At 63.0% G+C, this 56,921-nt stretch carries 55 protein-coding genes and 1 tRNA gene (2 of these 56 running past the window's edge); 21 read left to right on the top strand and 35 right to left on the bottom strand.

What is annotated here, in order from left to right; translation table 11 throughout:
- The 10 genes from ACIPZG_RS01035 to ACIPZG_RS00990 form a co-directional block, all read left to right on the top strand.
- A protein-coding gene (locus ACIPZG_RS01035; RefSeq protein WP_400709321.1) for an OprD family porin crosses the window boundary here: on the top strand, positions 1–99 show its 3' end. 1,281 nt of this gene lie to the left of the window's left edge; 99 of the gene's 1,380 nt are visible here — the last part of the coding sequence; its start codon lies beyond the left edge, outside the window; the stop codon is at positions 97–99.
- A gap of 73 nt (positions 100–172) precedes the next feature.
- Positions 173–1,768, top strand: coding sequence for an ABC transporter substrate-binding protein (locus ACIPZG_RS01030; protein WP_400709318.1), 1,596 nt, complete (start codon positions 173–175; stop codon positions 1,766–1,768).
- 76 nt (positions 1,769–1,844) lie between these two features.
- Positions 1,845–2,855 carry an ABC transporter permease subunit gene (locus tag ACIPZG_RS01025; protein ID WP_008092542.1) on the top strand — a complete coding sequence of 337 codons (1,011 nt, stop codon included), beginning with the start codon at positions 1,845–1,847 and terminating at the stop codon, positions 2,853–2,855.
- A 10-nt stretch (positions 2,856–2,865) separates the two neighbouring features.
- Entirely contained in the window at positions 2,866–3,792 is a 927-nt protein-coding gene (locus tag ACIPZG_RS01020) for an ABC transporter permease subunit (protein WP_008092544.1), read from the top strand.
- A gap of 10 nt (positions 3,793–3,802) precedes the next feature.
- Positions 3,803–4,771: an ABC transporter ATP-binding protein gene (locus tag ACIPZG_RS01015; RefSeq protein WP_400709315.1), complete on the top strand. Its 969-nt coding sequence runs from the start codon at positions 3,803–3,805 to the stop codon at positions 4,769–4,771.
- Entirely contained in the window at positions 4,771–5,739 is a 969-nt protein-coding gene (locus tag ACIPZG_RS01010; RefSeq protein WP_400709312.1) for a peptide ABC transporter ATP-binding protein, read from the top strand. The genes ACIPZG_RS01015 and ACIPZG_RS01010 overlap by 1 nt, the downstream gene beginning before the upstream one ends.
- Positions 5,740–6,087: 348 nt before the next feature.
- Entirely contained in the window at positions 6,088–6,912 is an 825-nt protein-coding gene (locus tag ACIPZG_RS01005; RefSeq protein ID WP_400709309.1) for a helix-turn-helix domain-containing protein, read from the top strand.
- A 64-nt stretch (positions 6,913–6,976) separates the two neighbouring features.
- Positions 6,977–8,383, top strand: coding sequence for an NAD(P)/FAD-dependent oxidoreductase (locus ACIPZG_RS01000; RefSeq protein ID WP_400709306.1), 1,407 nt, complete (start codon positions 6,977–6,979; stop codon positions 8,381–8,383).
- 32 nt (positions 8,384–8,415) lie between these two features.
- Entirely contained in the window at positions 8,416–8,757 is a 342-nt protein-coding gene (locus ACIPZG_RS00995; protein WP_008090667.1) for a cupin domain-containing protein, read from the top strand.
- Positions 8,758–8,809: 52 nt separating this feature from the next.
- A complete protein-coding gene (locus ACIPZG_RS00990; RefSeq protein ID WP_400709303.1) occupies positions 8,810–9,889 on the top strand; it encodes a polyamine ABC transporter substrate-binding protein in 1,080 nt (359 codons plus the stop codon).
- 122 nt (positions 9,890–10,011) lie between these two features.
- Here the strand turns inward: ACIPZG_RS00990 and ACIPZG_RS00985 are convergent, their stop codons facing one another.
- A complete protein-coding gene (locus ACIPZG_RS00985; protein WP_400709300.1) occupies positions 10,012–11,595 on the bottom strand; it encodes a peptide chain release factor 3 in 1,584 nt (527 codons plus the stop codon).
- Between the two features lie 558 nt (positions 11,596–12,153).
- On the opposite strand from ACIPZG_RS00985, the gene ACIPZG_RS00980 reads away from it, so the two are divergent.
- From ACIPZG_RS00980 to ACIPZG_RS00965, 4 genes are read left to right on the top strand one after another with little or no spacing between them, the layout of a single operon-like run.
- Positions 12,154–12,867 carry an ABC transporter permease gene (locus ACIPZG_RS00980; protein WP_400639110.1) on the top strand — a complete coding sequence of 238 codons (714 nt, stop codon included), beginning with the start codon at positions 12,154–12,156 and terminating at the stop codon, positions 12,865–12,867.
- 13 nt (positions 12,868–12,880) lie between these two features.
- On the top strand, positions 12,881–13,792 hold the full coding sequence (locus tag ACIPZG_RS00975; protein WP_400709297.1) for a glycine betaine ABC transporter substrate-binding protein: 912 nt from the start codon (positions 12,881–12,883) through the stop codon (positions 13,790–13,792).
- Entirely contained in the window at positions 13,789–14,442 is a 654-nt protein-coding gene (locus ACIPZG_RS00970) for an ABC transporter permease (RefSeq protein WP_010952080.1), read from the top strand. Before ACIPZG_RS00975 ends, ACIPZG_RS00970 begins: the two co-directional genes overlap by 4 nt.
- Positions 14,439–15,596: a betaine/proline/choline family ABC transporter ATP-binding protein gene (locus ACIPZG_RS00965; protein ID WP_400709294.1), complete on the top strand. Its 1,158-nt coding sequence runs from the start codon at positions 14,439–14,441 to the stop codon at positions 15,594–15,596. The genes ACIPZG_RS00970 and ACIPZG_RS00965 overlap by 4 nt, the downstream gene beginning before the upstream one ends.
- A 122-nt stretch (positions 15,597–15,718) precedes the next feature.
- Here ACIPZG_RS00965 and ACIPZG_RS00960 read toward each other — a convergent pair whose 3' ends face one another.
- The 3 genes from ACIPZG_RS00960 to ACIPZG_RS00950 form a co-directional block, all read right to left on the bottom strand.
- Complete coding sequence (locus ACIPZG_RS00960; RefSeq protein WP_400709291.1) at positions 15,719–18,148, bottom strand: TonB-dependent siderophore receptor; 2,430 nt, start codon at positions 18,146–18,148, stop codon at positions 15,719–15,721.
- Between the two features lie 107 nt (positions 18,149–18,255).
- Entirely contained in the window at positions 18,256–19,218 is a 963-nt protein-coding gene (locus ACIPZG_RS00955) for a FecR family protein (protein WP_400709288.1), read from the bottom strand.
- Positions 19,219–19,235: 17 nt separating this feature from the next.
- Complete coding sequence (locus ACIPZG_RS00950; RefSeq protein ID WP_400639105.1) at positions 19,236–19,724, bottom strand: RNA polymerase sigma factor; 489 nt, start codon at positions 19,722–19,724, stop codon at positions 19,236–19,238.
- A gap of 504 nt (positions 19,725–20,228) precedes the next feature.
- Here ACIPZG_RS00950 and ACIPZG_RS00945 point away from each other — a divergent pair.
- The gene (locus tag ACIPZG_RS00945) at positions 20,229–21,392 is read left to right on the top strand and encodes a type III PLP-dependent enzyme (protein ID WP_012270610.1); all 1,164 of its coding nucleotides are present in this window, start codon (positions 20,229–20,231) and stop codon (positions 21,390–21,392) included.
- Positions 21,393–21,485: 93 nt separating this feature from the next.
- Here ACIPZG_RS00945 and ACIPZG_RS00940 read toward each other — a convergent pair whose 3' ends face one another.
- Complete coding sequence (locus ACIPZG_RS00940) at positions 21,486–22,235, bottom strand: tetratricopeptide repeat protein (protein WP_400709285.1); 750 nt, start codon at positions 22,233–22,235, stop codon at positions 21,486–21,488.
- A 3-nt stretch (positions 22,236–22,238) separates the two neighbouring features.
- The gene (locus ACIPZG_RS00935; RefSeq protein ID WP_400709282.1) at positions 22,239–22,919 is read right to left on the bottom strand and encodes a Fe2+-dependent dioxygenase; all 681 of its coding nucleotides are present in this window, start codon (positions 22,917–22,919) and stop codon (positions 22,239–22,241) included.
- 219 nt (positions 22,920–23,138) lie between these two features.
- Here ACIPZG_RS00935 and ACIPZG_RS00930 point away from each other — a divergent pair, with 219 nt between their 5' ends.
- Both ACIPZG_RS00930 and ACIPZG_RS00925 read left to right on the top strand, forming a co-directional pair.
- Positions 23,139–25,454, top strand: a complete 2,316-nt coding sequence (locus ACIPZG_RS00930) for a TonB-dependent receptor (protein ID WP_400709279.1) — start codon at positions 23,139–23,141, stop codon at positions 25,452–25,454.
- 102 nt (positions 25,455–25,556) lie between these two features.
- Positions 25,557–28,112 (top strand): PepSY domain-containing protein, encoded by a 2,556-nt coding sequence (locus ACIPZG_RS00925; RefSeq protein ID WP_400709276.1) that lies wholly within the window; start codon positions 25,557–25,559, stop codon positions 28,110–28,112.
- A 129-nt stretch (positions 28,113–28,241) separates the two neighbouring features.
- Here ACIPZG_RS00925 and ACIPZG_RS00920 read toward each other — a convergent pair whose 3' ends face one another.
- From ACIPZG_RS00920 to trmJ, 21 genes are all read right to left on the bottom strand, one after another.
- Positions 28,242–29,033, bottom strand: coding sequence for an amidohydrolase (locus tag ACIPZG_RS00920; protein WP_400709273.1), 792 nt, complete (start codon positions 29,031–29,033; stop codon positions 28,242–28,244).
- Positions 29,021–30,169, bottom strand: a complete 1,149-nt coding sequence (locus ACIPZG_RS00915; RefSeq protein WP_400709270.1) for a pyridoxal phosphate-dependent aminotransferase — start codon at positions 30,167–30,169, stop codon at positions 29,021–29,023. Before ACIPZG_RS00915 ends, ACIPZG_RS00920 begins: the two co-directional genes overlap by 13 nt.
- Positions 30,170–30,401: 232 nt before the next feature.
- Positions 30,402–31,865, bottom strand: coding sequence for a ribosome biogenesis GTPase Der (gene der / locus ACIPZG_RS00910; protein WP_400639098.1), 1,464 nt, complete (start codon positions 31,863–31,865; stop codon positions 30,402–30,404).
- Between the two features lie 117 nt (positions 31,866–31,982).
- Complete coding sequence (gene bamB / locus ACIPZG_RS00905) at positions 31,983–33,125, bottom strand: outer membrane protein assembly factor BamB (RefSeq protein WP_008092553.1); 1,143 nt, start codon at positions 33,123–33,125, stop codon at positions 31,983–31,985.
- 1 nt (position 33,126) lies between these two features.
- Complete coding sequence (locus ACIPZG_RS00900) at positions 33,127–33,768, bottom strand: tetratricopeptide repeat protein (RefSeq protein WP_400709267.1); 642 nt, start codon at positions 33,766–33,768, stop codon at positions 33,127–33,129.
- 39 nt (positions 33,769–33,807) lie between these two features.
- The gene (gene hisS / locus ACIPZG_RS00895) at positions 33,808–35,097 is read right to left on the bottom strand and encodes a histidine--tRNA ligase (protein ID WP_008092555.1); all 1,290 of its coding nucleotides are present in this window, start codon (positions 35,095–35,097) and stop codon (positions 33,808–33,810) included.
- Between the two features lie 24 nt (positions 35,098–35,121).
- On the bottom strand, positions 35,122–36,231 hold the full coding sequence (ispG, locus tag ACIPZG_RS00890) for a flavodoxin-dependent (E)-4-hydroxy-3-methylbut-2-enyl-diphosphate synthase (protein ID WP_008092556.1): 1,110 nt from the start codon (positions 36,229–36,231) through the stop codon (positions 35,122–35,124).
- Positions 36,232–36,234: 3 nt separating this feature from the next.
- Positions 36,235–37,251, bottom strand: a complete 1,017-nt coding sequence (locus ACIPZG_RS00885; RefSeq protein WP_400709264.1) for a RodZ domain-containing protein — start codon at positions 37,249–37,251, stop codon at positions 36,235–36,237.
- Positions 37,248–38,009 carry a type IV pilus biogenesis/stability protein PilW gene (pilW, locus tag ACIPZG_RS00880; protein WP_400709261.1) on the bottom strand — a complete coding sequence of 254 codons (762 nt, stop codon included), beginning with the start codon at positions 38,007–38,009 and terminating at the stop codon, positions 37,248–37,250. The genes ACIPZG_RS00885 and pilW overlap by 4 nt, the downstream gene beginning before the upstream one ends.
- A 14-nt stretch (positions 38,010–38,023) precedes the next feature.
- The gene (gene rlmN, locus ACIPZG_RS00875; protein WP_008092559.1) at positions 38,024–39,169 is read right to left on the bottom strand and encodes a 23S rRNA (adenine(2503)-C(2))-methyltransferase RlmN; all 1,146 of its coding nucleotides are present in this window, start codon (positions 39,167–39,169) and stop codon (positions 38,024–38,026) included.
- Between the two features lie 28 nt (positions 39,170–39,197).
- Complete coding sequence (gene ndk / locus ACIPZG_RS00870; RefSeq protein WP_012316140.1) at positions 39,198–39,623, bottom strand: nucleoside-diphosphate kinase; 426 nt, start codon at positions 39,621–39,623, stop codon at positions 39,198–39,200.
- 89 nt (positions 39,624–39,712) lie between these two features.
- The gene (gene iscX / locus ACIPZG_RS00865; RefSeq protein ID WP_008092561.1) at positions 39,713–39,913 is read right to left on the bottom strand and encodes a Fe-S cluster assembly protein IscX; all 201 of its coding nucleotides are present in this window, start codon (positions 39,911–39,913) and stop codon (positions 39,713–39,715) included.
- 11 nt (positions 39,914–39,924) lie between these two features.
- Positions 39,925–40,266 (bottom strand): ISC system 2Fe-2S type ferredoxin, encoded by a 342-nt coding sequence (gene fdx / locus ACIPZG_RS00860; RefSeq protein ID WP_021781772.1) that lies wholly within the window; start codon positions 40,264–40,266, stop codon positions 39,925–39,927.
- A 3-nt stretch (positions 40,267–40,269) separates the two neighbouring features.
- Positions 40,270–42,132 carry a Fe-S protein assembly chaperone HscA gene (gene hscA / locus ACIPZG_RS00855; protein WP_400709258.1) on the bottom strand — a complete coding sequence of 621 codons (1,863 nt, stop codon included), beginning with the start codon at positions 42,130–42,132 and terminating at the stop codon, positions 40,270–40,272.
- A 42-nt stretch (positions 42,133–42,174) separates the two neighbouring features.
- Complete coding sequence (hscB, locus tag ACIPZG_RS00850; RefSeq protein ID WP_008092565.1) at positions 42,175–42,696, bottom strand: co-chaperone HscB; 522 nt, start codon at positions 42,694–42,696, stop codon at positions 42,175–42,177.
- An 8-nt stretch (positions 42,697–42,704) separates the two neighbouring features.
- Positions 42,705–43,028 (bottom strand): iron-sulfur cluster assembly protein IscA, encoded by a 324-nt coding sequence (iscA, locus tag ACIPZG_RS00845; RefSeq protein WP_008092567.1) that lies wholly within the window; start codon positions 43,026–43,028, stop codon positions 42,705–42,707.
- A 32-nt stretch (positions 43,029–43,060) separates the two neighbouring features.
- Positions 43,061–43,447 carry a Fe-S cluster assembly scaffold IscU gene (gene iscU, locus ACIPZG_RS00840; RefSeq protein WP_007929523.1) on the bottom strand — a complete coding sequence of 129 codons (387 nt, stop codon included), beginning with the start codon at positions 43,445–43,447 and terminating at the stop codon, positions 43,061–43,063.
- Positions 43,448–43,493: 46 nt separating this feature from the next.
- On the bottom strand, positions 43,494–44,708 hold the full coding sequence (locus ACIPZG_RS00835; protein WP_400709255.1) for an IscS subfamily cysteine desulfurase: 1,215 nt from the start codon (positions 44,706–44,708) through the stop codon (positions 43,494–43,496).
- Between the two features lie 51 nt (positions 44,709–44,759).
- Positions 44,760–45,251 (bottom strand): Fe-S cluster assembly transcriptional regulator IscR, encoded by a 492-nt coding sequence (gene iscR / locus ACIPZG_RS00830; protein WP_008092572.1) that lies wholly within the window; start codon positions 45,249–45,251, stop codon positions 44,760–44,762.
- Between the two features lie 180 nt (positions 45,252–45,431).
- Positions 45,432–46,217, bottom strand: coding sequence for a serine O-acetyltransferase (gene cysE / locus ACIPZG_RS00825; protein WP_400639092.1), 786 nt, complete (start codon positions 46,215–46,217; stop codon positions 45,432–45,434).
- A 3-nt stretch (positions 46,218–46,220) separates the two neighbouring features.
- Positions 46,221–46,976: a tRNA (cytosine(32)/uridine(32)-2'-O)-methyltransferase TrmJ gene (gene trmJ, locus ACIPZG_RS00820; RefSeq protein WP_400709252.1), complete on the bottom strand. Its 756-nt coding sequence runs from the start codon at positions 46,974–46,976 to the stop codon at positions 46,221–46,223.
- 151 nt (positions 46,977–47,127) lie between these two features.
- Here trmJ and suhB point away from each other — a divergent pair, with 151 nt between their 5' ends.
- Positions 47,128–47,946 (top strand): inositol-phosphate phosphatase, encoded by an 819-nt coding sequence (gene suhB, locus ACIPZG_RS00815; protein WP_400709249.1) that lies wholly within the window; start codon positions 47,128–47,130, stop codon positions 47,944–47,946.
- 171 nt (positions 47,947–48,117) lie between these two features.
- Here suhB and ACIPZG_RS00810 read toward each other — a convergent pair whose 3' ends face one another.
- From ACIPZG_RS00810 to queA, 6 genes are all read right to left on the bottom strand, one after another.
- On the bottom strand, positions 48,118–48,660 hold the full coding sequence (locus ACIPZG_RS00810) for a glycine zipper 2TM domain-containing protein (protein ID WP_400639090.1): 543 nt from the start codon (positions 48,658–48,660) through the stop codon (positions 48,118–48,120).
- Positions 48,661–48,780: 120 nt separating this feature from the next.
- Positions 48,781–49,689 carry a protein translocase subunit SecF gene (secF, locus tag ACIPZG_RS00805; protein WP_400709246.1) on the bottom strand — a complete coding sequence of 303 codons (909 nt, stop codon included), beginning with the start codon at positions 49,687–49,689 and terminating at the stop codon, positions 48,781–48,783.
- Positions 49,690–49,699: 10 nt separating this feature from the next.
- Positions 49,700–51,562, bottom strand: a complete 1,863-nt coding sequence (gene secD, locus ACIPZG_RS00800; protein ID WP_400709244.1) for a protein translocase subunit SecD — start codon at positions 51,560–51,562, stop codon at positions 49,700–49,702.
- A 63-nt stretch (positions 51,563–51,625) separates the two neighbouring features.
- Positions 51,626–51,961 carry a preprotein translocase subunit YajC gene (gene yajC / locus ACIPZG_RS00795; protein ID WP_008092587.1) on the bottom strand — a complete coding sequence of 112 codons (336 nt, stop codon included), beginning with the start codon at positions 51,959–51,961 and terminating at the stop codon, positions 51,626–51,628.
- Between the two features lie 43 nt (positions 51,962–52,004).
- Positions 52,005–53,120, bottom strand: a complete 1,116-nt coding sequence (gene tgt, locus ACIPZG_RS00790) for a tRNA guanosine(34) transglycosylase Tgt (RefSeq protein ID WP_162144435.1) — start codon at positions 53,118–53,120, stop codon at positions 52,005–52,007.
- A 14-nt stretch (positions 53,121–53,134) separates the two neighbouring features.
- On the bottom strand, positions 53,135–54,184 hold the full coding sequence (gene queA / locus ACIPZG_RS00785) for a tRNA preQ1(34) S-adenosylmethionine ribosyltransferase-isomerase QueA (RefSeq protein WP_008092594.1): 1,050 nt from the start codon (positions 54,182–54,184) through the stop codon (positions 53,135–53,137).
- 108 nt (positions 54,185–54,292) lie between these two features.
- Here queA and ACIPZG_RS00780 point away from each other — a divergent pair.
- Both ACIPZG_RS00780 and ACIPZG_RS00775 read left to right on the top strand, forming a co-directional pair.
- Positions 54,293–54,377, top strand: a tRNA-Leu gene (locus ACIPZG_RS00780).
- Positions 54,378–54,652: 275 nt separating this feature from the next.
- Positions 54,653–55,300: a trypsin-like peptidase domain-containing protein gene (locus ACIPZG_RS00775; protein ID WP_400710837.1), complete on the top strand. Its 648-nt coding sequence runs from the start codon at positions 54,653–54,655 to the stop codon at positions 55,298–55,300.
- A gap of 34 nt (positions 55,301–55,334) precedes the next feature.
- Here ACIPZG_RS00775 and ACIPZG_RS00770 read toward each other — a convergent pair whose 3' ends face one another.
- Positions 55,335–55,631: an addiction module antidote protein gene (locus ACIPZG_RS00770; RefSeq protein WP_400639356.1), complete on the bottom strand. Its 297-nt coding sequence runs from the start codon at positions 55,629–55,631 to the stop codon at positions 55,335–55,337.
- A gap of 244 nt (positions 55,632–55,875) precedes the next feature.
- Between ACIPZG_RS00770 and ACIPZG_RS00765 the strand changes: the two genes are divergently transcribed.
- A complete protein-coding gene (locus ACIPZG_RS00765; protein ID WP_400709241.1) occupies positions 55,876–56,757 on the top strand; it encodes a bestrophin family protein in 882 nt (293 codons plus the stop codon).
- Between the two features lie 29 nt (positions 56,758–56,786).
- On the opposite strand, the gene phnE is transcribed toward ACIPZG_RS00765, so the two are convergent.
- Positions 56,787–56,921 carry the end of a phosphonate ABC transporter, permease protein PhnE gene (gene phnE, locus ACIPZG_RS00760; RefSeq protein ID WP_400709238.1) on the bottom strand. It continues 633 nt past the right edge of the window, so 135 of the gene's 768 nt are visible here — the last part of the coding sequence; the start codon falls outside the window, past its right edge; its stop codon occupies positions 56,787–56,789.

Below are 56,921 nucleotides of genomic sequence, written 5' to 3'. Positions count from 1 at the left end.
CGCGCCACCTACACCGCGCACCGCGCCAGCAAAGCCCAGGGCGATGGCAGCCTGGACGAACTGCGCATCGTCACCACTATTCCGTTCAACATCCTCTGACCGTTGACGCCACGGCCCGCTTCGAACCAGGCCGTGGCGGCTACGCTGGAATCAATGCATGCAGGGAGGTTCCATGACATCGCTAGCACTGCGCGCGGCCCTGGCCGCGATCATCCTGGGCGCTGCCGGACAACTGGCGGCCAAGCCTTTGGTGGTGTGCACCGAAGCCAGCCCGGAAGGCTTCGACGTGGTCCAGTACACGACCGCGGTCACCTTCGACGCCACGGCCGAGACGGTGTTCAACCGCCTGGTCGATTTCAAGCCGGGCACTACCGACATCCAGCCGGCCCTGGCCGAACGCTGGGACATCTCGCCTGACGGCCTGACCTACACCTTCCACCTGCGCCAAGGTGTGAAGTTCCACACCACCGACTACTTCAAGCCAACCCGCGACTTCAACGCCGACGACGTGCTGTGGAGCCTGAACCGTCAGCTCGACCCGAACCACCCGTGGCACGCCAGGACCAGCGTCGGCTACCCGTATTTCGAGAGCATGGCCTTCAAGGACCTGCTCAAGTCGGTGGAAAAGACCGACGGGCACACCGTGGTCATCACCCTCACGCGCCCGGAAGCGCCCTTCCTGCGGGACATGGCCATGGGCTTCACGTCGATCTACTCCGCCGAATATGGCGACCAGTTGCTCAAGGCCGGCACCACTGGCGATCTCAACAGCAAGCCGATCGGCACCGGTCCGTTCATCTTCCAGCGCTACAACAAGGACGCCCAGGTGCGCTACAAGCCCAACCCGGACTACTTCCGTGGCAAGCCGCCAAGCGATGCGCTGATCTTCGCCATTGCCACCGACAGCAACGTGCGCCTGCAGAAACTGCGCGCCAACGAATGCCAGGTAGCGCTGTACCCCAAGCCAGACGACGTACCGTCGATCAAGGCCGACTCCACGCTCAAGGTGGCCGAGATCGAAGCCCTGGTCACCGGCTATATCGCCATGAACACCGAGCACAAGTACCTGGGCGACGTGCGCGTGCGCAAAGCCATCAACATGGCCTTCGACCGCCAGACCCACGTCGACCAGCTGTTCGGCAAGGGTAACGCGCTGGTGGGCGTGAACCCGTACCCGCCGACCATGATCGGCTACAACAGCGACAACCATAACCCGCCCCGCGACTTGGCCAAGGCGCGTGAACTGCTCAAGCAAGCGGGCGTACCGGAAGGTACGGTGATCACCCTGTTCACGCGCAATGGCGGTGGTGCGACCAATCCCAACCCGCGCCTGTCGGCAGAAATGCTGCAGTCCGACCTCAAGCAGATCGGCCTCAAGCTGGATATCCGCGTGATGGAGTGGGCCGAGATGCTGCGCCGCGCCAAGAAAGGCGAGGCAGACCTGGTGTCCACCGGCTGGGCCGGCGATAACGGCGACCCGGACAACTTCCTCAGCCCCCTGCTCAGCTGCGATGCCGCCAGGACCGGCGAAAACTACGCCCGCTGGTGCAACCCGAAATTCCAGGAACTGATCACCCGCGCCCGCGAAGTGATCGACAACGACGAACGCGCAAGGCTCTATGCCGAGGCATTGAAGGTGTACGATGACGATCAACCCTGGATCAGCATGGCCCATCCGAAGATGTTCACCGCCATGCGTGCAAACGTGGAGGGTTACGTGATCAACCCTCTGACCAACAACAACTTCGCCACCACCAAGGTGAAGTAGAACAACAACGATCGCCGGCAACCCACACGGGCACCGGCGGCACTGCCGTACAACGGCCGATGAGGTAACCCCGACAATGTTGAGTTTTATTGCCCGGCGCCTGGGCTTGCTGATCCCGACTTTCTTCGGCATCACCTTGCTGACCTTCGCGCTCATACGCCTGATCCCCGGCGACCCGGTGGAAGTGATGATGGGCGAGCGCAGGGTCGACCCCGAAATGCATGCCCAGGCCATGGAGCGCCTGGGCCTGAACAAGCCACTGCCGGTCCAGTACCTGGACTACGTCGGCAAGCTGGCCCAGGGTGACCTGGGCGAGTCCCTGCGCACCCGCGAGAGTGTGTGGACCGAGTTCCTCACGCTGTTCCCGGCCACCTTGGAGCTGTCGTTCGCGGCCTTGCTGTTCGCCGGTACCGTCGGCTTGCTGGCCGGGGTGATCGCCGCGCTCAAGCGCGGCTCGCTGTTCGACCACGGGGTCATGGGCATATCGCTGGCCGGCTATTCCATGCCGATCTTCTGGTGGGGCCTGATCCTGATCATGTTCTTCTCGGTCAGCCTCGGCTGGACGCCCGTCTCCGGGCGCATCGACCTGCTCTACGACATCGAGCCGAAAACCGGCTTCATGCTCATCGACACCTTGCTCAGCGACGAAGAAGGTGCGTTCAAGGACGCGGTGATGCACCTGATCCTGCCGGCCATCGTGCTGGGCACCATCCCCCTGGCGGTGATCGCCCGCATGACCCGCTCGTCGATGCTCGAAGTGCTGCGCGAGGACTACATCCGTACCGCGCGTGCCAAGGGCCTGTCGCCGGCCCGTGTGGTGTTCGTGCACGGCCTGCGCAACGCGCTGATCCCGGTGCTGACCGTGTTCGGCCTGCAGGTCGGCACCCTGCTCGCCGGGGCCGTGCTCACCGAAACCATCTTTTCCTGGCCGGGCGTCGGCAAGTGGCTGATCGAAGCCATCGGCGCCCGTGACTACCCCGTGGTCCAGAACGGCATCCTGTTGATCGCCTGCCTGGTGATCCTGGTCAACTTCGTCGTGGATATCCTCTACGGCCTGGCCAACCCACGCATCCGTCATCAGCGCTGAGGCCCTCGTCATGACTAGCCCGATTCCGAAATCCGTCACGCCGGCCAGCCCGGTGGACCAGAGCCTGCTTTACCCCTCGCCGTACAAAGAGTTCTGGCATGCCTTCTCGCGCAACAAGGGCGCGGTGATGGGCCTGGCCTTCATGTGCCTGGTGGTGTTCTGCGCGCTGTTCGCGCCGTGGGTCGCCCCGCACGACCCAAGCGAGCAATACCGCGACTTCCTGCTCACGCCACCGGTGTGGCTCGAAGGCGGTACCTGGCAATTCATCCTCGGCACCGACGAGCTGGGCCGCGACCTGCTCTCGCGGTTGATCCAGGGTGCCCGCTTGTCCTTGCTGATCGGCCTGTCGTCGGTGGTGATGTCGCTGATTCCCGGCATCCTGCTGGGCCTTCTGGCCGGCTTCTTCCCGCACCTTCTCGGCCCGTCGATCATGCGCCTGATGGACGTGATGCTGGCCCTGCCGTCGCTGCTGCTGGCAGTGGCGATCGTCGCCATCCTCGGCCCAGGCCTGATCAACACGGTGATCGCCATCGCCATCGTCTCCTTGCCTTCCTACGTGCGCCTGACCCGCGCCGCGGTGATGGGTGAACTCAACCGCGACTACGTCACCGCCGCGCGCCTGGCCGGTGCCGGCCTGCCGCGGCTGATGTTCGTCACCGTGCTGCCCAACTGCATGGCACCGCTGATCGTGCAGGCCACCTTGAGTTTCTCCTCGGCCATCCTCGACGCCGCAGCACTGGGCTTCCTGGGCCTGGGCGTGCAACCGCCGACCCCGGAATGGGGCACCATGCTGGCGTCGGCGCGTGACTACATCGAGCGCGCCTGGTGGGTGGTGAGCCTGCCCGGCCTGACGATTCTGCTCAGTGTCCTGGCAATCAACCTGATGGGCGACGGCCTGCGCGATGCGCTGGACCCGAAACTCAAGAACGCCGCCTGAGGAGAGCGCCATGTCACTGTTGCAGATCAACAACCTGAACGTGCGCTTCGGCGACGCCAATGCCGTGCCTGTGGTGGACGGCCTGGACCTTGCGGTGGACGCCGGCGAGATCCTGGCCATCGTCGGCGAGTCCGGCTCGGGCAAGTCGGTGACCATGATGGCCCTGATGGGCCTGATCGACGCCCCAGGGCGAATCACCGCCGATACCCTCAGCTTCGACGGCACCGACATGCTCAAGCTCAGCGGTCGCCAGCGGCGCAAGGTGGTGGGCAAGGACATCGCCATGGTCTTCCAGGACCCGATGACCGCGCTCAACCCGAGCTACACCGTGGGTTTCCAGATCCAGGAGGTACTGCGCCAGCACCTGGGCCTGAAGGGCAAGGCCGCTCGCCAGCGCGCCCTGGAGCTGCTGAAAAAAGTCGAAATCCCGGCCGCCGAAAGCCGCCTGGACGCTTACCCGCACCAGCTGTCGGGCGGCATGAGCCAGCGCGTGGCGATCGCCATGGCGATTGCCGGCGAACCCAAGCTGCTGATCGCTGACGAACCGACCACGGCGCTGGATGTAACCATCCAGGCGCAGATCATGGAGCTGCTGGTGAACCTGCAGAAAGAGCGCAACATGGCGCTCATCCTGATTACCCACGACCTGGCCGTGGTCGCCGAAACGGCCAGGCGCGTGTGCGTGATGTATGCCGGGCAAGCCGTGGAAGTGGGCCAGGTGCCGGAGCTGTTCGACGTCCCGGCCCATCCCTACAGCGAAGCGCTGCTGGCGGCGATCCCCGAGCACAGCATCGGTGCCGAACGCCTGGCCACCCTGCCCGGCATCGTCCCCGGCCGCTACGATCGCCCCGCCGGCTGCCTGCTGTCGCCGCGCTGCCCGTATGTGCAGGACAACTGCCGGCACCAGCGCCCGCCCCTCGATCCCCAGGCCCATAGCCTGGTGCGTTGCTTCTACCCGCTGAACCAGGAGGTGGCGTGATGGCCGTCGTTCTTTGTGCCCGGGAGCTGACCCGGCATTACGAGGTTTCACGTGGCCTGTTCAAGGGCCACGCCCTGGTGCGTGCGCTCAATGGCGTGTCGTTCGAACTGGAGGCCGGCAAGACCCTGGCCGTGGTCGGTGAGTCCGGCTGCGGCAAGTCGACCCTGGCGCGTGCCCTGACCCTGATCGAAGAGCCGTCCTCGGGGTCGCTGCAAATCGCCGGCACCGAGGTCAAGGGCGCCAGCAAGGTCGAGCGCAAGCAACTGCGCCGCGATGTGCAGATGGTGTTCCAGAGCCCCTACGCCTCGCTCAACCCACGGCAGAAGATCGGCGACCAGTTGGCCGAGCCGTTGCTGATCAATACCTCGATGAGCAAGGCCGAGCGGCGCGAGAAAGTGCAGAAGATGATGGAGCAGGTGGGCCTGCGCCCCGAGCACTACCAGCGTTATCCGCACATGTTCTCCGGCGGCCAGCGCCAGCGCATCGCCCTGGCCCGGGCGATGATGCTGCAACCGAAGGTGCTGGTGGCCGACGAGCCGACTTCGGCCTTGGACGTGTCGATCCAGGCGCAGGTGCTGAACCTGTTCATGGACCTGCAGAAAGAGTTCAACACGGCGTATGTGTTCATCTCCCACAACCTGGCGGTGGTGCGCCATGTGGCGGACCAGGTGCTGGTGATGTACCTGGGACGGCCGGCGGAGATGGGACCGAAGGAGGATATCTACGAGAAGCCGCTGCACCCTTATACCCAGGCGCTGTTGTCGGCCACGCCGGCGATTCATCCGGACCCGCTGAAGCCGAAGATTCGGATTGCCGGGGAGTTGCCCAATCCGCTGAATCCGCCAGATGGCTGCGCGTTTCACAAGCGCTGCCCGTATGCGACGGAGCGGTGTGCCAAGGAAGTGCCGGCGTTTCGGCAGGTGGGTAGTCGGCAAGTCGCCTGCCATTATGCCGAGCAGTTTCTCTAGAGCGATGTAGCCTTCATCGCCGGCAAGCCGGCTCCCACAGGTACTGCATAAGGCTTGAGGCCTCGGCGATCCCTGTGGGAGCTGGCTTGCCGGCGATGGGCCGCAAAGCGGCCCCTCAATGCATAAAGAACCAGATCAGAATGATCACCGGAATCGGCACCCCAATCATCCACAGCAGTATCGAGCGCATGGCCCTTCTCCTCTTGGTTGTTGTACAAGAGCAGTGCAGTCCCCATGCCAGCTGTATCAAAAAATTACAGTCATTCGAATCAACGACTTAGCCAGTAAGCCGCTTCACCAAACCGTGCAAAATGCCGGATCCACGACCTTGCGCCTGGGTGTTCTGCAATGCACTATCGAGCCATGACCGCCACCGCCCTCCCCGACGGCCCCGAGCAGACCCCGCTCACTGCCGACACCGTGCTGCGCTACCACCTGTGCTGGAAGCACCGCGACCTCGACGGCGTGATCGCGCTCTACCACCCCGACATCCAGTACCACGACTTCTTCCAGAACCGCGTGCTCGGTTACCGCGAGCTGCGCGACTACGTGCGTGCGTGCCTGCCCCATGAGGCCGGCGAGGACATCGTCCACAGCGACCGCATCCGCGTCGATGGCTGCACTGCGTTCATCCAGTACCAGGTCACGGTGCAGGGCGGTGAAGGCCTGGTGGCCTTCCAGTCGAGCGAAGCGATCACGGTCAAGGACGGCCTGATCTGGCGGGTCAACGAATACGCCACGCTGGTACGCCAGAACGGCAAGGGCCTGTCCAGCGCGGGGCCGCGTCCGGCCACCAGCCGCCTGGGCCTGTCACCTCGGCAACTGTCGACCATGGCTCAGGACCTGGAGCACTACTTCCAGCGCCAACGCCCTTACCTCGACCCTGAACTCGACTTGCAACAGGTCGCCGGCGCCAGTGGCTACAGCCGCAACCAGATCTCCTACCTGCTCAACCAGGTGCTCGGCCAAAGCTTCTATCGCTACGTCAACCAGGCGCGCCTGCAACACCTGATGGCCAGCCTCGACGACCACAGCCTTGCGGCGTCGATCGACGACCTGGCCTTCAGTGCCGGCTTCAACTCCCTGTCGGCCTTCTACAAGTGCTTTCGCCAACACACAGGGCTCACGCCCAAGGCCTATCTCAAGCAAATTTCCCTGCGTGCACGCACGTAAGACAGCCAGCGCCCAACGCTACTAGCATCGTCCACAGACCTTGACGGATGTGGAGCCCAACCCGATGCAACCCCTGCGCACGCTCAGCCTGTGGATGGACCAGCTCGACGAGCCGCTGTGCGCCCGCCCGGCCCTGCACGAAGACCTCGACGTCGACGTGTGCATCATCGGCGCCGGCTACACCGGCCTGTGGACCGCCTACTACCTCAAGCGCCAGGCCCCGCACCTGAACATCGCGGTGATCGACGCCAACATCGCCGGCTTCGGCGCCTCCGGGCGCAACGGCGGCTGGCTGATGGGCAACCTGCTCGGCGAGGACCGGCTGCTGGCCAGCCTGTCGCCGCAGCAGCGCCGCAGCAGCATCGACCTGCTGCAGGGCATACCCGATGAAGTCCATGCCGTGCTGCAGCGCGAGGCCATCGACTGCGATTTTCGCAAAGGTGGCGTGCTGTATTGCGCCGCTCGCTACCCGGAACAGGAACGCAGCCTGCGCGCCTACCTCGACGACCTGTACCGCCAGGGCATGCGCGAGGAGGACTACCACTGGCTGGGCCCCGAGAAACTGGCTGAACAGCTGCGGCTGAGCAACGCCTACGGCGCCATCTACAGCCCGCACACCGCGACCATTCAACCGGCCAAGCTGGCGCGAGGGCTGGCCCGGGCGGTGGAGGCGCTGGGCGTGCCCATCTTTGAGAACACCCCGGCCATCGACTGGCAGCCGGGCGAAGTGCGCTCGCCCATGGCGCGCATCCGCTGCCAATGGACGGTGCCCGCTGTCGAAGGCTATGCCGCCAGCCTGCCGCCACTGGGCAAGCACCAGCTACCGGTGCAAAGCCTGCTGGTGGCCACCGAACCGCTGCCCGAATCGACCTGGCAACAGATCGGCCTGGACCGGGGCCAGGCCTTCAGCGAGAACAGCCGCCAGGTCACCTATGGCCAGCGCACCGCCGACAACCGCCTGGTGTTCGGCGCCCGCGGTGGCTACCGCTTCGGCGGCCGGCTGCGCGAAAACTTCACCCTCACCGAGGCCGAAGTCGGCCTGCGCCGCTACCTGTTCAGCGAGCTGTTCCCCCAGCTCAAGGATGTGCGCATCACCCATTCCTGGGGCGGCAACCTGGGCATGGCCCGGCGCTTCCGCCCGCACATGCTGTGCGACCGCCAGCGCGGCATCGCCCTTTCCGGGGGTTATGGCGGCGAAGGCGTCGGCGCCACCAACCTCGGTGGGCGCACCTTGGCCGCGCTGATCCTCAACCAGCAGAACGCACTGACCGCCCAGCCCTGGGTGCTCGACAACCGCCCGCTGTCGAGCCTGGCCAGCTGGCCGCCCGAGCCCTGCCGCTGGCTGGGCTACAACGCCATCATCCAGAGTTTCGTCCACGAGGACCGGACCCTCGCCAACGCCGCCAGCGCGCCCTGGAGGCGGCGCCTGGCCAGCTCCCTTGCGGACTTCATGGAAGGTTTCATGCACTGACTTCCCTTTCCCCTGCACAGGATCCACCCGCAATGAGCATCACCCAGTTCAAACACACCGACAGCGTCGTGCTGGACAGCGCCAACCCGGTCGCTGTGCCCATTGGCGAGCCCGTGGCAGTGGCCTCGGTCACCTGCGTGGAGCGCAGCGATGGCGTCGAAGCCGGCATCTGGGAGTGCACGCCCGGGCGCTGGCGGCGGCAGATCGTGCAACAGGAGTTCTGCCATTTCATCAAGGGCCGCTGCACCTTCACCCCCGACGGTGGCGAGACCCTGTTCATAGAAGCCGGAGACGCATTGATGCTACCGGCCAACAGCACCGGCACCTGGGATATCCAGGAGACCGTGCGCAAGACCTACGTTCTGATCTTCTGATCCGCTGATCGCCTGCCTTCGATAACAACAGACAAAGCAAGGTAAACCCGACATGCGTACGCTCCTTCTCGCCCCCCTGATGCTGGCCGCCAGCGTGGCCAGCGCCGCCGACACGGTAAAGATCTACAACTGGTCCAGCTACGTTGCGCCCGATACCCTGCAGAATTTCCAGCAGGCCACTGGGATCAAGCCGACCTACGACGTGTACGACAGCAACGAGACCCTCGACGGCAAACTGATGACCGGCAACTCCGGCTACGACGTGGTGTTCCCCTCCAACCACTTCATGGCCCGGCAGATCCAGGGCAAGGCCCTGAAGCCACTCGACAAGTCGCAGCTGCCCAACTGGCACAACCTCAACCCGGTGCTGCTCAAGGCGCTGGAGGTCAACGACCCGGGCAACCAGCATGGCTTCCCGTACCTGTGGGGCAGCACCGGCATCGGCTACAACATCGACAAGGTCAAGGCGGTGCTCGGCGACAACGCGCCGGTCGACTCCTGGGACCTGATCTTCAAGCCCGAGTACATGAGCAAGCTCAAAAGCTGCGGCGTCGCAGTGCTCGACAACGGCCCCGAGTTGCTGCCGATCGCCCTGCATTACCTGGGCTTGCCGCACCACAGTCAGGACCCGAAGGATTATGAAAAGGCCAAGGCGCTGCTGATGACGGTGCGGCCGTACATCAACTACTTCCACTCATCGAAGTACACCGGCGACCTGGCCAATGGCGACATCTGCGTGGTGGTGGGCTTCTCGGGGGACGTGCTGCAGGCGAAGAACCGTGCGGACGAGGCGAAAAATGGCGTGAAGGTGGGGTATGCGATCCCCAAGGAAGGGGCGCCGATGTGGTTCGACATGGTCGCCATGCCGGCCGATGCGCCGGATGAGAAGGCGGGGTATGCCTACATGAACTACCTGCTGCAGCCGGAGGTGATGGCCAACATCAGCAACCATGTGCAGTACGCCAACGGCAACCTGCAGGCTGACGGGATGGTGGACCCGGCGATGAAGGGTAACAACATGATTTATCCGAGCGACGAGGTGATGAGCAAGCTGTATGCGCTGGAGGCGATGCCGGCGAAGATCGACCGCATTCGCACGCGGATCTGGACCAGTATCAAAGCCGGGAATTGAAGATTGCTGGGGCCGCTTTGCGGCCCTTTCGCGACACAAGGCCGCTCCTACAGGGAAGGATCGCAATATCCGTGTAGGAGCGGCCTTGTGTCGCGAAAGGAGGGCAAAGCCCTCCCCTGTGATCAGTGATGCTCGCGGGTCGCGCGGAACTTGATGTCCGGCCAGCGCTCTTCCATCAGCGCCAGGTTGACCCGGGTCGGCGCCAGATAAGTCAGGTGACCGCCACCATCGATGGCCAGGTTCTCCATGGCCTTGTTCTGGAATTCCTCGAGCTTCTTCTTGTCTTCGCAAGTGATCCAGCGCGCCGACCAGACGGTGATCGGCTCGTAGGCGCACTCGACCTTGTACTCTTCCTTCAAGCGGCTGGCGACCACGTCGAACTGCAGCACACCGACCGCACCCAGGATGATGTCGTTGCTGCGCTCGGGGAAGAACACCTGGGTCGCGCCCTCTTCGGCCAGCTGCTGCAGGCCCTGGCGCAGCTGCTTGGACTTGAGCGGGTCCTTCAGGCGCACACGGCGGAACAGCTCCGGGGCGAAGTGCGGGATACCGGTGAAGCCCAGCGCCTCGCCTTCGGTGAAGGTGTCGCCGATCTGGATGGTGCCGTGGTTGTGCAGGCCGATGATGTCGCCAGCGTAGGCCTCTTCCAGCTGCTCACGCTCGGACGAGAAGAAGGTCAGCGCGTCACCGATGCGCAAGTCCTTGCCGGTACGCACGTGGCGCATCTTCATGCCCTTCTCGTACTTGCCCGAGCAAATGCGCATGAAGGCAATACGGTCGCGGTGTTTCGGGTCCATGTTCGCCTGGATCTTGAACACGAAGCCTGTGAACTTCTCTTCCACCGGCTCCACGGTACGCTCATGGGCCACACGGGCCAGCGGGCGCGGCGCCCAGTCGACAACGGCATCGAGCACATGGTCGACACCGAAGTTGCCCAGTGCAGTACCGAAGAACACCGGTGTCAGCTGGCCGTTGATGAACTCGTCCTGGTCGAACTCATGGCAGGCGCCCTGCACCAGCTCAAGTTGTTCGAGGAAGCGATCGTACTCGTCACCCAGGTGCGCGCGGGCTTCATCGGAGTCGAGCTTCTCGATGATCTTCGCCTCGGTACGCTCATGGCCGTGACCCGGGGTGTAGACGATGATGTAGTCGCCGGCCAGGTGGTAAACGCCCTTGAAGTCGCGGTAGCAACCGATCGGCCAGGTGATTGGCGCGGCCTTGATCTTCAGCACCGCCTCGATTTCGTCGAGCAGTTCGATCGGGTCGCGGATATCACGGTCGAGTTTGTTGATGAAGCTGACGATGGGCGTGTCGCGCAGGCGGCACACGTCCATCAGGGCGATGGTCCGCGGCTCTACACCTTTACCGCCGTCGAGCACCATCAGCGCCGAGTCCACCGCGGTCAGGGTGCGGTAGGTGTCTTCGGAGAAGTCTTCGTGGCCGGGGGTGTCGAGCAGGTTGATCATGTGCTCGCGGTACGGGAACTGCATCACCGAGGTGGTGATGGAGATGCCGCGTTGCTTCTCCATTTCCATCCAGTCGGAGGTGGCGTGGCGGTCGGACTTGCGCGACTTCACGGTACCGGCGACGGCAATGGCCTTGCCCATCAGCAGGAGCTTTTCGGTGATGGTGGTCTTACCGGCGTCGGGGTGGGAAATGATTGCGAAAGTGCGGCGCTTCGCGACTTCGGCGGCCTGGTTGGTCATGGGAAATCGCCTGACTGGGGGATTCAAAAAGGGGCGATATCATACCTGAAGTTGGGCCGGGACCAAAATCTGCCGAACGAGTGGTGCCTGTTCCGGCCCTATCGCCGGCAAGCCGGCTCCCACAGGAACCTCTACAAGCTTCAGGCCCTGTGCAGTACCTGTGGGAGCCGGCTTGCCGGCGATAGGGCCCGCACTGTCAAAACAAATTCACCCTTCAATCGCTTTATCACGATAAATGGCCACAGGGCAGTTATTTCAACGCCTTCAGCGCCTTAAACCGCTGTTTTTTCTCGCCAAGTTTCCAGCCACCCAGTGATTAACACTGGCCAAATGCCTCTTCAGATGGGAACCTTTACGCCCACGGAGACGTCCATTCCCCTGCAACCCGCTTCGCTTGGGGACTGGTTTCATCAGCATTTTCGGGCCCGACGGGGTTCGGCTCATGGCCTGATCGCAGCCTTCGGTTGCCTCTCGCTGCTACTCGCGAACACACCACTCGCTGCCAGGTATGGCGGCCAAAAAAAGAGTGTGCTCGCCGACAACACAAGGAGTCCGCCTGTGGCAACACGCTACGGAAAAGGGCTGTTGGGATGGGCCGCCGTGCTCGTCATCCTGGCCCTGCTGATCCACTGGATCGGCATCGACACGATCGCGCGCTACCGCGACGATCTTGGGTTCTACCTGCAAGCGCACCTGGTGCTGGTGCTGGCTTCGATGGCGGCGGCGTTGGCCGTGGGCATCCCCGCTGGCATTGCCTTGAGTCGACCGCACCGGGTCGACAAAGCCGAGCGCTTCATGCAGTTCTTCAACGTTGGCAACACCATTCCCCCCCTGGCCGTTCTGGCCATCGCCCTGAGTATCCTGGGCATCGGCGCCGGGCCCGCGATCTTCGCGTTATTCCTCGCCTCCCTCCTGCCCATCGTGCGCAACACCTACGAGGGCCTGAAAAACGTCCCCGCCTCGCTCAAGGAAGCCGCCACCGGCATCGGCATGACCCCGCGCCAGCAACTCTGGCAGGTGGAGCTGCCCAACGCCGTGCCGATCATCGTCGGCGGTGTTCGGGTGGCCCTGGCGCTCAACGTCGGCACCGCGCCACTGGCGTTTCTGATCGGCGCCAACAGCCTGGGCAGCCTGATCTTTCCGGGCATCGCCCTGAACAACCAGCCACAGCTGCTGCTCGGCGCGGCCTGCACCGCGTTGCTGGCACTGCTGCTGGACGCCGCGGTGAGTTTCTCCAGCAAGCGCTGGCTGGAACGTGGCCTGGCCCGATAACCAGAGGGAACGTATGAAGAAGAGAATCGCCTTGCTGCTGGGCGCGGCCCTGCTGTTCGCAGGATTTGCCCAAGCGGCGGACAAACCACAGCTGCACATCGGTGCGCGGATGTTCACCGAACAGACCGTGCTCGCCGAAATCACCGCCCAATACCTGCGCGCCAACGGCTTCGATGTGCGCGTCACCACGGGCCTTGGCAGCAGCATCGCCCGCCAGGCCCAGGAAACCGGCCAGCTCGACCTGATGTGGGAATACACCGGCGTGTCGCTGGTGTCCTACAACCACATCGACGAGCGCATGCCCAGCGCCGAGGCTACTTATGCCAGGGTCAAGGCACTGGACGCGAAGAAAGGCCTGATCTGGCTGACCCCATCCAAGTTCAGCAACACCTACGCCCTGGGGCTGCCCAAGCAGATCGCCGAAGCCTACCCGCAGGTCAACACCATCAGCGACCTCAACCAGGTGCTGCGTGACGAGCACAAGCGCAATCATCTGGTGGCCCTGGACACCGAGTTCGCCAACCGCCCGGATGGCCTGGTCGGCCTGAAGGAAATGTACGACCTGCAAGTCGGCCGCGCCAACATCCGCCAGATGGACGCCGGCCTGGTCTACACCGCCATGCACAACAACCAGGTGTTTGCCGGCCTCGTCTACACCACGGATGGCCGCTTGAGCGCGTTCAACCTCAAGCTGCTGGAAGACGACAAGCATTACTTCCCCGACTACACCGCCGCCCCGGTGGTACGCAAGGCCGTGCTCGACGCCCATCCGCAACTGGTCGGCCTGCTCAAGCCGCTGGCCGAACAGCTCGATGACGAGACCATGCGCCAGCTCAACGCCAAGGTCGATGTCGAGCACCAGAACCCGACCGCCGTCGCCGCCGCATTCCTGCGTGAGCATCCCCTCAAGGAGGTACAGCCATGAGCCTGCTCGATACGTTCGCCCATCTCGACTGGGCCCAGGTGCTGCAGCTGACCTGGCAGCACATCATGCTGGTCGGCATCGCCGTGGGCCTGGCGATCCTGGTCGGCGTGCCGCTGGGCATCCTGATGACCCGCTTCCCGGCCGTGGCCGGGCCGCTGCAGGCCAGCGCGACGGTGCTGCTGACCATCCCGTCGATCGCCCTCTTTGGCCTGCTGCTGCCGTTCTACTCCAAGTTCGGCCAGGGACTCGGGCCATTGCCGGCGATCACGGCCGTGTTCCTCTATTCGCTGTTGCCGATCCTGCGCAATACCTACCTGGCCCTGACCAACGTCGAGCCCGGCATCCGTGAAGCCGCGCGCGGCATCGGCATGACCTTCGGCCAGCGCCTGCGCATGGTCGAGCTGCCCATCGCGGTACCGGTGATCCTCGCCGGGGTACGCACCGCCGTGGTGATGAATATCGGCGTCATGACCATCGCCGCCACCATCGGTGCCGGTGGCCTGGGCGTGCTCATCCTCACCTCCATCAGCCGCAGCGACATGTCGATGCTGCTGGTCGGCGCCGTGCTGGTCAGCCTGCTGGCGATCATCGCCGACCTGCTCCTGCAAACCCTGCAACGTGCCCTGACTCCAGAAGGACTGCGCTCATGATCGAACTCAAGAACCTCAGCAAGACCTTCAACGTCAACGGCAAGGACGTCAAAGCCGTCGACGCGGTCAGCCTCACCGTCAACGAAGGCGAAATCTGCGTGTTCCTCGGCCCCTCGGGCTGCGGCAAGAGCACCACGCTGAAAATGATCAACCGCCTGATCACGCCCACCTCCGGCCAGGTGTTCATCAATGGCGAAGACACCAGTGGCCTGGATGAAGTGACCCTGCGCCGGCACATCGGCTATGTGATCCAGCAGATCGGCCTGTTCCCCAACATGACCATCGAAGAGAACATCACCGTGGTCCCCCGCCTGCTGGGCTGGGACAAGCAACGCTGCCACGACCGCGCCCGCGAGCTGATGAGCATGATCAAGCTCGAACCCAAGCAATACCTGCAACGCTATCCGCGGGAACTGTCGGGCGGCCAGCAGCAGCGTATCGGCGTGATTCGCGCACTCGCCGCCGAAGCACCGGTGCTGCTGATGGACGAGCCGTTCGGTGCGGTCGACCCGATCAACCGCGAGATGATCCAGAACGAGTTCTTCGAGATGCAACGGGCGCTGAACAAGACCGTGATCATGGTCAGCCACGACATCGACGAAGCGATCAAGCTGGGTGACAAGATCGCCATCTTCCGTGCCGGCAAGCTGTTGCAGCTGGACCACCCGGACACCTTGCTGGCGCACCCGGTGGATGACTTCGTAAGCAACTTCGTCGGTCAGGACAGCACCTTGAAGCGCCTGTTGCTGGTGCGCGCCGAGGATGCGGCGGACAACGCCCCGTCGGTGAGCCCCGAGACGCCGGTCAGCGATGCCCTGGAATTGCTCGATGAGCATGACCGCCGCTACGTGGTGGTGACCGATGCTCAGAACAAGGCGCTGGGCTATGTGCGCCGGCGTGACATGCATCGCCAGCAGGGTGTGTGTGGGGACTTCCTGAGACCGTTCAATGCCACGGCTTCGCACGATGAGCACCTGCGCATCCTGTTGTCGCGGATGTACGAGTACAACCGGGCGTGGTTGCCGGTGCTGGATGCCGGGCAGGTGTTCCTGGGAGAGGTGACCCAGGAGTCGATTGCGGCTTACCTGAGTTCGGGGAGATCGCGGGGTGGGAAGACCAGCATCGTGTCGCCGGCCGAGGCGGTGGTTTCCTGAAGTGCTGGGGGCGCTTTGCGCCCCTTTCGCGACACAAGGCCGCTCCTACAGGGGATCGCGTACGCCTGTAGGAGCGGCCTTGTGTCGCGAAAGGGCCGCAGAGCGGCCCCGGCAATCTCGGATCAGAACCCTACACTGGCCTGCACATAGAAGGTGCGCGGCTCACCGACATAAATGCCGGCGTTGTTGTCGCTGGAGCGGGTGAAGTACTGCTTGTCGAAGAGGTTCTTCACCCCCGCGGCCACCGTCAGGTTCGACAGCTTCGGCCCGAAGTCGTACCCGCCACGGGCATGCCAGGTCACGTAACCCGGAATGTCGCCAAACTGCCCATCGGCGCTCGGCTCGGTGATGTAGTCGCCGTTGAAGCTGCCATCGGCATTGATCCCGGTACCTGGCGCGCGCTGCTTGGATTGGGCGTAGGCATCCAGGTTCCAGGTCCAGCGGTTGACCGCGTAGCGCACGCCGGCCGTGGCGACCTGGCGCGAGTAGAACGGCAGGTCACGGCCCTCGAAGCCAGGGATATCCCCTTCATAGGTGGCGCGGGTGTAGGTGTAGCCGCCATTGACCGACAAACCTTCTAGGCGCGGGTCCAGCCCGGCCAGGTCATACCGCGCCGACGCCTCGATACCCTGGTGCTTGGTCGCGCCCAGGTTGGTCCAGCCGACATCGTTGCTGATGTATTGCAGCTCGTCATCGAAGTCGATGTAGAACAGGGTCAGCTCACCGGCGAAGCCACCGTTGTCATAGCGCGTACCGATTTCGTAGGTCTTGGCCTTCTCCGGCTCCAGGCCGCTGGCCGTGTTGTTGCCGATACCACCCTGGCCCAGCTGGAAGTACTGCAGGCTGCCGAACGAGGTCTGGTAGTTGGCGAACACTTTCCAGGCATCGGAGATGTGGTACATCACGCTCAGCGCCGGCAGCGGCTCGTCGCTGCTGATGCTGCGCTTCTTCTCCGGCACCGGCCGGTTGTTGGCATCCAGCACCGGGCGGTCACGCCAGTCGGTGTTGATGTGCTCGAAGCGAAGGCCGGGGGTGATGGTCCAGTTGCCGATGTCGATCTTGTCGTCGATGTAGTAGGCGCTGGCTTCGGTACCGCCACTGCGGTCCTGGAACACATGGCCATCGGACGTCGGGGTTTGCGTCGGCACGTTGTCGATCAAAGCCAGGCGGGTGGACTGCTCGCGCATGGCTTCTTTCAGGTAGCGGTAGCCGACGCTGACTTCCTGGGTGGCAGGGCCGGTGAAGAAGATCCGCGACACACGGGGCTCGATGGCGAAGGTGTGGTAATTGCGCGGGTACGACGAGAGGGTCTTCATGTCACGCGAGGCAATGGCGCTGCCACGGAAACTGTCGGTGTAATAGGTCAACACTTCGAACTGGGTAGCGTCGTCCAGCTGGCGTTGCCACTTGAACGACACGTCCTTGCGCCGCCCGGCGAAATAGTCGTAGTCGCGCAGCGACTGGTACGGGTTGCTGTCGTACTGCGCCTGGGTCAGGCCGCCGGGCATGTCGGCGCGGCCATCGTAGTAGTGGAAGTTGAGCCAGAACTCGTCGACGTCGGTCGGGGCCCAGTGCGTCTTGAGGATGACGTCGTCGATGTCGTTGCCGTTGTTGCTTTCCCGGTAGCCGTTGCCATTCACTCCGGTGTACAGCAGGGCCACGCCCATGCCGTTGTCGGCGGTGCCGCCGACGAAGGCCGACTCGGTGTGTTTCCAGCCACCGTGCTGGGAGGTTTCCAGGGTGGTGGACAACTGGGCCGAGGGCTTCTCAGGGATGGCCCGGGTGACGAAGTTGATGATCCCGCCGACGTTCTGCGGGCCATAGCGCACGGAACCTGCGCCGCGCACCACGTCGATGCTGTCGAGGTTGCCCGAGGAGATCGGCGCCATCGACAGCTGCGGCTGCCCGTAGGGGGCGAAAGCAGCCGGGATGCCATCGATCAGCACCGTCGAGCGTGGCGACAGGCGCGAGGTCAGACCGCGTACACCCACGTTGAGCGACAGGTCGCTGCCGCCGGTGCCGTTGGAGTCCTGCACCTGCACACCGGGGATGCCGCGCAACACGTCGCGCACGTTCATCGCGCCCTTTTCCACCATCGCCTCGCGGCGCACCACGGTGCGTGCACCGGGGTGATTCTGGACCACCGCCTCGTCGGCATCGCCCAGCCAGTCACCGACCACCTTGATATCAGTAGGCGCCAGCTCCAGGCTGCCGCTGCCCAGATCCAGCGTGGTCGGCAGGGGCTTTACCACCACGGTGTCCTGAGACATCTCGTAAGTGAGCCCGCTGCCTTGCAGCAACTGTTGCAGCGCCTCTACCGGCGTCAATTGGCCGGAGACGGCCGGCGCCTGCTTGCCCGCCACCAGTTCAGGGCTGAAGAACAACTGAAGGTTGGTCTGCTGGCCCAGTTGGCTCAGCGCCGAGGCCAGTGGTTGTGCCTGGATCTGGATTGCGCTGCCGGCCTGCGCGGCCTGGCTGTTGACGGCCACCGAGCTGACCGCCAGGGCCAGCGCCAGGGCGCGGAAGCGTGGTAAAGGCTTGTTGTTGTTCACGTCGTCGAAACTTCCTGATGGTCGGGATAACGCCAATCGCATGCAAATGGAAATGCTTGGCAGTTGCAGCTGGCGGGGAAGACGAACGAGCGGAAAAAAACCTGAATCTATTTCGCGATTATTTCGCGTGAGCCATCTTCGTGGGCTTTGATGGCCACCGGCAGGATGCTCGGCAACGCGCGTAGCAAGGCATCGGTGTCGTCGGTACTGAAGGTGCTGGATACGCGCAGCTGCGCCACTTTGCCGGGGGCGACCCGCAGCGGCTGGGTGCGGTAGCGCGACACTTCCGCCACCACCTCGGCCAGGGTGGCGTTGTCGAACACCAGCTTGCCCTGGCGCCAGGCGGTCAGCGCGGCGGCATTGACCGTATAGGGGGCCGCTACGTTGCCTTGTTCATCTATATGCGAACCTTGCCCTGCACCCAGTTGCGCCAGCGCGGTGCCCATGCCCTGCACACGCACCGAGCCTTGCTCGACGGCCACGCGGGTGGCGGCCGGATCCTGACGCACATCGAAACGGGTACCTGTGACCGTCACGCGGCCTTGGGCGGTATCGACCACGAACGGGCGGCTGCTGTCATGGGCGACGCTGAACATTGCTTCGCCCGCACGCAGCACGATATGCCGCCGGCCCGGGCTGAAGTCGACCTGCAGCTCGGTAGCGCCATTGAGGTCAAGGTGCGAGCCGTCCGGCAGCGCCACCTGGCGGCGCTCACCGAACGCGGTCTGCAAGGTGTCCTGATGATTCAGTTGCTGGTACTTCCAGCCGCCCCAGCCGAGCCCCAACGCCACCACCGCCACGCTGGCCGCCAATGCCTGGTGCAACAACCGCCTGCGGGGCAACTGCCGTACCGGCTCGGGCTGGCATAGCGCTTCGAGACGCTGGCGTGGAATGAAGTCGGTGGCCTGCCACAACCGTGCGAGCTGCTGGTATTCCTCACGGTGCAGCGGGTCGACTGCCAGCCAGGCATCGAGCTGTGCCTGCAGCCCTGCATCGCGAGGCGCATCCTGCACGCGGGCGAACCATTCGGCCGCCTGCTCGCGGACGCTATCGGTAGCGTGCTGTTTCATGGGCAAGGTCTCCTGACTCATCGTGCCGACACATCCAGGTGCTCACGCAGATGTCGGAGCGTGCGGATCATATACTTTTCGACCATGTTCTTGGTCAAACCCATGCGCTCGGCGATCTCGGCCTGGCTCAGGCCTTCGATTTTCTGCCAGATGAACACCCGGCGGCAGTTGACGGGCAGCTCGGCCAGCGCCCGCTCGACGCTGTCGGCCAGCTCCAGGGCATGCACATAGGCTTCCGGATCGCTCGCACCGCTGGCGCCCTCCTCGAAGGCTTCCAGCTCCAGCGCCTGGCGCCGGTCTTCGCGGCGAAAACCGTCAACCGCGATGTTGCGCGCGGTTTGATGCAGGTAGGCACGCGGCTGTTCGACCTGCTCGCGCGGGTTTTCCAGTACCCGGACGAACGCGTCGTGGGTGAGGTCCTCGGCCTGCTGTCGACTGCGCAACTTGCGCGTCCAGGTGCCGATCAGCTCGTGGTAGTGGTCGAGAAAGCCTTTGTGTCCAGACACGGTCAGGGTCGTCAGGGAGGCGGATAAGGGTGCGAATAGTAATGTTTCTCATCAATAGGGGCAATTCCGCCGATCGGTAACAAAAAATTTATGGCGAATTTCATGCACCGAAGTGCCAGCTTGTGTGGCCATAAATATGAACACTTGATGCCGCATCGCGGATGAATCCGCGCCTGCAGAAAACCGGAAAAGCCCGCAGGAGCGGATTCATCCGCGATGGCCTCCCTGCGGTCCATTCCACAATTTTTTACGCTTGAAACATCCCAGGGAACGTCTGCCGGTCACACGAGTCGGTTATTCAAACGATGGGGCGTCAATCCACGCCGATCACCCCCGGATTGCCTGTTGATTCTGCATTCTTCACGCCCTAAAGTGCGCGCCGAACGTCCATGCTGGAAACGATCCATCCGGCTCAAGTACTGAGTAGGCGAACCAAAGTGGGGATACGGAGGACGTTCAGTTGCAGCCACTTACTTTTTCAGTTTGCCCATGGAGTCCCTGAGCATGTCGATCCAGGTCGAAGACTATTTCGCGCGTGACACTTTCCAGAAAATGAAGGCATTCGCCGACAAACAGGAAACCCCGTTCGTACTCATCGATACCCAGATGATCAGCCAGGCCTATGACGACCTGCGCGCCGGGTTCGAGTTCGCCAAGGTCTATTACGCGGTCAAGGCCAACCCGGCCGTCGAGATCATCGACCTGCTGAAAGAGAAAGGTTCGAGCTTCGACATCGCCTCGATCTACGAGCTGGACAAGGTCATGGACCGCGGCGTCAGCGCCGACCGCATCAGCTACGGCAACACCATCAAGAAGTCCAAGGACATCCGCTACTTCTATGAGAAGGGCGTGCGCCTGTATGCCACCGACTCGGAAGCCGACCTGCGCAACATCGCCAAGGCCGCACCGGGCTCGAAGGTCTACGTACGTATCCTCACCGAAGGCTCGACCACCGCCGACTGGCCGCTGTCGCGCAAGTTCGGTTGCCAGACCGACATGGCCATGGACCTGCTGATCCTCGCCCGTGACCTGGGCCTGGTACCTTATGGCATCTCCTTCCACGTAGGTTCGCAGCAGCGCGACATCAGCGTGTGGGACGCGGCCATCGCCAAGGTCAAGGTGATCTTCGAGCGCCTGAAGGAAGAAGACGGCATCGAGCTGAAGCTGATCAACATGGGTGGTGGCTTCCCGGCCAACTACATCACCCGCACCAACAGCCTCGAAACCTACGCCGAAGAGATCATCCGCTTCCTCAAGGAAGACTTCGGTGACGAGTTGCCGGAAATCATTCTGGAGCCAGGCCGTTCGCTGATCGCCAACGCCGGCATTCTGGTCAGCGAAGTGGTGCTGGTGGCGCGCAAGTCGCGCACCGCGGTCGAGCGCTGGATCTACACCGACGTGGGCAAGTTCTCCGGCCTGATCGAAACCATGGACGAAGCCATCAAGTTCCCGATCTGGACCGAGAAGAAAGGCGAAGCCGAAGAAGTGGTCATCGCCGGCCCGACCTGCGACAGCGCCGACATCATGTACGAGAACTACAAGTACGGCCTGCCGCTGAACCTGGCGATCGGCGACCGCCTGTACTGGCTGTCGACCGGTGCCTACACCACCAGCTACAGCGCGGTGGAATTCAACGGCTTCCCGCCGCTGAAGGCTTACTACCTGTAATGAACAACGGGGCCGCGAGGCCCCGTTTTCATATGTGTATCAGTGCCGGCCTCTTCGCGGGGCAAGCCCGCGAAGAGGCCGGCACTGTAGAAATTAATGTCCGCGCTTATCCAACTCTTCGGCATACCGCGCCGCAAAGGCCATCAACATCGGTCCCGCCCGCTGCAGGGTCACCAACGCACTGCGCAGAAAGTTCAGGTTCCCCTCGACCCGCGCCCGCTCCAGCCAAGGCCCCGCCTCCGCCACCTGCCCACGCTCGACCAGCACCATCGCCAGGCTGAACATCCCGCGAAAATCCCCCGCCTCGGCCGAGCGCCGATACCAGCGCACTGCCCTCACCGGGCTCGGGGCCGTGGCGATACCCTGCTCCAGATACCGCCCGTACAGATTCATCGACTTGGCATGGCCCAATTGCGCGGCCTTCTCGTAACAGAGCAACGCCTGGGCCTGGTTGGCAGGCACCCCACGCCCCGTGGCCAATAGGTTGCCCAGGTTGTAAAGACCCCAGTCCAGGCCGGCGTCGGCCGCACGCGCATAATGGATCGCGGCCTGCGACAAATCCTGATCCCCACCCCAGCCATGCTCCAGGCAACGCCCAAGCATGTTGTGCGCCATGGCACTGCCTCCCTGTGCGGCGATGCTGAACCAGCGCCGGGCCACGCCCTCATCCGCTTCGATACCACGCCCGTCGAGCAAAATCTGCCCGAGCAACGACTGCGCCTCGACCACGCCCTCCCCCGCCGCCGCAAGGATCGCCTGGGCAGCCTGGCCTGGGCTGTGTTCGAGCATCGCTCGCAGACCGGCCACATTTACCTCTTCTTCACGACGCAACTGGTAAGACACGGTTCAGACCTCTGCCCAGCGGCGTAGCAGGTTGTGGTAAGTGCCGGTCAACTGCAGCAACGAGGGGTGCTCCGGCACATCGGCAGTCAGTTGCTGGATGGCATTGTCCATCTCGAACAGCAACGCGCGCTGGCTGTCCTCGCGCACCAGGCTCTGGGTCCAGAAGAACGCCGCATAACGCACGCCGCGCGTCACCGGGTTGACCTTGTGCAAACTCGTGCCGGGGTACAGCACCAGGTCGCCGGCGGCCAGCTTGATCTGCTGAATGCCGTAGGTGTCCTGGATCACCAGCTCGCCACCGTCGTAGCTGTCCGGGTCGCTGAGAAACAACGTCGAGGACAGGTCGGTGCGCACCCGCTCCGGGCTGCCCTTGGGCTGGCGCAGGGCGTTGTCGATGTGGAAACCGAAGTTGCCACCTTCGCGGTAGCAATTTATCAACGGCGGAAACACCTTGTGCGGCAACGCGGCCGACATGAAGCGCGGGGTTTGCCACAGCCGGTCGATCAGCGCACTGCCGATTTCCTTGGCCAACGCATGCCCTTCCGGCAGCTGCAGGTTGTGCTTGGCCTTGGCCGACTGGTACCCAGCGGTGACTTTGCCGTCAGCCCAATCGGCCTGCTCCAGGGCCTCGCGAATACGGGTGAGCTCATCGCTGTCGAACAAAGCAGGAATGTGAAGCAGCATGGCGACGGCACCATCAAAAATATTAATTGGCCAATGATATTGATTACCTTTTACGCGAGACAAGCGTTTTCAGCCCTAAGACGTTTCAGCCGCTGCAAAACGTAAAGGGAATTTGTAAAGATTGTAAATTATTAGCGAATGGTAACTAATCTCAATTGTGAGTTACAATCGCTTACATTATGATCCGCGGCCTTCACACCTTGGGGAAGGTCCATAACAATGCGTCACGTACCATCTGCAGTGAGCTCACCACGCCTGATCGTGTCCGCCATTGGCGTCGCACTCAGCGCCTCCGGCGCCTATGCCGCCGACCCGGCCGCCAATAGCGCCATCACCCTCGACGCCACCAGCGTGAATGGCAAGGCCGAACAGGCCAGCACCGACTATAAAGTCGAGAAAGCCTCCTCGCAGAAGTACACCGCACCCTTGGTGGACACCCCGCGCTCGATCACCGTGATCCCGCAGCAGGTGATCAAGGACACCAACGCCCTGACCCTGCAGGACGCCCTGCGCACCGTGCCAGGCATCACCTTCGGCGCCGGCGAAGGCGGCAACCCGCAAGGCGACCGCCCGTTCATCCGTGGCTTTGACGCCCAGGGCGACACCTACCTGGACGGCGTGCGCGACACCGGCGCGCAAACCCGCGAAATCTTCGCCATCGAATCGGTGGAAGTGGCCAAGGGCCCGAACTCGGCCATCGGTGGCCGCGGCGCCGCAGGCGGCACCATCAACCTGGTGAGCAAGCGCGCCCACCTGGGCAACTCGCTGGACGGCGCCTGGACCTGGGGCAGCGACCAGACCCAGCGCTACACCTTCGATGGCAACTACCAGTTCAGCGACACCGTTGCCGGTCGTCTCAACCTGATGACCCACGAAAGCAACGTCGCTGGCCGTGACAAGGTCAACTACGATCGCTGGGGTATCGCCCCGTCCCTGGCCTTCGGCCTCGGCACCCCGACCCGCGTCAACCTCGACTACTACCACCTGGAAAGCGACGACCTACCGGATTCGGGTATTCCGTACACCATCCCGACTGGCGGCAGCGGCGCGCGCACCTCGGCGCACCCGAGCAAGCCCAACGACGGCGGCGACAGCGACAACTTCTACGGCCTGACCGATCGCGACTTCCGCAAGACCCGCGTAGACATCGCCACCTTCGCCATCGAGCACGACCTGACCGACGCGCTGACCATCAAGAACACCCTGCGTCACGGCAACAGCATGCAGGATTACATCCTGACCCAGCCTGACGACAGCAAGGGCAACGTCAACAATGGCAGCGTCTGGCGCCGGGCCAACACCCGTGTGGGCAACACTTCCACCACCACCAACCAGACCGACCTGTTCGGCGAGTTCTACCTGGGCGGGCTGAAGAACAGCTTCTCCACCGGTATCGAGCTGAGCCGTGAAGAGAGCAAGCGTTCGTCGTACACCGTTAACACCGACACCACGCCGGGCACCCCAGGCAACGCCAGCAACAACTGCACCCCAGGCATGATCGGCGCCAACAGCGGCTACAACTGCACCTCGCTGGGCAACCCAAACCCGGACGATCCGTGGAACGGCAGCATCGCGCGCAACTACGCGGGCACCGATACCAAGAGCAACACCCGCGCCCTCTACGTGTTCGACACCCTGGAGCTGTCGCCTGACTGGCTGCTGAACATGGGCCTGCGCTACGACCACTTCGACACCCAGTACCGTAGCTACGATGCTTCCGGCGCGACTGTGGTGAACACCAAAGGCGTCGTCGCCAAGGGCAAGGACACCAGCGAGTTCGTGACCGGCCAGCTGGGACTGGTGTGGAAACCCGCAGACAACGGCAGCATCTACGTCTCCTACGCCACCTCCGCGACGCCACCGGGCGCAATGCTGGGCGAAGGCACAGAAGGCAACCCCCTGGGCAACACCACCGACCGCAACGGCAACCTCCTGAGCAGCGACATGGAGCCAGAGGAAACCACCAACTACGAGATCGGCACCAAGTGGGACCTGCTCGACCAGCGCCTGTCCCTGACCGCTGCGCTGTTCCGCACCGAGAAGGAAAATGCCCGCGTCCAGGTAGACACCGACAGCTACGAAAACGTCGGCGAAACCCGCGTACAGGGCGTCGAGCTGTCGGCCAGCGGCAAGATCACCGACAAGTGGCAGGTGTTCGCCGGCTACACCTACATGGAGGCCCGTCAGATCGACGGCGGCCCGCTGGGCAAGGCCAACGACGGCAACCAGCTGCCGAACACGCCGAACAACAGCGCCAGCGTGTGGACCACTTACTCGATCACGCCGAAGCTGACCATCGGTGGCGGCGCATTCTACGTGGATGATGTGTACGGCAGCGTGGCCAACACCACCATGGTCGACAGCTACGTGCGCTACGACGCCATGGCCGCCTACAAGCTGACCAAGAACGTCGACCTGCAGCTGAACGTGCAGAACCTGACCAACGAGGTCTACTACGACAAGGCATTCTCCACCCACTTCGCCAACCAGGCGGCCGGGCGGACCACGATGCTGACCACCGCCGTCCACTTCTAAAGCAGCACCCCCAAGCCCCGTTCATTCCCATGAGCGGGGCTTTTGCGTACCAAGGCATAATGCACCCCGCGTAACGCGCGGCAGCAAGACAAGGTGATCGATGTGGTGAAGAAGACGCTGTTCCAATTGCACTGGTTCTTTGGCATCACCGCTGGCCTGGTGCTGGCCTTGATGGGCATCACCGGGGCGCTCTACTCGTTCCAGGAAGAACTGCTGCGGGCGTTCAACCCGGATGTGCTGAAGGTAGAAGTGCGCCCCGAAGGCGTGCTGCCGCCCGCCGAACTGGTGCGTCGGGTCGAGGCCGAGCAAGGGGACAAGATATCGATGCTGTGGGTCGATATCCGCGAGGGCAATGCCGCTCGCATCTTCTTCACCCCTGCCCCCGGCGAACGCCGGGGCGAGCTGCGCTACGCCGACCCGTATACCGGCGAGCTCAAGGGTGAAGTCGCCGGGCAGGGCTTCTTCAACCTGATGCTGCAACTGCACCGCTTCCTGGCCATGGGCGACAGCGGCCGGCAGATCACCGGCGCCTGCACCCTGATGCTGATTTTCTTCTGCCTCTCCGGGCTGTACCTGCGCTGGCCGCGCAAGGCGCTGAACTGGCGCACCTGGCTGACCTTCGACTGGGCCAAGAAGGGCCGTGCCTTCAATTGGGACCTGCACGCGGTAGCCGGCACCTGGTGCCTGCTGTTCTACCTGCTGTTCGCGCTCACTGGCCTGTTCTGGTCCTACGAGTGGTACCGCGAAGGCTTGAACAAACTGCTGGGCGATGCGCCCGCCGCCGGCCAGCAGCAAAAGCGAGGTGAAGGCCGTGGCCGTCACGGGCCACAGAAGGTCGACAAGAACGCGCCGCCGCGGGTGGTCGACTATGACGCCATCTGGGCCAACCTGAAGGATGCCGCAGGGCCCGGCCTTGCCACCTACAACCTGCGCTTGCCGCCAGTGGGCGGCCAGCCGGCCAACGTGTTCTACCTGCAAGACAACGCAGCGCACCCTCGCGCATTCAACACCCTGGTGCTCGACCCGGCCACCGGCCAGGTGAAAAGCCACGACCGCTACACCGACAAATCCTTCAAGGCCCAGCTGCTGCAGAGCGTCTACGCCCTGCACGTCGGCGAATACTTCGGGCTGCCGGGGCGCATCATCGTCACCCTCGCCAGCCTGACCATGCCGCTGTTCTTCGTCACCGGCTGGCTGCTGTACCTCGACCGCCGCCGCAAGAAGCGCCAGGTGCGCGCCGCCCGTGGCAACGTCGACAGCGCCAACGCCGGCGCCGACAGCTGGCTGATCGGTTTCGCCAGCCAGAGCGGTTTGGCCGAGCAACTGGCCTGGCAAAGCGCCGGGCAATTGCAGGCCGCCGGCTTGCCAGTACAGGTGCGCGCCCTGGCCGAGTTGGGCGAAGACGACCTGCGCCAGGCGCGTCGCGCAGTGTTCGTGGTCAGCACCTTTGGCGACGGTGAAGCGCCCGACAGCGCGCGGGCCTTCGAACGCAAGGTGCTGGGCCAGCCCTGGGCGCTGAACAACCTCAGCTATGCCCTGCTTGCCCTGGGTGACCGCCAGTACCCGCATTTCTGCGGCTTTGGCCGACGCTTGCAGGCCTGGCTTGGCGAGCGCGGGGCCAGCAGTGCGTTCAGCCCGGTGGAAGTGGACAACGCCGACCCGGCGGCACTGCAACACTGGCAGCAAGCCCTGGCACACCTTACCGGAGCCAAGCCGATCGCCCCCTGGCAGGCGCCGAGCTTCGGCAGTTGGAACCTGGTCCGCCGCGAACTGCTCAACCCGGGCAGCCAGGGCCAGCCGGTGTACATGATCGGCTTGCGCCCGGAACAACCTGCCAGCTGGGAGGCCGGTGACCTGGTGGAAGTCCTGCCACTCAACGGCCAGCCACGGATCGCTGCGTTTCTCAGCGGCATGGCGTTGGATGCCAATGCCAAGGTACAGGTGGACGGCCTGCAGGAGACCCTCGCCCAGGCGCTGTCTGGCCGCCAGTTGCCGGCACGCCGTGACCACCTGGTGGGCATGCAGCCGCAAGCGCTGGTCGATGCACTGGTGCCAATCGGCAGCCGTGAATACTCCATCGCCTCGATCGCAAGCGATGGTGTGCTGGAGCTGATCGTCCGCCAGGAGCGCCACAGCGACGGCAACCTGGGCCTGGGTTCTGGCTGGCTGACCGAGTCTCTGCCGCAAGGCGGCACGCTGAGCCTGCGACTACGCCGCAACAGCGGCTTCCACCTGCCGGAAGCTGCAGCGCCGGTAATCCTGATCGGCAACGGAACGGGCCTGGCAGGCCTGCGCAGCTTGCTCAAGGCGCGGATCAATGCCGGCGAACAGCGCAACTGGCTGCTGTTCGGTGAACGCAACCGGGCACATGACTTGCTGTGTGGCGAAGAGCTGCAGGGTTGGCTGGATAACGGCGACCTGGCACGGCTGGACCTGGCGTTTTCGCGGGATCAGGCTGAGAAAGTGTATGTGCAGGATGTGTTGCTGCAGCAGGCCGATGAGTTCAAGCGCTGGGTGGCCGAAGGGGCCTGTGTGTATGTCTGCGGCAGCCTGCAGGGGATGGCGGCGGGGGTCGATGCGGCGCTCGATGGCATTCTAGGCAAAGAAGCTGTACAGCAACTGATCGAGGATGGGCGGTATCGGCGGGATGTCTACTGATCGAACAATGATCTAGTCAGTACCGGCCCTTTCGCGGGACAAGCCCGCTCCCACAGGTACTCCACAGTGCCTGAGGCGAGCGGGGAACCTGTGGGAGCGGGCTTGTCCCGCGAAAGGGCCAGAGCCGATTCAGTGCAACTCGAAGGTATCGGCATCCAGGTTGGCCGGGAACTTGGTTCGGTAAGCCGCCAGCTCCGCCGCACTCAACACTGCCGTGAACACGCCATCCGCCTCGCCCGCGCTCAGCAAGCTCTCACCCTGGTAGTCCAGCACCTGGCTGTCGCCGGAATAGGCAAAGCCCTTGCCATCAGTGCCCACCCGGTTCACCGCCGCCACATAGCACAGGTTCTCGATGCCCCGTGCGGGCAACAGACGGTTCCAGTGCTGGCGACGCGCTGCCGGCCAGTTGGCGGTGTACAGCAGCAGGTCGGTGTCCTGGGCATCACGGCTCCACACCGGGAAGCGCAGGTCGTAGCAGATCAGCGGGCGCACCCGCCAACCGTTGATCTCGAACTGCACCTGGCGCTCGCCCGGGGTGAAGTGCTTGTGCTCGCCGGCCATGCGGAACAGGTGGCGCTTGTCGTAATGCAGGATCTCGCCGTCAGGCCGCGCCCACAGCAGGCGATTGCGGTGGCTGCCATCGGCGGCCTGGACGATCACGCTGCCGGTAATCACCGCGCCGATCCGCTTGGCCTGTGCCTTGAGCCACTTGTAGGTCGGGCCGTTCTCAGGCTCGGCCAGGCGCTCCGACTCCATGGAAAACCCAGTGGTGAACATCTCCGGCAGGATCACCAGGTCAACATCGCCAGCCTGGTCCAGCAACACCTCGAAGTGCGCATAGTTGGCTTCGCGGTCGTGCCAGGCCAGGGTGGTCTGGACCAGGGCGATTCTCAGATTGGACAGTGCACTCAGATCGCGCATAGTTTTTCCGCTGCCTGACGCAGCGTCTCCTCACGTTTGGCAAAGCACAGGCGTACCAGGCGTTGCTCGGGGATAGGTTGCTGGTAGAACACCGATACCGGAATGGTCGCAACACCGTGCTCACGGGTGAGCCACATGGCCATGTCGACGTCGTTCAAGTCCGGACGGATCTGCGAATAGTCCACCAGTTGGAAATAGGTACCCGCGGTGCGGGTAAAGCGTAGCCGCGAGCCTTCGAGCAGGTCGCAGAACAGGTCACGCTTGGCCTGGTAGAAGGCCGGCAGTGCATCGATGTGCTCGGGGTGCTCGGCCATGAAGTCGGCCAGTGCGCACTGCAGCGGCGTCACACCGCAGAAGTTGACGTACTGGTGCACCTTGCGCAGTTCAGCGCTCAGGGCCGGCGGCGCAATCACGTAGCCGGTCTTCCAGCCAGTGACATGATACGTCTTGCCGAACGAGCTGATCACGAACGCGCGCTGGTAAAGCGCTTCGTGGGCCAGCACGCTGGCATGGCGCACGCCGTCGTAGACCAGGTGCTCGTAGACTTCGTCGCTGACCAGGTAAATGTCGCGGTCGGCGATCAGCTGGGCCAGTTGGTCCAGGTCTTCCCGCGAGATCAGTGCCCCGCTGGGGTTGTGCGGCGAGTTGAGAATGACCATGCGCGTGCGCGGGCTCAGGGCATCGCTGAACTTTTGCCAGTCGATACGGAAGTCACTGGCGCTGAGCTGTACGTGCACGCAACGGCCACCCGCCAGCGCCACGGAAGGCTCGTAGCTGTCGTAGCAGGGGTCGAAGACGATGACCTCGTCACCGGCCTGGATGACCGCCTGGATGGCACAGAAGATCGCTTCGGTGGCACCCGGGGTGATGGTCACTTCCTGGTCGACATCGACCTTGGCGCCGTACAGGCGTTCGACCTTGGCGGCCACTTGCTGGCGCAAGGCCGGCAGACCGGTCATCGGTGCGTACTGGTTATGCCCGGCGGCGACATGGCGGCCGACTGCATCGAGCAGTGCCTGCGGGCCATTGAAGTCGGGAAACCCCTGGGAGAGGTTGAGCGCACCGGTTTGGACGGCGAGTTGAGACATGGTGGTGAAGATGGTCGTGCCGACATTCGGCAGTTTGCTGCGGATCATGGAGCCCTCTTTCCTGGGGTGTATCCGGCACGGGGTGGAAACCGAGCATAGCGGATCAAGCAGTCAGGAAAAAGGCAGAAACAATGGGGGGATTGAGGTGAGTCAAAAGAAGCTGGGGGCGCTTCGCACCCCTTTCGCGACACAAGGCCGCTCCTACAGATATACGCGCTTTCTGTAGGAGCGGCCTTGTGTCGCGAAAGGGGCGCGAAGCGGCCCCCATGCAAAGCAAAGATCAGCGCTTGTCGCGGCGCTTTTTCTCGGCCTTCTTGTGATGCGACATCAAGCGGCGCTTCTTGTTGACCTGGCGATCGGTAAGGGTGTTCTTCTTGCCCTCATACGGGTTCTCACCGCCCTTGTACTCGATACGGATCGGCGTACCGACCAGCTTGAGCACGCGGCGGTAGGTGTTTTCCAGGTAACGCGAGTACGACTTGGGAATCTTCTCGGTCTGGTTGCCGTGGATCACGATCAGCGGCGGGTTGGCCCCACCCAGGTGGGCATAGCGCAACTTGATGCGGCGACCATTGACCAGCGGCGGCTGGTGCTCGCTGACCGCATCTTCGAGGATCTGCGTCAAGCGGCTGGTCGGCCAGCGGGTCACCGCCGACTTGAACGCGGCCTGCACCGACTTGTACAGGTGGCCCACGCCAGTGCCGTGCAGCGCCGAGATGAAGTGGATGTCGGCGAAGTCGACGAAGAACAGCCGGCGCTCCAGCTCGGTCTTCACGTAGTCGCGCTCACCCGACTCCATGCCGTCCCACTTGTTCAGGGCGATGACGATGGCGCGGCCGGCTTCGAGGGCGAAGCCCAGCAGGTTGAGGTCGTGGTCGACCACACCTTCGCGGGCGTCCATGACGAAGATCACCACGTTGGCGTCCTTGATCGCCTGCAGCGTCTTCACCACCGAGAACTTTTCGACTTCCTCGTGGATCTTGCCGCGCTTGCGCACCCCGGCGGTGTCGATGAAGGTGTACTTCTCGTCATCACGCTCGAACGGGATGTAGATACTGTCACGGGTGGTGCCCGGCTGGTCGTAGACCACCACGCGCTCTTCGCCGAGCATGCGGTTGACCAGGGTCGACTTGCCGACGTTGGGGCGACCGATGATGGCGATCTTGATGCCATCCTTCTCGCTCGGGCCTGGAATGCGGACCGCTTCTTCGCCTTCGGCGACTTCCTGGTCAAGGGCTTCTTCCTCGGCATCACGAGGAATATGACCCAGTACCGACTCCATCAGCTGGTTGATACCACGGCCCTGGGAGCCGGCCACCGGAATGGCGTTGCCCATGCCCAGCGGCGAGAACTCGGCGCGGGCGACGTCAGCATCGATGTTGTCGATCTTGTTGGCGACCAGGATTGCCGATTTGTTGCGCTTGCGCAGGTGCTCGGCAATCATCTGGTCGGCAGCGGTCATGCCGGCGCGGGCGTCGACCAGGAACAGCACATAGTCGGCTTCTTCGATGGCCATCAGCGACTGCTCGGCCATCTTCTCGTCCATGCCCACTTCGTCACCGGTGATACCACCGGTGTCGATCAGGATGTACGAACGACCCTGCCAGCTGGCATCACCATATTGGCGGTCACGGGTCAGACCCGACAGGTCACCGACGATGGCATCGCGGGTCTTGGTCAGGCGGTTGAACATGGTGGATTTGCCGACGTTCGGCCGGCCCACCAGGGCGATTACGGGAACCATGCGGCTCTCCACTCTTGAATTCTTGAAAATGCAAAGGCCGCTGCAAGGCAGCGGCCGGAGTTCGGGCGGCGTGTCCTACGCCGCAACTCAAGACCCATAGCGGTCTTGAGCATAGCTTCAGCGCAGCGTCAGTGCCTCGAGCTTGCCGCTGTTGCCAAAGACGTAGATGGTGTCGCCGACCACCAGGGGTCGGGCACGCAAGCCATCGCTGTCGATACGTTCACGGCCGACGAAACGGCCATCGACCTGGCTGAGCAGGTGCAGGTAACCCTCGAAATCACCTACTGCCACATAGCTGGAATAAACCTCTGGTGCCGACAACTGACGGCGCGCCATCGAGTCGTTGGTCCACAGGGCGCTGGAAGAGCGCTCGTCGACGCTCTCGACAGTACCCGAGGCTTGGCTGACGTAGACGTTGCCAAAGCCTTGGGCGACACCCACGTAGCTGGAAGCATCACGCTGCCAGAGCACGCGGCCGCTTTCCAGGTCCAGGCCCGCGACGCGGCCCTGATAGGTGCTGACGTACAGGGTACCACCCGACAGCAGCAGACCGCCGTCGATATCGACCACGCGGTCCAGCTCGGAGCGGCCTTGCGGGATGGCCACACGGCTCTCCCACACCGGCACGCCGTTGTTGATGTCCACTGCGACCACCTTGCCGGTGGACAGGCCGGCGACGGCCAGGCGGTTGGTCGCGATCGGTGCACCGGTGCCACGCAGGGTCAGTACGGCCGGGGTGTTCTCGTAGATCCAGCGACGGTCGCCAGTGGCGGCATCCAGGCCGATCAGGCGGTCGTCCTGGGTCTGTACCACCACAACGTCACCGTTGTTGGCAGGCGGCGCCAGCACTTCACTGGTCACACGCGCCTTCCAGCGCTCCTCACCGGTGCTGGAGTCCAGGGCAATCACTTCACCCTTGAGGGTGCCGAGCATGACCAGGCCGTAGCCGACACCGACTGCGCCGGAAACCGGCTTGTCCAGATCCTTCTTCCACACCACGTCACCGGTGTTGCGGTCGAGGGCGAAGACTTCGCCGTTGACGTCGGAGGCGTAGATACGGTCGTTTTCGATGGCCGGTACCAGGGTGTTGTACGTCTCGCCCTGGCCGTCACCGATCGAGCGGCTCCACTGCTTCTTCAGCACCACTTCTTCGGTGAACTTGGTCAGCTCGGCCGGAGGCAGTTCCTTCTTGCTGTTGCTGCTGCAACCTGCGGCCAGTACGGCCAGGGTCAGCACTGCTGCTTGTTTCCAACCGGTCACGTCACGCGTCCCCTTTGGCCAGGTCATCCAGCTTCAGTTGCAAGCCACCGACTGCGGCGTCATCGGACAGCGCGGCCTTGGCTTTTTCGTATGCGCTGTGGGCATCGTCGGCTCGACCCAGCTGTACCAGCAGGTCGCCCTTCAATTCTTCACGGCTGGCCAGGAACGCCTTGTCGGCGTCGCCGTCCAGCAGTTTCAGGGCGTCATCGGCCTTGTTCTGGGCGGCCAGCACGCGCGCCAGGCGCTGGCGTGCGATTTCGCCCAGGGTCACGTCGGCCGGCTTGTCCAGCACAGCCTTGAGCTCGGCAGCGGCGTCGTCGAGCTTGCCGCTCTCGACCGCGACCTTGGCCACGAACAGGCTGCCGTACTGGGCGTAGGCGGTACCGCCGAACTCGCTCTTGAGCTTGCCGGCCAGTTCCGCGACCTTGGTCGCGTCAGGCTGGCCGCTCGGCGTCAGGCTGGTTTCCAGCAGGGCCTGGTACAGCTGCGAGGCGCCTTGCGACTGGTTGCTCTGGTACTTGTGCCAGGTATTCCAGCCCAGCACCACCACACCGGCCAGCAGCGCGCCGGTCAGCAGCGGCTTGCCGTTGCGGTTCCACCAGTCCTTGACCCCTGCCAGGTCATCATCATCGGTACTCGACACCCCAATACTCCTTTTCGCCTATTCGCTTGTTGAACCGCGTTACGCCTGCGCGATCGCGGTTTCCAGGTGCTCAGCCAGAGCATCCCAGGCAATGTTCTGTTGTTCGCCCTGACCACGCAGGGGCTTCAGGCCGATCTCTTGCTTGGCCAGCTCGTCGTCGCCCAGAATCAGGGCGAACAGCGCGCCGCTCTTGTCGGCCTTTTTGAACTGGCTCTTGAAGCTGCCGCCACCGGCGTTGACTGCCAGACGCAGGCCCGGCAGACGATCACGCAGGCCTTCAGACAGGCGCAGGCCGGCAATCTCGGCCTGCTCGCCGAAGGCGCACAGGTAAACGTCGATCTGACGGTTGATGGACTCCGGTACCTTCTCGAGGGTTTCCAGCAGCAGGATCAGACGCTCGATCCCCATGGCAAAACCCACGCCAGGGGTCGGCTTGCCGCCCATCTGCTCGACCAGGCCGTCATAGCGGCCACCGGCACAGACGGTGCCCTGGGCGCCGAGCTTGTCGGTGACCCACTCGAACACGGTCTTGCTGTAGTAGTCCAGGCCACGCACCAGCTTGGTGTTGATCACGAACGGGATACCGGCGGCGTCGAGGCGTGCCTTGAGGCCCTCGAAGTGCACACGGGAATCTTCGTCCAGGTAGTCTTCAAGCTTCGGCGCGCCGACCAGCACCGCCTGGGTGCCCTGGTCCTTGCTGTCGAGGATGCGCAGCGGGTTGCTCTTCAGGCGACGCTGGCTGTCTTCATCGAGCTGCTCCAGACGCGCCGAGAGGAACTCGACCAGCGCGTCGCGATAGCGGGCGCGGGCTTCGCTGGTGCCCAGGCTGTTCAGCTCCAGCTTGACCGCGTCCTGGATGCCCAGCAGGCCCCACAGGCGCCAGGTCAGCATGATCAGTTCGGCGTCGATGTCCGGACCGTCCAGGTTGAACACTTCCACGCCGATCTGGTGGAACTGGCGGTAGCGGCCTTTCTGCGGGCGCTCGTGGCGGAACATCTGGCCGATGTACCAGAGTTTCTGCACCTGGCCGTTACCGGTGATGCCGTGCTCCAGCACAGCGCGCACGCAGGCAGCGGTGCCTTCGGGGCGCAGGGTCAGCGAATCGCCGTTGCGGTCCTCGAAGGTGTACATCTCTTTTTCGACGATGTCGGTGACTTCACCGATGGAGCGCTTGAACAGCTCGGTGAACTCGACGATCGGTGTGCGGATCTGGCTGTACCCGTAGGTGTCCAGCAGGCCGGCAACGGTGCTTTCAAAGTAGCGCCACAGCGGCGACTGCTCTGGCAGGATGTCGTTCATGCCACGGATGGCTTGCAGCGATTTGCTCACGAAAAGTCCTTACGAATCTGTGTGTCAGCTGCGGGCGATCAGCGCCGCGTCAGCCTCGACCTTTTCGGCCGCTTTCTGGCGGATGAGCTTTTCCAGCTCATCGACCAGGTTGTCATTGGTCAGCTTCTGCGCAGGCTTGCCATCGATGTAGATCAGGTTCGGCGTGCCGCCGGTCAGCCCCACGTGGGCTTCCTTGGCTTCGCCGGGGCCGTTGACCACGCAACCGATCACCGCCACGTCCAGCGGGACCAGCAGGTCTTCCAGGCGCCCTTCCAGCTCGTTCATGGTCTTGACCACATCGAAGTTCTGCCGCGAGCAGCTCGGGCAGGCGATGAAGTTGATGCCACGCGAACGCAGGTGCAGCGACTTGAGGATGTCGTAGCCGACCTTCACTTCTTCGACCGGGTCGGCGGCCAGCGAAATACGGATGGTATCGCCGATACCCTCGGCCAGCAGCATACCGAGGCCGACAGCGGATTTCACCGTCCCTGAGCGCAGGCCACCGGCTTCGGTGATGCCCAGGTGCAGCGGCTGGATGATCTGCTTGGCCAGCAGGCGGTAGGCTTCGACGGCCATGAACACGTCGGAGGCCTTGACGCTGACCTTGAAGTCCTGGAAGTCCAGGCGGTCGAGGTGCTCGACATGGCGCAAGGCAGACTCGACCAGCGCGGCCGGGGTCGGCTCGCCGTACTTCTTCTGCAGGTCTTTTTCCAGGGACCCGGCGTTGACGCCGATACGGATCGGGATACCCCGGTCACGGGCGGCATCGACCACCGCGCGCACACGGTCTTCACGACCGATGTTGCCCGGGTTGATGCGCAGGCAGTCGACACCCAGCTCGGCCACGCGCAAGGCGATCTTGTAGTCGAAGTGGATATCGGCGACCAGCGGCACGCTGACCAACTGCTTGATCTTGCCGAACGCCTCGGCGGCGTCCATGTCGGGCACCGAGACGCGCACGATGTCGACGCCGGCGTCGACCAGGCGCTGGATCTGCGCCACGGTGGCCGCGACATCGTTGGTGTCGGTGTTGGTCATGCTCTGCACCGCGATGGGGGCATCGCCACCCACCGGCACATTGCCGACCCAGATTTTGCGGGATTCGCGACGTTTGATCGGAGATTCGCCGTGCATGACTTACTGTCCCAACTTCAGGCGAGCGGTCTCGCCACTGGTGAACGGAGCAACATCGACGGCCTGGCCGTTGTAGCTGACCTGAGCGCCGCGGGCAAAGCCCAGGCGCACCGCGAACGGTGGTTTACCGGTCAGTTCGAGGTTGTCACCCTTGCGCTTGACGGCGCTGAACAGCACCTTGCCGTTGCCATCGGTGACCTGGGTCCAGCAATCGGCGGTGAACTGGATGGCGACCTTGGCGCTGCCGGCCGGTACGGCGGCGGGCACTGCGGCGGCTACAGCCGGCACGCTGGCCACGGGTGCTACAGGGGCGTTGGGCGCTGCAGGGGCGGCCGGCACAGCCGGAGCCGATATTGCAGGCGTCGACGCTGCGGGTGCTTGTTGAACCGGTGCCGGGGCAGGTACCGCAGGCGCGGCTTCGGCGGCAGTCTCGGAGGCCTGCTCGGCCGGGGCCTGCTCCAACGCCAGCGGTGCGCTCTCGGCCTGCTGGCTGGCGCTCACGGCCTGGTCTTCAGGCTCGTCCAGCGGGTGAATCTGGGTGGTGCCGTCAGCGCTCTCGACCTCGACGTGTTCGAGGGCGATCTTGGCCAGGTCCTTGCCACGCAGGCTGCCCTGGTCTTGCCACCAGATGAAGCTGCCGCCAACGACGGCAACCAGCAGCAACAGGCTGACGCCGCGCAGGATGTTATGCGACAGGCGCACCGGTTCCTCGATACGGCCAAGCGAATGCACTTCGCTGCCCTTGGCATGGGTACCGGTGTACTGGTCGAAGGCCTCGACCAGCGGTGCCTGGTCCAGGTCCATGAGTTTGGCGTAGGCGCGAATGTAGCCACGGGCGAAAGTGTGACCTGGCAGCTTGTCGAAGGCGCCGGTTTCCACGTGGTTCAGCGAACTTACGGTGAGGTTGAGCTTGCGGGCCACCTCGGCTTGCGACCACTCCCGTTTTTCGCGGGCCTGGCGCAACAGCTCACCGGGGTTCTGGCCGGTCGCTGCTGCTACTTCGGGATGCGCGGCTTTCATCGTTGCTCCGACAGGTATTGCTGATATTCCGGCGTACCGGGATAAAGTCGTTGTAATTGCTGGCCCATCTCGGCCAGTGTGCCCTGCTCGTCGAACACCCGGGCAAGACGGCTGCCCAGCAGGAGGCTGCGAGCGCTGTGGCCGCTCAACTGGCTGAAACGATCGTAGTAGTCCCGGGCCGGCACATAATGCCTGTTTTCGTAGGACAACTCAGCCATTTCCAGCAGCGCCCTGGGCTGCCGCTGGTTGAGTTGCAGGGCCTTGGACAGATACGCAGTGGCCTGGTCGCGATTGTCCAGCTTCAGCGCCGTCAGGCCAAGGTTCTCGTATACCCGCGAACGTTCAGGATACAGGCTATCGGCGCTGGCCAGGCGAAACATCTGCTCGGCTTCGGCAAAACGTTGCTGAGCATATAGGAAACTGCCGTAGTTGTTGCGAATTCGCGTATCGCCCGGGCGCGTTTCCAAGGCTTTTTTGAAGTGACCCTCAGCCAGCGCGGGTTCGCCTTCGGCCTGAAACACCAGCGCCAAAGCCGCGTGGGCATCAGCGTCACTGGCATTCAGCGCCAGGGCCTTGCCCAGGGGGACCTTGGCCTGTTCGGTCAAACTTTGTTGCAAATAGCCCAGCCCAAGCTGTACGTAGGCCTGCCCTGCCTGCGCCCTGCCCTGGCGGTTGGCCAGGGGGTCGTTCGCGCCGCCCGACACGCAGCCGGCCAGCAGCAAAAGCGCGAGGATCGACAGCGCGGCGCGCAGGCTCATGGCGAGGGCCGGTCTCAGTGGCGCACGGCGCTGTCTGAAAGCTCAGCGTCGGCAGAGAGCTGACGCACCGCGATGTAGCGCTCGCTGCGGCGGGTACGGTCGTTGACCTGGCCGACCAGCTGACCACAGGCGGCGTCGATGTCCTCGCCACGGGTGGTACGGGTGGTGACGTTGAAGCCACCGTGGTGCAGCAGGTCCTGGAAGCGGCGGATAGCGTTGTTGCTAGGCCGCTCGTAACCCGAATGAGGGAACGGGTTGAACGGGATCAGGTTGATCTTGCACGGTACGTCGCGCAGCAGTTCGATCATCTGCGCGGCATGCTCAGGCTGGTCGTTGACGTCCTTGAGCAGGGTGTACTCGACGGTCAGCACGCGCTTGCCACCGAGGGTGGCCATGTAGCCCATGCAGGACTCCAGCAACACCTTGAGCGGGTACTTCTTGTTGATCGGTACCAGCTGGTTGCGCAGTTCGTCGTTCGGGGCGTGCAGCGACAGGGCCAGCGACACGTCGATGTGCTTGGCCAGTTCGTCGATCATCGGCACCACGCCCGAGGTGGACAGGGTGACGCGACGCTTGGAAATGCCATAGCCCAGATCATCCATCATGATCTTCATGGCGGCGATGACATTGTCGAAATTCAGCAGTGGCTCGCCCATGCCCATCATCACCACGTTGGTAATCGCGCGGTCGATCTTGGCCGGGACGGTGCCGAAGGATTTGTTCGCAAGCCACACCTGGCCGATCACTTCAGCGGCGGTGAGGTTGCTGTTGAAGCCTTGCTTGCCGGTAGAGCAGAAACTGCAGTCCAGGGCGCAGCCGGCTTGCGACGAGACGCACAGGGTGCCGCGGTCGTCAGTCGGGATGTAGACGGTTTCGACGCAGCTGCCGGAGGCAACGCGGATCACCCACTTGCGGGTGCCGTCGGCGGAAATGTCTTCACTGACCACTTCCGGAGGGCGAATTTCGGCAACAGCCTCGAGCTTTTCGCGCAAGGCCTTGCCGACGTTCGTCATGGCGGCGAAATCATCGACGCCAAAATGGTGAATCCATTTCATCACCTGGCCGGCACGGAAGCGCTTCTCCCCGATAGAGTCGAAGAATTTTTCCATTTCCGGCTGGGTCAGACCCAACAGGTTGATTTTGCCAGTAGATGTCGTCATGGATTCACCCTCACCCGTAAGCTTTCGCTTAGCGAGTGGTTACCTCGGTAGCAGCGAAGAAGTAAGCGATTTCGCGAGCAGCAGCCGCTTCGGAGTCCGAACCGTGTACGGCGTTGGCGTCGATCGACTCGGCGAAGTCAGCACGGATGGTGCCGGCAGCAGCTTCTTTAGGGTTGGTAGCGCCCATCAGCTCACGGTTCAGAGCGATAGCGTTTTCACCTTCCAGAACCTGAACGACAACCGGACCGGAAGTCATGAAGGCAACCAGGTCACCGAAGAAGCCGCGCTCGCTGTGCTCGGCGTAGAAGCCTTCGGCTTCGGCTTTGGACAGTTGCTTGATTTTCGAAGCAACGATTTTCAGGCCAGCTTCTTCGAAGCGAGTGGTGATCTTGCCGATTACGTTCTTGGCAACGGCGTCAGGCTTGATGATGGAGAAAGTACGTTGAACAGCCATGGAAAACTCCAGAATATGAGTGTTACGAAAAATTAAACCCGCGAATTATACGCGGGTTCCAGGGGATTGCCTAACCTGCAGCGTCGCGCTTAGTCGGCTTCATCAATCCAGGCCGCCTGGATGGCCTCGAGCACTTTCTCACCGCCACGTGACGGATCGTCGCTGAAGTCTGGCAAGGCCAGCACCCAGCGGTGCAGATCGACGAAATTCACATAACGAGGATCGACTTCCGGCTTGCTTTCCGCAAGCTGGATGGCGATCTCAAGTACATCAATCCATTTCAGGCTCATCGGGGCAAACCTCAGTGCGGCGCTTCGGCAGCGTGGTTGAGCGAATACTTGGGGATCTCGATGGTCAGGTCTTCGTCGGCGACCACCACCTGGCAGCCGAGGCGCGATTGAGCCTCCAGGCCCCAGGCCTTGTCCAGCATGTCTTCTTCCAGCTCGTCGGCTTCTTCAAGCGAATCGAAGCCCTTGCGGACGATGCAGTGGCAGGTGGTGCAGGCCTTGACGCCACCGCAAGCGCTTTCCATCTCGATGTGATGGTCGTGGGCCAGCTCCAGGATGTTGGTCCCGGGCTCGACTTCCACGGTCAGCCCTTCAGGGCAGAACTTCTCGTGCGGCAGGAATGTCACCAGCGGCATCGGTTACTCCTCGATCTCATTCAGGTTGCGCCCGGCCAGTGCGGCTTTGACCGTCGAATCAAGGCGACGGGCGGCAAATGCATCGGTCACCTGCGACAGACGCTTGGTCTGTTGCTCGATGGCTGGGCCATCGGTGCCGGTCAGCAAATCACGTAGTTCTTGCATCTGGAATTCGATGGCTTCGCGCTCTTCGCTGCTGAGCAGGCGCTCGCCATCGGCGTCCAGGGCGCCCTGTACCGCTTCGAGCAGACGCTCGCCATCGACCTGGTGCTCGCGCAGCTGACGGGCCTGCTTGTCGGAGCCGGCGTGCTCGAAAGAGTCCTTGAGCATACGGGCGATCTCGCCGTCGGTCAGGCCGTAGGACGGCTTGACCTGAATGCTGGCTTCAACGCCCGAGCCCAGTTCGCGGGCCGCGACGCTGAGCAGACCGTCGGCATCGACCTGGAAGGTGACGCGGATCTTCGCCGCGCCAGCGACCATGGCCGGAATGCCGCGCAGCTCGAAGCGCGCCAGGGAGCGGCAGTCGCTGATCAGCTCGCGCTCGCCCTGCAGGACGTGGATCATCATGGCCGACTGGCCGTCTTTATAAGTGGTGAATTCCTGGGCGCGGGCCACCGGAATGGTGGTGTTGCGCGGGATTACCTTCTCCATCAACCCGCCCATGGTCTCAAGGCCCAGGGACAGCGGGATGACGTCGAGCAGCAACAGTTCGCCACCTTCGCGACGATTGCCAGCCAGGGTATCGGCCTGGATCGCGGCGCCAATGGCCACCACCTGGTCAGGATCGATCGAGGTCAGCGGGGTACGGCCGAACAGCGTGCCGACAGCCTCACGCACACGCGGTACACGGGTCGAACCACCGACCATCACCACCGCACCCACTTCTTCCAGCTCAATACCGCTGTCGCGCACCGCGCGGCGGCAGGCCTTGAGGCTGCGGGCGATCATCGGCTCGATCATGGCCTCGAAAGCAGTACGACTGAGCTCGCCCTGCCAGGCGCCATGACTGACACTGACCACGTCGGCGTCGGTCAGGGCTTCTTTGGCGGCGCAGGCGGCTTGCAGCAGCTGACGCTGCGTGGCCGGATCGAGGTCGGCAGAAAGACCCGCCTGCTCGATGATCCAGCCGGCAATGGCGTGGTCGAAGTCGTCACCGCCCAGGGCAGTGTCGCCACCCGTGGCCAGCACTTCGAACACACCAGCGGTCAGGCGCAGAATGGAAATGTCGAACGTACCGCCACCCAGGTCATAGATGGCCACCAGGCCTTCGGCATTCTGGTCCAGGCCGTAGGCCACGGCTGCCGCGGTCGGCTCGTTGAGCAGGCGCAGTACATTAAGGCCGGCCAGCTTGGCCGCATCCTTGGTCGCCTGGCGCTGGGCGTCATCGAAGTAAGCCGGCACGGTGATTACCGCACCTACCAGTTCACCGCCCAAGGTCTGTTCGGCACGCTCGCGCAGCACCTTGAGAATGTCGGCAGACACTTCCACCGGGCTCTTCGGCCCCTGGACAGTGTCGATGAACGGCATGTGCGACTCGCCACCAATGAAGCGGTACGGCAGCTGCTCGCCAAGCTGCTTGACGTCAGCCAGGCCGCGCCCCATCAGGCGCTTGACCGACAGCACGGTGTTCAGCGGGTCGCTGGAAGCTGCTTCGCGCGCCGCCAGGCCGACCTCATTGTGGCCGGCCAGGTAACGCACTGCCGAGGGCAGAATGACGTTGCCCTGCGCATCGGGCAGGGGCTCGCTGCGACCGCTGCGCAAGGCAGCGACCAGAGAATTGGTGGTACCCAAGTCGATGCCAACCGCCAGGCGGCGCTGGTGCGGCTGAGGGCTTTGACCGGGTTCGGCGATCTGCAGTAGGGCCATGCTTATCTAATTACCTTAGGCGTCATCACGGGAGGCGCCGGGTTAATCGTCGAGGCGCTCTTCCAGTTGGCGCACTTCTTGGGCGAGCTTGTCGAGGAACTGCATGCGGCGCATCAGGCGCTCGGCCTGGTCACGCTCGGCAGGCACATCCCAGCAGGCGGCGAAATCCTCGTTCAGCGTGTCCTGGGCACCTTTGAGGCGCTTCTTGAACACGGCAACACCGTCGAGGTCGGCTTCGTCCTGCAGCTCTTCAAGCTCTTCACGCCACTGCATCTGCTGCAACAGGAAGTCGGGGTCATGGACCGTGACTTCCTGGGGCACTTCGTGGCCACCGATGGCCAGCAGATAGCGGGCACGGCGAGGCGCACTGCGCAGTGTCTGGTAGGCGTCGTTAAGGGCCGCGGACTTCTCCAGCGCTACCCGTTGCTCACGCTCGGAGGCGTCGGCAAAACGGTCAGGATGAACCTCGCGGGCCAACTCGCGATAGCGAGTGGCCAGCTTGTCGAGGTCCAGACGAAAGCACGGCTGGAGATCAAACAGAGCGTAATGACAAGGAGTACCCACAGCCAGCCTCAGACGTTGAAGCTTTCGCCGCAGCCACACTCACCGCGCACGTTGGGGTTGTTGAACTTGAAGCCTTCGTTCAACCCTTCCTTGACGAAGTCCAGCTCGGTGCCGTCAAGGTAGACCAGGCTCTTGGGATCGATGATCACCTTGACGCCATGGTTCTCGAACACGGTGTCTTCGTCCGCCAGTTCGTCGACGAACTCCAGCACGTAGGCCAGGCCCGAGCAACCGGTGGTGCGCACGCCCAGGCGGATGCCCTCGCCCTTGCCGCGCCCTTCGAGGGAACGCCGCACATGGTTGGCGGCGGCTTCTGTCATGCTGATAGCCATCGGAACTCCTTACCTATTACCTTGCAGGCGACTTAGATCAAGCCTTTCTTCTGCTTGTAGTCGCGCACGGCTGCCTTGATGGCATCCTCGGCGAGAACCGAGCAGTGGATTTTCACTGGCGGCAACGCCAGTTCTTCCGCCAGCTGGGTGTTCTTGATGGTTTCGGCTTCGTCCAGGGTCTTGCCCTTCATCCACTCGGTGGCGAGGGAGCTGGAAGCGATGGCCGAACCGCAGCCGTAGGTCTTGAACTTGGCGTCTTCGATGATGCCTTGCTCGTTGACCTTGATCTGCAGACGCATCACGTCACCGCACGCAGGGGCGCCGACCATGCCGGTACCGACATCCGGGTCCTCGGCATTCATCTTGCCGACGTTGCGTGGGTTTTCGTAGTGGTCGATGACCTTTTCACTGTATGCCATGGTGCAATTCCTTCCTCATCAGGGAGCCGCTCTTGCCGGCGACTGCTTAGTGGGCGGCCCACTCGATCTTGGAGATGTCGACGCCGTCTTTGTACATGTCCCAGAGTGGCGACAACTCACGCAGTTTGTTCACCGCCTCGCAGACTTTCTGCGCGGCGTAGTCGACTTCTTCTTCGGTGGTGAAACGGCCGAAGGAGAAGCGGATCGAGCTGTGCGCCAGCTCGTCGTTACGGCCCAGCGCGCGCAGTACATACGACGGCTCGAGCGAAGCGGAGGTACAGGCCGAACCGGACGATACGGCGATGTCTTTCAGCGACATCAGCAGCGACTCGCCTTCGACGTAGTTGAAGCTCAGGTTCAGGTTGTGCGGCACGCGTGCGGTGCGGCTACCGTTGACATACAGCTCTTCAAGGTCCGAGACCTGCTTGAAGAAGCGGTCGCTCAGGGCCTTGATGCGTACGTTTTCAGCGGCCATATCCTGCTTGGCGATGGCGAAGGCTTCGCCCATGCCGACGATCTGGTGGGTCGGCAGGGTGCCCGAACGCATGCCGCGCTCATGGCCACCGCCGTGGATGATCGCTTCCAGACGCACACGCGGCTTGCGGCTGACGTACAGCGCACCGATACCTTTCGGACCGTAGACCTTGTGCGCGGAGAACGACATCAGGTCGACTTTCAGCTTCTGCAGGTCGATTTCGACCTTGCCGGCCGACTGGGCGGCGTCGACATGGAACAGTACGCCGCGCGAACGGGTCAGTTCACCGATGGCGGCGATGTCGTTGATCGAGCCGACTTCGTTGTTCACGTGCATCAGCGAGACCAGGATGGTGTCGTCGCGCAGCGCCGCCTCGACCTGGGCCGGGGTGACGATGCCGTCTTCGCCTGGCTCGAGGTAGGTGACTTCGAAACCTTCACGCTCCAGCTGGCGAGCGGTATCCAGGACCGCCTTGTGCTCGATCTTGGAGGTGATGATGTGCTTGCCTTTGGTCTGATAGAAGTGCGCCACGCCTTTCAGGGCGAGGTTGTCGGACTCGGTGGCACCGCTGGTCCAGACGATCTCGCGCGGGTCGGCGTTGATCAGCTCGGCCACCTGGCGACGGCCATTCTCGACCGCTTCTTCAGCCTTCCAGCCGAACACGTGGGAACGCGAGGCCGGGTTACCGAAGTTTCCGTCGACCAGCAGGCAGTCGGCCATTTTCTGGGCGACGCGGGGATCGACCGGTGTGGTCGCGGAGTAATCGAGGTAGATCGGCAACTTCATTGAGTATCTCCTATCAGGCGGTGGCGTCGCTCATCGTCACTTAATAAAGGGTCAGTCGACGGCGGACGTCTCAATCTTGTCCAGCTGGGCAGTACGGCCTGCGACACGACGCAGGTCCTGGCGCTGGGCGACTTCCTGCACCTCACGGCGCATGACGAGGTCGGCCAGGCTGATGCCGCTGAGAAATTCATGGATCTGCTGGCTGAGGTCGCACCACAGGTGGTGGGTCAGGCAGGTGTCACCGGCATGGCAATCCCCCAGGCCTTGGCAACGGGTGGCATCGACCGATTCGTTGACCGCGTCGATGACCTGGGCCACCTGGATGGTTTCCATGCCGCGCGACAGCTGGTAGCCACCACCCGGACCGCGCACGCTGGAGACCAGGCTGCTACGGCGCAGCTTGGCGAACAGCTGTTCCAGATAAGAGAGGGATATGCCCTGGCGCTCGGAAATGTCGGCCAAAGACACCGGCCCATGCTGCGCATGCAACGCCAGGTCGAGCATGGCGGTCACGGCGTATCGGCCTTTGGTAGTCAGTCGCATGGCTAGTGGGTACCACGGGAGTTACAGGATGTGTGCGAGTATGCGATTCCCGAGCATTTAAGTCAACTATTAGACCTACTGCTTTAGTCGGGTTTGGCATCTGGGAGGCGGGCGCGATTGTAGCAGCAAAGGGGCGTAAGCACACGCCCCATATGTCAGCACGCGGTCAGCGGGGCGTTTTCAATGCGACTGAGTGTCGCGCCGAGCTTCCTGGGCCACTTCGCTGAAGTCGTCTTCCGGCAGCGCCGGCAACTCCTTGGCACAGTAATCACTGCCCATCTTGGTCAACGCGCCGCACATGCCTTCCAAGCGCTCGTCCACCGCCTGCAGGTGATCGAGCATCTGACCAATGGCCCGAGCCACCGGGTCGGGCATGTCGCCACTGACACCATAGGCATCGAAGCCGATCTTCTCGGCCATGGCCTTGCGCTTGGCCTCGAGCTCGCTGTCTTCGCTCTTGACGATGATCCGCCCCGGAATACCCACCGCCGTGGCGCCGGCCGGCACCGCTTTGGTGACCACCGCATTGGAACCGATCTTGGCCCCGGCACCGACGGTGAACGGGCCCAGCACCTTGGCGCCGGCACCGACCACCACACCGTTTTCCAGGGTCGGGTGGCGCTTGCCTTTGTTCCAGCTGGTGCCGCCCAGGGTCACGCCCTGATAAAGGGTGACATCGTCACCGATCTCGGCGGTTTCGCCGATGACGATACCCATACCATGATCAATGAAGAAGCGCCGGCCGATGGTGGCGCCGGGGTGGATCTCGATGCCGGTCATCCAGCGCCCGAAGTTGGACACCAGGCGCGCCAGCCATTTGAAGTCGCGCTTCCACAGCGCGTTGCCCAGGCGATGCAGCCAGATCGCGTGCATGCCCGGGTAGCAGGTCAATACCTCGAAGGCGTTGCGCGCCGCCGGGTCACGATGGAAAACGCTCTGGATATCTTCACGCAGACGTTCGAACATCTGTCAGTCCTTCCGTTTATGCGGCTCGCCCCGTGCGACCTTCTGGGTCTCGGTGAGGATGCCGCGCAAAATGCTCATTTCCGGACGCTCGACCGAGCTTCGCCCATACAGCCGGCGCAGGCGCGCCATCAGGTGCTTGGGTTTCTCGGGATCAAGGAAGCCGATGTCCACCAGGGTTTTCTCCAGGTGTTCATAGAACAGCTCCATTTCATCCATGGTCGCCAGCTCGCTGGCGTCGACCTTCTCGACTTGCGGCGCCGAACCTTCAGCTGCCAACCAGGCCATGCGCACCTCATAGGAGAGCACCTGGACCGCGGCGGCAAGGTTCAGCGAACTGAAGTCGGGGTTCGAGGGAATGTGCACGTGGAAGTGACATCGCTGCAATTCTTCGTTGGTCAGGCCGGCGTGCTCGCGCCCGAACACCAGGGCGATCTCTTCGCCGCCGATGCCATGCTCCACGGCCTTGGCCCCGCATTCACGGGGGTCGATCAGCGGCCAGGGGATGCTGCGCTCACGGGCGCTGGTACCCATCACCAGGTTGCAGCCGACCAATGCGTCTTCGAGGCTGTCGACCACCTGGGCATTGGCCAGCACGTCGTCGGCACCCGAGGCGCGCGCACTGGCGTCAGCGGCCGGAAACTCTTTTGGCTGCACCAGCACCAGACGCGACAAGCCCATGTTTTTCATGGCACGCGCAGCGCCGCCGATGTTGCCGGGGTGGCTGGTATTGACCAGAACAACACGAATATTTTGCAGCAAGGTGTTGTGCTCACAGAGGCAGGATTTAGAGGTTTCGATCTTACAGAACCGACCAGCGTAACGCTATGAAAGCAAATGTGACACTTCTGCCGCCAAACTTTTCTGCTAGAATGTTCGGCTTTCTTCTTTAACATCTCCAGGTGACCCGCCCATGCAGCCTATGCTGAATATCGCCCTGCGCGCCGCTCGCAGCGCCAGTGAACTGATCTTCCGCTCCATCGAACGCCTGGATACCATCAAGGTCGACGAGAAAGAGGCCAAGGACTACGTTTCCGAGGTCGATCGCGCCGCCGAACAGAGCATCGTCAACGCCCTGCGCAAGGCCTACCCGAACCACTCCATCCAAGGCGAAGAAACCGGCCTGCACGCGGGCACCGGCGAAGAAGGCAAGGACTACCTGTGGATCATCGATCCGCTGGACGGCACCACCAACTTCCTGCGCGGCATTCCTCACTTCGCCGTCAGCATCGCCTGCAAATACCGCGGTCGCCTTGAGCATGCGGTCATCATCGACCCTGTGCGCCAGGAAGAATTCACCGCCAGCCGCGGCCGTGGCGCCCAGCTCAATGGCCGCCGCCTGCGCGTCAGCTCGCGCACCAGCCTGGAAGGCGCCCTGCTCGGCACCGGCTTCCCGTTCCGTGACAACCAGATGGCCGACATGGACAACTACCTGGGCATGTTCCGCGCCCTGACTGGCCAGACCGCCGGCATTCGCCGTGCTGGTTCCGCCAGCCTGGACCTGGCCTACGTCGCCGCCGGCCGTTTCGACGCCTTCTGGGAGTCGGGCCTGTCCGAGTGGGACATGGCAGCCGGCGTGCTGCTGATCCAGGAAGCGGGTGGCCTGGTGAGCGACTTCAACGGTGGCCACGACTTCCTCGACAAAGGCCACATCGTCGCCGGCAACATCAAGTGCTTCAAGGCCGTGCTGACCGCTATCCAGCCGCACCTGCCAGAGCACATGAAGCGCTAAGCGCCGATTGCAGGCACAAAAAAGCACCCTTCGAGGGTGCTTTTTTTATGCCTGAATTTTGTGTTGCTTGTACCGGCCTCATCGCCGGCAAGCCGGCTCCCACAGGGGCCGTACTGCCTTCAACTGTGGGAGCCGGCTTGCCGGCGAGGGGCCAGCACAGGCGACATCAATTCACTGGCCAGCTTCGCTGAGGATCAGCTTGCCATTCTTGTCCAGCGGAATGGTCTGGCCCGGCTCGCGATCCATCTTCACCTTGCCCACCTGGTCACCGATGGAATAGGTGACGTTATAACCGACGACCTTCTCACTGATGTCATTGACCGTGTTGCAGCGGGTTTGCGTGGTGGTGTAAGTGTCACGCTCCTGCATGCCTTCCTGCACCTTGTTACCGGCATAACCACCACCGACCGCACCGGCCACGGTAGCGATCTTCTTGCCCGTGCCACCGCCGATCTGGTTGCCCAGCAAGCCGCCGGCGATAGCACCGACCACGGTACCGGCGATCTGGTGCTGGTCCTTGACCGGCGCCTGACGGGTCACGGCGACATCCTTGCAGACTTCACGCGGCGTCTTCACCTGCTGCTTGATCGGCTGCACGTCGGTGACCTGGGCGTATTCAGGCCCTTTGTTCACCAAGCTGTAGGTCGCCACAGCACCTCCGGCAGTTACACCGACAGCACCCAGTACCGCACCCACCAGCATTGATTTGTTCACTTGAACCTCCTGATCGTACCTGCGGGGGTCAACCCGCCTTCTCCCTGCCTTGGAGCGAAAAAAAAGGCGCGAGTTCAACACTCGCGCCTTTTGTCCTACCGAACGGTCAGAAATCAGCCCTTACGGACGTTCATCCACGCCCTCGTCCTTGGCAGGCGGGATCAGGTCTTCGCTGTTCAGGTTGAGCCAGATCAGTACCACGTTGGCGATGTAGATCGACGAGTAGGTACCGGCCATGACGCCGATGAACAGTGCCAGAGAGAAGCCGAACAGGTTGTCACCACCGAAGAACAGCAGCGCGGCGATCGCCAGCAAGGTCGAAACCGAAGTGGCGACGGTGCGCAGCAGGGTCTGGGTGGTCGAGACGTTGATGTTCTCGATCAGCGAAGCCTTGCGCATGACGCGGAAATTCTCACGCACCCGGTCGAACACGACGATGGTGTCGTTCAGCGAGTAGCCAATGATCGCCAGCACCGCCGCCAGCACCGTCAGGTCGAAGGTGATCTGGAAGAACGAGAGGATACCCAGGGTCACGACCACGTCGTGGATCAGCGACACGATGGCGCCGACCGCGAACTTCCACTGGAAGCGGAACGCCAGGTAGATGAGGATGCCGCCCAGCGCCAGGAGCATGCCGAGGCCGCCCTGGTCACGCAGCTCTTCACCCACCTGCGGGCCGACGAACTCGACACGCTTGAGCGTGGCCGGGTTGTCGCCGCCGATCTTCTGCAAGGCTTCAGCGACCTTGTTGCCCAGCTGCGGGTCATCGCCCGGCATGCGCACCAGCAAGTCGGTGGTGGCGCCGAAGCTCTGCACCACGGCCTCATGGAAGCCGGAATTGGCCAGTTCGGTGCGCACGGTCTGCAGATCGGCCGGGCGCTCGTAGGTCAGCTCGATCAACGTACCGCCGGTGAAGTCCAGGCCGAAGTTCAGGCCTTTATGCCACCAGCTGAACAGCGCCAGCACGGTGAGGAGCACGGTAACGGCGAACGCGACATTGCGCACGCCCATGAAATTGATGGTTTTCATCGTAGCTCCCTCAAACCCACAGCTTCTTGATGTCACGCCCGCCGCAGGTCAGGTTGACCAAGGCACGGGTCACCATCACGGCAGTGAACATCGATGTGAAAATCCCGAGGGACATGGTCACCGCGAAGCCTTTGACCGGCCCGGTACCCATGGCGAACAGGATGCCGCCCACCAGCAAGGTGGTCAGGTTGGCATCGACAATCGCCGAATAGGCGCGATTGAAGCCTTCGTGGATGGCGCGCTGCACCGACATGCCTGCAGCCAGCTCTTCGCGGATACGCGAGAAGATCAGCACGTTGGCGTCTACCGCCATACCCATGGTCAGCACGATACCGGCGATACCTGGCAGGGTCAGGGTCGCACCCAGCAGCGACATCAACGCCAGCAGCAGCACCATGTTGCCCGCCAACGCAATGGTGGCCAGCACGCCGAAGCCACGGTAGATGGCGATGATGAACAGCGAGACGAACAGCATGCCCCACAGCGATGCATCGATACCCTTGGTGATGTTGTCCGCGCCCAGGCTTGGGCCGATGGTACGTTCTTCAGCGAAGTACATCGGCGCGGCCAGACCACCGGCACGCAGCAGCAGGGCCAGTTCCGACGACTCGCCCTGGCCGTTGAGGCCGGTGATGCGGAACTGGCTGCCCAGCGGCGACTGGATGGTCGCCAGGCTGATGATCTTCTTCTCTTCCTGGAAGCTCTGTACCGGCACTTCCTTCTCGACACCGTCGACGGTCTGCTTGACGTAGCGGGTGACCGGCTTCTGCTCGATGAAGATCACCGCCATGCTGCGCCCGACGTTGCTGCGCGTGGCGCGACTCATCAGCTCGCCACCATGGCCATCGAGGCGGATGTTCACCTGCGGGCGACCGTGCTCGTCGAAGCTGGCCTGGGCGTCGGTGACCTGGTCACCGGTGATGATCAGACCACGCTCGACCTGGGCGGAACGGCCGCCTTCACGGAACTCGAAGACCTCGGTAGTAGCCTTGGAGGCGCCCGGCTCGGCACCGAAGCGGAACTCCAGGTTGGCGGTCTTGCCGAGAATACGCTTGGCTTCGGCAGTGTCCTGCACGCCTGGCAGTTCGACCACGATGCGGTTGGCGCCCTGGCGCTGTACCAGCGGCTCGGCCACGCCCAGCTCGTTGACCCGGTTGCGCACAGTGGTGAGGTTCTGCTTGATCGAGTATTCGCGGATCTCGGCGACTTTCGCCTGGGTCAGCGCCAGACGCAGCACGGCGAGCTCGTTGCGCTCGGTGGTGGTCAGGTCGAAATCATTGAAATTCTTGCGGATCAGGGCACGTGCCTGTTCGCGGGTAGCATCGTCAGCGAAGCCCAGCATGATGCCGCCATCCTGCTGTGGCAGGCTGCGGTAGCGGATGCGCTCTTTGCGCAGCAAGGTCTTGACCTCGCCTTCGTAGACTTTCATGCGGGCGCTCATGGCCTTGTCCATGTCCACTTCCAGCAGGAAGTGCACACCACCGGACAGGTCCAGGCCCAGTTTCATCGGGCTTGCTCCCAGGTTACGCAGCCATTGCGGAGTGGTCTGGGCCAGGTTCAGGGCCACGACGTAATCATCGCCCAGTGCCTTGCGCACTACATCCTTGGCTGGCAGCTGGTCTTCCTGGTTGGTCAGGCGTACCAGCCCGCTGCCCTTCTCGCCCAGGCTCGCGCCCTTGACGGTGATACCGGCATCGGTCAGCGCCTTGGTGACGCGGTCGAGCTCGGACTGGCTCACATGCAGCGCCGAGCTGGCACCGCTGATCTGCACCGCAGGATCATCCGGGTAGAGGTTGGGAGCGGAATAAATAAAACCGATCGCCAGTACCAACACGATCAGTGCGTATTTCCACAGAGGGTATTTGTTCAGCATCACGCCGCCCGTTCAAGACGCGGGGCGCGTTGCGCGCCCCGACTGGAAAGAAAAACCGGTAACTCAGATAGCCTTGAGCGTACCTTTTGGCAGGGTCGCGGCAATGGCGCCCTTCTGGAACTTCAGCTCGACAGTGTCGGAAACTTCCAGCACCACGAAATCATCGGAAACCTTGACGATCTTGCCAGCGATGCCGCCGTTGGTGACAACTTCATCACCTTTTTGCAAGTTGCTCAGCAGGTTCTTCTGCTCTTTGGCGCGTTTGGCCTGTGGACGCCAGATCATCAAGTAGAAGATGACCAGGAAACCAACCAGGAAAATCCACTCGAAGCCGGTGCCGGCAGGGCCAGCGGCGGGTGCAGCAGCGTCCGCATAGGCGGCGGGGATCAAGAAGCTCATTGGGCACTCCAGTTGTAAAGTTTTAATAGATTAGTGCGAACAGTCAGTCCAAGGGCGGCACGGGAAGCCCGCGCTTGGCGTAGAAGGCGTCGACAAAGGCGGCCAATTTACCCTGTTGAATAGCCTCGCGTAAACCGGCCATCAAGCGCTGGTAATGGCGCAAGTTGTGGATGGTATTCAGCATGCTGCTCAGCATTTCGCCGCACTTGTCCAGGTGATGCAGGTAGGCGCGGGAGAAGTTTGTGCAGGTATAGCAATCACAGGTCGGATCCAGCGGCGAATCATCGTGGCGATGGAACGCATTGCGGATCTTGATCACCCCTGTATCGACGAACAGATGGCCGTTGCGCGCATTGCGCGTAGGCATCACGCAGTCGAACATGTCGACGCCGCGGCGCACACCCTCAACGAGATCTTCCGGTTTGCCTACCCCCATAAGGTAACGAGGTTTGTCAGCAGGCATCTGTGCCGGCAGGTAATCCAGCACCTTGATCATTTCATGCTTGGGTTCGCCCACCGACAGGCCGCCGATGGCCAGGCCGTCGAAGTCGATGTTGACCAGCGCCTCCAGCGAGCGCATGCGCAGGTCTTGGTACATACCGCCCTGGACGATGCCGAACAGCGCCGCGGTGTTGTCACCGTGGGCGTTCTTCGAACGCTGTGCCCAGCGCAGCGACAGCTCCATGGAGGTGCGCGCCACGTCATGCTCGGCCGGGTACGGCGTGCATTCGTCGAAGATCATCACGATGTCCGAACCCAGGTCGCGCTGCACCTGCATGGACTCCTCGGGCCCCATGAACACCTTGGAGCCGTCGACCGGCGAGGCGAAGGTCACGCCCTCTTCCTTGATCTTGCGCATGGCGCCCAGGCTGAACACCTGGAAACCACCGGAGTCGGTGAGGATCGGGCCTTTCCACTGCATGAAATCGTGCAGGCCGTTGTGCTTCTTGATCACCTCGGTGCCCGGGCGCAGCCACAGGTGGAAGGTGTTGCCGAGGATGATCTCGGCACCGATGGCCTCGATGTCACGCGGCAGCATGCCCTTGACCGTGCCATAGGTACCCACCGGCATGAATGCCGGGGTCTCGACCGTGCCACGGGGGAAGGTCAGACGACCACGACGGGCCTTGCCGTCGGTGGCCAGCAGTTCGAAGGACATTCGACAGGTGCGACTCATGCTTGATCCTCGGGGCCGCGCGGCGCCGGATTGCGGGTGATGAACATGGCATCACCGTAACTGAAGAAGCGGTAACCGTTGTCGACCGCCGCCGCGTAGGCAGCCATGGTTTCGGGGTAACCGGCGAAAGCCGAGACCAGCATCAGCAGTGTGGACTCCGGCAGGTGGAAGTTGGTGACCAGGGCGTCGACCACGTGGAACGGTCGGCCCGGGTAGATAAAGATGTCGGTGTCGCCACTGAAAGCCTTGAGTACACCATCGCGGGCCGCACTCTCCAGCGAACGCACGCTGGTGGTGCCGACCGCGACCACGCGGCCACCACGGGCGCGGCAGGCGGCAATGGCGTCGACCACGTCCTGGCTCACTTCGAGCCACTCTTTATGCATGTGGTGGTCCTCGATCTTGTCGACCCGCACCGGCTGGAAGGTGCCGGCGCCCACGTGCAGGGTGACGAAGGCGCGCTCGACGCCCTTGGCGGCGATCTTTTCCAGCAGCGCCTCGTCGAAGTGCAGGCCGGCAGTCGGGGCTGCCACGGCGCCAGCACGTTCGGCGTACACCGTCTGGTAGCGCTCACGGTCGGCGCCCTCGTCGGGGCGGTCGATGTATGGCGGCAACGGCATGTGGCCGACACGTTCAAGCAGCGGCAGCACCTCTTCGGTGAAGCGCAGCTCGAACAGCGTGTCGTGGCGCGCGACCATCTCGGCCTCGCCACCGCCGTCGATGAGGATCATCGCGCCCTCTTTGGGCGCCTTGCTGGCACGCACATGGGCGAGCACCCGGTGGCTGTCGAGCACGCGTTCGACCAGCACTTCCAGCTTGCCGCCGGAGGCTTTCTGGCCAAACAGCCGCGCCGGGATCACCCGGGTGTTGTTGAACACCATCAGGTCGCCAGGGCGCAGGAAGTCGAGCAGGTCGGTGAACTGCTTGTGCGCCAGCGCCCCGCTCGGCCCATCGAGGACCAGCAGTCGGCTGCCATGGCGCTCGGCCAGTGGGTGGCGGGCGATCAGGGAATCGGGGAGTTCGAAAGAAAAATCGGCGACGCGCATGATGATGTTCGGGTTCGGCAGGGCCGGGAAGTTTAGCCCAATGCGTGAAAATTGACCATGAAAGCCGATTGACCGACCGAAGGCACCTCTCTATACTGCGCGCCACAAGCCCTGATGGCGGAATTGGTAGACGCGGCGGATTCAAAATCCGTTTTCGAAAGGAGTGGGAGTTCGAGTCTCCCTCGGGGCACCAAAATCCAGAAAAAACCGACCTTATGGTCGGTTTTTTTGTGCCTGCGATTTGGGTGTCGACTGGAGGCTCTTTGCTTGACGCCAGCCCATCGCCCCCTGCCCCTCCTGCAATGGGTGCAATCTATTGGCCATCACTCCAACCAATACTTAAGATGTCACTCATCTGATATACACAGAAAGTATTGCCGACACGATGGCGCTTAGCCATGTTTGCGACCCCACTTCTCAACCCCTGTGCAGATCATGAAACCAACCGTGCCCTGTCTGGCGGCAATGATGCTGCTGAGTGGGTGCAATGGAATGCCGACCGCTTATGTATCGAATCCCGTCTACGACCAGGCTTTCGTAGTCACCTCCGGCGCCCCTCTGCCGATGCTGCTGATGGCCACTGCCATCCAGTGGAACGAAGACTACGCCGTCACCGCCAAACACACGCCCTTCCTTCGCAACGTGGTCCACGCAGGTCTCGGTGACGTGGTGTTCTTCGAGCACAAGGCCACCCGGGTCCCCCTGTGGCGCCAGTACGTGCCGGGCGAGTCGGTGACTGCGGTCGGTTTCAACAGCCTGATGATGCCGGTGTTGGGCAAGGGCCGTACCCTGGATTCGCTGGTACGGCTGGAAGGTACGCCTGGCAGTGTCTTCTATTCGGTGCACGACGGCCCGATGGTCAAAGGCATGTCCGGTGGCCCGGTGTTCGCCGAGGACGGCAAGGTGGTCGGGATCAATGTCGCGTTCATCCCCAAGGATGAAATCGACAGGCGCAACCGGCCCGATCTGGCGGACCAGGCGCGCGTCAGCGTGTTCATGTCGTACAGCGAGATCGACAAGGAATGGCGGCGGTTCCAGTACCTGGCGCAGAAGAACAATCCCAGCGGCAGGCCTGCCCCGGTCAAGGGGTATGTGACGGTTGCGGGCAAGCCTTGAATCCGGGCAGGTGCGTTCAGCAATCTTTGAATACTCACCGCGCCGCAATGTGAGGCTGAGCGAAGAGGTCGACGCCCAGTGCACGAATGACCTTCAATACAGTGTCAAAACGTGGCTTCGCTCCAGGACTGAGCGCTTTGTAGAGGCTCTCCCGGCCCAAACCGCTCGCTGCCGCTATCTGAGACATCCCTCGCGACCGGGCGATATGTCCGAGCGCACGGATGATTTCATCTGTATCACCATCAGCCAGAACCTGGCTCAGGTACTCGCTGATAGCCTCGTCGCTGTCTAACAATGTTGCCATATCAAAAGGAATGAGGTTCTCGTTCATTTCAGCTCCTTCGCCAGTTTTCTGGCCACTCCAATCGTATCCATACGGATACGAACTAGCAAGATTTGGAAGTAATTCCACTCTGGCGACGCTCGCCGAAAATAGAAATTCGGCTGCGTCCGTTACCTGCGTCAGCATTGTCTTCACAGCGATAGCTACAAAAATCTCTTGCAACATCCAACGCCGAACCTTCGAGGCCCCTCGACGTCCGATCCTGCATCGCCCCCGTTTCGAGGCCCCCCGCGTGAAAGACATCATCACCCGCAAGTACCGCCTGATGGTGAAGACCTTCGGCTACATCGGCTGGTCCCTGTTCTGGCTACTGCTCTGGGACGTGCTGGTCACCATCGACTTCATGCTGTTCTTCAACAGCAAGTTCACCCTGCCGCTGATCCCACTGACCTTGCTCGGTTCGTCGCTGGTGGTGCTGGTGAGCTTTCGCAACAGCAGCGCCTACAACCGCTGGTGGGAGGCCCGCACATTGTGGGGCGCGCTGGTGAACGGCTCGCGCAGCTTCGCCCGGCAGACGCTGACGCTGATCGACGACCCGGACGACGGCCTGAACCCGGTCAAGGCCACCCTGCTGCGTCGGCATATCGCCTACGTGAACTGCCTGGCGGCGCACCTCAAGGGCGAGGCCTGCCCAGATGAGCTGATGGCGTTCATCCCGCCGGGGGAATTCGAGCGGCGCAACCGTTCGAACAACTTCGCCAACGACATTCTCGGTGGCTCGGCGGCCCTGTTGGCGCGCGAGTACCAGGCCGGGCGGTTGGACAGCATTCGCCTGGCGCGACTGGAGTCGACGCTGGTGGACCTGTCCAACGCCCAGGGTGGCATGGAGCGGATCGCCAACACGCCACTGCCCTACCCTTATGTGTATTTTCCGCGGCTGTTCATCACACTCTTCTGCCTGATCGTGCCGGTGGGGCTGGTGGAGTCGCTGGGTTGGTTCACGCCGCTGGCGTCCACGGTGGTCGGGTTCATGCTGCTGGCGATCGAGCGGATCGGCACCGACCTGCAAAGCCCGTTTCGCTTCAGCGAGCATCAGATTCAGATGGATACGATTTGCGAAACGATCGAGCGCAACCTGGCGTCGATGCAGCAGTGTGGAGAGTTGCAGCGGTAAGGGGGCTGCGTTGCAGCCCCAGCTATGGATCAAGCTCGCACATAGCGCTGGCGCAGCACATCACTGAACGCATCCACCAGCAACACCAGCACTAGCATCGCCATGATCACCGTACTGGCCTGCGCCTCCTGGAACAGGCTCAACGTGGTATAGAGCATCTGCCC

The organism is Pseudomonas sp. NPDC089395, assembly GCF_044749525.1.
Lineage (GTDB): Bacteria > Pseudomonadota > Gammaproteobacteria > Pseudomonadales > Pseudomonadaceae > Aquipseudomonas.
The sequence above is the reverse complement of the archived record's forward strand: the minus strand, read 5'-3'. Positions and strand labels throughout refer to the sequence as shown.

Bases quoted from the DNA above. Each gene is read 5' to 3' on its own strand.
- ACIPZG_RS01030 (WP_400709318.1), top strand. From the start codon at position 173: ATGACATCGCTAGCACTGCGCGCGGCCCTGGCCGCGATCATCCTGGGC.
- ACIPZG_RS01025 (WP_008092542.1), top strand. From the start codon at position 1,845: ATGTTGAGTTTTATTGCCCGGCGCCTGGGCTTGCTGATCCCGACTTTC.
- ACIPZG_RS01020 (WP_008092544.1), top strand. From the start codon at position 2,866: ATGACTAGCCCGATTCCGAAATCCGTCACGCCGGCCAGCCCGGTGGAC.
- ACIPZG_RS01015 (WP_400709315.1), top strand. From the start codon at position 3,803: ATGTCACTGTTGCAGATCAACAACCTGAACGTGCGCTTCGGCGACGCC.
- ACIPZG_RS01010 (WP_400709312.1), top strand. From the start codon at position 4,771: ATGGCCGTCGTTCTTTGTGCCCGGGAGCTGACCCGGCATTACGAGGTT.
- ACIPZG_RS01005 (WP_400709309.1), top strand. From the start codon at position 6,088: ATGCACTATCGAGCCATGACCGCCACCGCCCTCCCCGACGGCCCCGAG.
- ACIPZG_RS01000 (WP_400709306.1), top strand. From the start codon at position 6,977: ATGCAACCCCTGCGCACGCTCAGCCTGTGGATGGACCAGCTCGACGAG.
- ACIPZG_RS00995 (WP_008090667.1), top strand. From the start codon at position 8,416: ATGAGCATCACCCAGTTCAAACACACCGACAGCGTCGTGCTGGACAGC.
- ACIPZG_RS00990 (WP_400709303.1), top strand. From the start codon at position 8,810: ATGCGTACGCTCCTTCTCGCCCCCCTGATGCTGGCCGCCAGCGTGGCC.
- ACIPZG_RS00985 (WP_400709300.1), bottom strand. From the start codon at position 11,595: ATGACCAACCAGGCCGCCGAAGTCGCGAAGCGCCGCACTTTCGCAATC.
- ACIPZG_RS00975 (WP_400709297.1), top strand. From the start codon at position 12,881: ATGAAGAAGAGAATCGCCTTGCTGCTGGGCGCGGCCCTGCTGTTCGCA.
- ACIPZG_RS00970 (WP_010952080.1), top strand. From the start codon at position 13,789: ATGAGCCTGCTCGATACGTTCGCCCATCTCGACTGGGCCCAGGTGCTG.
- ACIPZG_RS00965 (WP_400709294.1), top strand. From the start codon at position 14,439: ATGATCGAACTCAAGAACCTCAGCAAGACCTTCAACGTCAACGGCAAG.
- ACIPZG_RS00955 (WP_400709288.1), bottom strand. From the start codon at position 19,218: ATGAAACAGCACGCTACCGATAGCGTCCGCGAGCAGGCGGCCGAATGG.
- ACIPZG_RS00945 (WP_012270610.1), top strand. From the start codon at position 20,229: ATGTCGATCCAGGTCGAAGACTATTTCGCGCGTGACACTTTCCAGAAA.
- ACIPZG_RS00935 (WP_400709282.1), bottom strand. From the start codon at position 22,919: ATGCTGCTTCACATTCCTGCTTTGTTCGACAGCGATGAGCTCACCCGT.
- ACIPZG_RS00930 (WP_400709279.1), top strand. From the start codon at position 23,139: ATGCGTCACGTACCATCTGCAGTGAGCTCACCACGCCTGATCGTGTCC.
- ACIPZG_RS00920 (WP_400709273.1), bottom strand. From the start codon at position 29,033: ATGCGCGATCTGAGTGCACTGTCCAATCTGAGAATCGCCCTGGTCCAG.
- ACIPZG_RS00915 (WP_400709270.1), bottom strand. From the start codon at position 30,169: ATGATCCGCAGCAAACTGCCGAATGTCGGCACGACCATCTTCACCACC.
- der (WP_400639098.1), bottom strand. From the start codon at position 31,865: ATGGTTCCCGTAATCGCCCTGGTGGGCCGGCCGAACGTCGGCAAATCC.
- ispG (WP_008092556.1), bottom strand. From the start codon at position 36,231: ATGCACGGCGAATCTCCGATCAAACGTCGCGAATCCCGCAAAATCTGG.
- ACIPZG_RS00885 (WP_400709264.1), bottom strand. From the start codon at position 37,251: ATGAAAGCCGCGCATCCCGAAGTAGCAGCAGCGACCGGCCAGAACCCC.
- pilW (WP_400709261.1), bottom strand. From the start codon at position 38,009: ATGAGCCTGCGCGCCGCGCTGTCGATCCTCGCGCTTTTGCTGCTGGCC.
- rlmN (WP_008092559.1), bottom strand. From the start codon at position 39,169: ATGACGACATCTACTGGCAAAATCAACCTGTTGGGTCTGACCCAGCCG.
- ndk (WP_012316140.1), bottom strand. From the start codon at position 39,623: ATGGCTGTTCAACGTACTTTCTCCATCATCAAGCCTGACGCCGTTGCC.
- iscX (WP_008092561.1), bottom strand. From the start codon at position 39,913: ATGAGCCTGAAATGGATTGATGTACTTGAGATCGCCATCCAGCTTGCG.
- fdx (WP_021781772.1), bottom strand. From the start codon at position 40,266: ATGCCGCTGGTGACATTCCTGCCGCACGAGAAGTTCTGCCCTGAAGGG.
- hscA (WP_400709258.1), bottom strand. From the start codon at position 42,132: ATGGCCCTACTGCAGATCGCCGAACCCGGTCAAAGCCCTCAGCCGCAC.
- iscA (WP_008092567.1), bottom strand. From the start codon at position 43,028: ATGGCTATCAGCATGACAGAAGCCGCCGCCAACCATGTGCGGCGTTCC.
- iscU (WP_007929523.1), bottom strand. From the start codon at position 43,447: ATGGCATACAGTGAAAAGGTCATCGACCACTACGAAAACCCACGCAAC.
- ACIPZG_RS00835 (WP_400709255.1), bottom strand. From the start codon at position 44,708: ATGAAGTTGCCGATCTACCTCGATTACTCCGCGACCACACCGGTCGAT.
- iscR (WP_008092572.1), bottom strand. From the start codon at position 45,251: ATGCGACTGACTACCAAAGGCCGATACGCCGTGACCGCCATGCTCGAC.
- cysE (WP_400639092.1), bottom strand. From the start codon at position 46,217: ATGTTCGAACGTCTGCGTGAAGATATCCAGAGCGTTTTCCATCGTGAC.
- suhB (WP_400709249.1), top strand. From the start codon at position 47,128: ATGCAGCCTATGCTGAATATCGCCCTGCGCGCCGCTCGCAGCGCCAGT.
- secF (WP_400709246.1), bottom strand. From the start codon at position 49,689: ATGAAAACCATCAATTTCATGGGCGTGCGCAATGTCGCGTTCGCCGTT.
- secD (WP_400709244.1), bottom strand. From the start codon at position 51,562: ATGCTGAACAAATACCCTCTGTGGAAATACGCACTGATCGTGTTGGTA.
- yajC (WP_008092587.1), bottom strand. From the start codon at position 51,961: ATGAGCTTCTTGATCCCCGCCGCCTATGCGGACGCTGCTGCACCCGCC.
- tgt (WP_162144435.1), bottom strand. From the start codon at position 53,120: ATGTCCTTCGAACTGCTGGCCACCGACGGCAAGGCCCGTCGTGGTCGT.
- queA (WP_008092594.1), bottom strand. From the start codon at position 54,184: ATGCGCGTCGCCGATTTTTCTTTCGAACTCCCCGATTCCCTGATCGCC.
- ACIPZG_RS00775 (WP_400710837.1), top strand. From the start codon at position 54,653: ATGCTGCTGAGTGGGTGCAATGGAATGCCGACCGCTTATGTATCGAAT.
- ACIPZG_RS00770 (WP_400639356.1), bottom strand. From the start codon at position 55,631: ATGAACGAGAACCTCATTCCTTTTGATATGGCAACATTGTTAGACAGC.